Source organism: Paenibacillus taihuensis (assembly GCF_003386535.1).
Classification (GTDB): Bacteria; Bacillota; Bacilli; order Paenibacillales; family Paenibacillaceae; genus Paenibacillus_Z; species Paenibacillus_Z taihuensis.
In genome coordinates, this window is the sequence record NZ_QTTN01000029.1 from 1 (window position 1) to 57,671 (window position 57,671).

Genomic DNA, 57,671 nt, shown 5'->3' on the forward strand with positions numbered 1-57,671 from the left:
CCAACGGGGATAATCATGGAGGAGCCGGATGCGATGACCCGCACGTCCGGATCTGTGAGAGGCCCATGCAATTGCGCATGGGCCTACTCGATTTATCCGGCTATAGGGTTCAGGACGATTAGCCTAACTGCACGTAGAACGTCGTTTTCTCGTTAGGTGTGCTTCTCGCGTGTATTCTGCCCCGATGCTGCTCGATGATGGACTTGGCGATGGCAAGGCCGAGTCCATAGCCGCCGTTCTTGCGCGTGCGAGAGGCATCGCCGCGATAGAAGCGGTCGAAGATTTTGTCCAGTTGATCAGCGGGAATACCGGGACCGGTGTTCGACACGGACAGCTGGATGTGACCTTGCTGCTTCTTGAGGGCAATGTGGATGGAACCGTGCGAATTCGCATATTTGATCGCATTATCGAGCAGAATCATGACGACTTGCTTCATCTGCTCGCTATTGCCCGTGATCGTCAAGCCTGGCTCAATGTCGTAATCGAAGGCAAGCTCCTTCTCGAAGATGACGGCTTCCATCGTGAGGATGATGCTGTCCACCGCTTCGCTGAGATCGAACGGCACCTGAATCATCTGCTCTCTGGCATCGTCCATCTGGGTGAGATAGAGCAGGTCGTTCGTGAGCGTCTTCATGCGCTCGGTCTCCGACTTGATATGCTGCAGCCACTTGATCTGATCGTTGATCGTTTCCTCGCCATTGGCCAGCAGTACGTCGGCGTTCGTGTTGATGACGGCCAGCGGCGTCTTCAGCTCGTGGGAAGCATCGGTGATGAACCGCTTCTGCTTCTCGAAAGCTACCTTGACCGGCGCGATCGAGCGTCCCGCGAAGTAGCGGCTAGCCAAGTAGATGACGCCGAGCATGCCAAATGCGACTAAGGAGAACGTATAAGTCATGGTTGTTAGGATGCTATGCTGCGGCGTGACGTCCATGAAGAAGATCGCATTGCCGGTCGGCGTGGGCGAAACCGTATACGCCCAGCGGGTGCCGTCCGTCGTGAACTGGCCGAACTGGACGGGATGGGCTTGCGCTTTCTTCGCGGCAGCGGCGAAGAGCTCGCTATCAAGATCGAAGCGGGTTTCCGTCTTCGTAACGGTCCAATTCTTATCCGTCAGTATGGTGAAGGAGACGGACCGCTCATGGAAACCATTATCGAACCCTTTCTTGAAATCATCGTTCGGCTTAGGGCCTTTCGGGCCGCCCCCGTGATCCATTTTGCCCTCATCGGCCATCCGCATGATATCCATATGAATATCGTTCTGAACGTTCCGGAACGTGATGGCGTAGATCGTCCCGAAGGCAGCGAGCATGATGAGCGAGATGATGATCATGTTCATAAGCAGAAATCGGTTGCGCAGTCTGTTGAACATTAAGAAGTCGCCTCCTCAAGCACATACCCGACGCCGCGAATCGTATTAATCCGAACGTTCGACCCCAGCCCGAAAAATAATTTTACACTGCGTTTACAATTTAAGTTTCGTTAAAGGTTCGGACTTTAAGCTACAGACATGGAAGGACGGCGGTTGGCGCCAAGATAGAATAGGGAAGGAGCGCTGCATGATGGCGATTGAAGTGTTTAACCGATACGAGAACAAGTACTCGATGGATACGACGGTATTTGAGCTGCTATATGATCGACTGACGGAGCACATGGAGCTCGATGCTTACAACAAGCATGACCAGTTCTACTCGATCAGCAATTTGTACTATGACACGGAGTGTCATTCGCTTATTCGAAACAGCTTATCAAAACCGAAGTACCGGGAGAAGCTGCGTGTCAGGGCTTACGGCGTGCCGGAAGCGGATGCGAAAGTGTATCTGGAGCTGAAGAAGAAAGTGTTCGGTCTCGTGAACAAACGGCGGACGGCGCTGAAGCTGAATGAAGCGTATGAGTTCGTCCGGACGGGCGAGGCGCCGGCGTACCGGGAAGGGATGAACTGGCAGGTCGCGCAGGAGATCGAATATTTCCTATCGAGATACGAGCTGAAGCCGATGCTGTATCTGGCGTATGAGCGGTTCGCGATGTTTTGCAAACGGAATCGGGATTTGCGCATCACGTTCGACACGAATATCTTGACGACCGTCAACGACGACGAACACATAATGGTTCGCCGAGATCATGCCAATGCCCGTACGCGGGTTGGCGTTGCCGATGGAGCGGTTGCCGAAGTTCGTATCGATTTTCACATTGCCAAAATCAGTGACTGCCACGCCATTCTTCACGAGAGCAGGACCGAAGGAGAACGCATTCGTCACGCCTTGAGCAAGCAGCTCATCGGCTGACACTTCTTCCTCGTTGTACGACTTCATCGTCCCGTCGTTATATAGCGCAAGCCCCTCACGCGCCGGCTCATTCCGGTACAGCGTGCCGTTCCGGATAACGACCCCGTCACCGCGGAAGCCGTAATAGTCGCCGTTGATGGCGAGGATCGCATTATTCGCCGATGCAATCTCCGAGGTATCCTCGGTAATGTTGCGGCCGAAGGCATTGTCTGCGAATGCCGTCAGCAGATGCGACGCATCCTTCGCCTGGACGTCGGCGACGTAGTAGGTGACTTTGTCCGCACCGGAACCGGTCTCGACCTTCTTAACCGAAATGGTCATATCGTCGCTGGTGTAGTTCCAATCGTCGCTCGTTACATTTTCCGTACCAATACTCGTAGTTGTTGATGTGCTAGCCGTTGTTCCAGCTGAAGCCGAAGCCGAAGCGGTAGTAGCTGAAACGGTAGACCCAGAAGTGCTGCTCGCGTGGACAGGCTGGACGATCACCTCGACATGCTCAATCAGATACTGATCCGCCAATCCATATAGCACACCGCCGACGGTTGTTAGTGATAGGGCCAAGCCGATGATAAGCTTTCGCCGCGATTTCTTGTTCTTTGGTTTTTTCATTCGTAAGTCACTCCTTCTAAGGCATAAGCAATTTCGATACCTTTACAATAGAGGGGGTTACTTAAATGCAGCTTAAATGAAATGTCAAAAAACCCGCCCACGAACCGAGCGAGTTTTTGTATAATGAAACTGAGATGGACAATACTAGCAGATGGCAAACAAGCCTGTTCGGTCTAATTGAAAATTATTATCAGTTAGAGCTGAAAAAGGCTTGACAAAAAGTCGTCTGAGAATTAATATCAGTTTAGAATTATTTTAAATAAACCAATCTCTAGGAGGAAATATCAATGTCTCTAATCGGAAAAGAAGTACTGCCATTTAAAGCTCAAGCTTACCAAGGTGGTAAATTCCTCGAAGTAACTGAACAAAATCTCAAAGGCCAATGGAGCGTTGTATGCTTCTACCCAGCTGACTTTACATTTGTTTGCCCAACTGAGCTTGGCGATCTTCAAGATCAATACGCAACTTTGAAATCCCTTGGCGTTGAAGTGTACTCCGTATCGACAGATACTCACTTCACGCACAAAGCTTGGCACGACAGCTCGGAAACAATCGGCAAAATCGAATATATCATGATCGGTGACCCGACTCACACGATCTCCCGTAACTTCGACGTATTGATCGAAGCTGACGGTCTTGCTGACCGCGGTACGTTCATCATCGATCCAGACGGCGTCATCCAAACTGTAGAAATCTCTGCTGGCGGCATCGGCCGTGATGCAAGCACGCTCGTTAACAAAATCAAAGCAGCTCAATACGTACGCAACAATCCAGGTGAAGTTTGCCCAGCGAAATGGCAAGAAGGCGGCGCAACGCTTAAGCCTAGCCTTGACCTCGTAGGTAAAATCTAAGGAGCGATCCAGATGGTCCTTGATCCCGAGATAAAAGCACAGTTACAACAGTACCTTGGTTTGATGGAAGGCGATGTCGTCATCAAAGTTCAAACCGGCGATGATCAAGCCTCGAAAGATACGCTTGAACTGATGGATGAACTGACAAGCATGTCCTCCCGGATCAAGGTAGAGAAAGCGGATCTGCCAAGAACGCCAAGCTTCAGTGTGAATCGTCCAGGCGAAGACACGGGCATTGCGTTCGCCGGCGTTCCGCTTGGCCATGAGTTTACTTCCTTCGTGCTCGCGCTGCTGCAAGTCAGCGGCCGGGCACCGAAAGTGGAGCAAGCTGTTATCGATCAGATCAAGAGCATCAAAGGCGAGTACCAGTTCGAATCGTTCATCAGCCTCAGCTGCCACAACTGCCCGGACGTCGTGCAGGCGCTGAACTTGATGAGCGTACTGAACCCGGGTATTACGCATACGATGATCGACGGCGCTGTATTCAAAGCGGAAGCCGAGAGCAGACAAGTGATGGCCGTGCCATCCGTGTACTTGAACGGCGAATTCTTTGGCGGCGGCCGTATGTCGGTCGAGGAGATTCTGGCGAAGATCGACACGAACCGTGACGATTCGGAGCTGTTCAATAAAGAACCGTTCGACGTGCTTGTTGTCGGCGGGGGTCCTGCTGGCGCGAGCGCAGCGATCTATGCAGCCCGTAAAGGGATTCGCACAGGGGTCGTTGCAGAACGCTTCGGCGGTCAAGTGATGGACACTGTAGGTATCGAGAATTTCATTAGCTTGAAATATACCGAAGGTCCGAAGCTTGCCGCAAGTCTCGAAGAGCATGTGAAAGAGTACAACGTCGATGTGATGAAGCTTCAAAAGGCGAAGCGTCTGGAGAAGAAGGAACTCATTGAGGTTGAACTTGAGAACGGCGCGGTTCTGAAGAGCAAGACGGTTATCCTGTCCACAGGTGCACGTTGGCGTAACGTTAACGTCCCGGGTGAAGCAGAGTTCAAGAACAAGGGCGTAGCTTATTGCCCGCACTGCGATGGTCCGTTGTTTATCGGCAAGCGCGTAGCGGTCATTGGCGGCGGCAACTCCGGTATCGAGGCGGCGATCGACCTCGCCGGTATCGTCGGCCATGTTACGGTTCTCGAATTCATGCCGGAGCTGAAGGCGGATGCCGTTCTTCAAGAGCGTCTTTACAGCTTGTCGAACGTAACGGTGCATAAGAACGTTCAGACGAAGGAAATTACGGGTACGGATAAAGTAAACGGCATTACCTTCATCGAGCGTGACACTGGCGGCGAGCAGCATGTCGAGCTTGAAGGCGTATTCGTCCAAATCGGTCTTGTGCCGAACACAGACTGGCTTGGCGAAGACATCGAGCGTACGCGCATGGGTGAAATCGTGGTCAACGGCCACGGTGCAACAAGCGTGCCCGGCGTATTCGCTGCAGGCGACTGCACGAACAGCGCATACAAGCAAATTATTATCTCGATGGGATCGGGCGCGACAGCAGCACTCGGCGCATTCGATTACCTCATCCGGAATTAATTGTGACTTATAACTGCATGGCAAAAACCGTCCCGCACGCAGGTGTGGGACGGTTTTTTTTACGATTTCAACTCAACAATCCGATTGAGGTCCGTGCCCTCCGTATTTTTGCCGAGCAGTCTTTTGAATAGGAACTTCGCCATTTTGAACTTGTTGCCTGTATCCCAATATTCGGCCGTATCGGCCTTTACTTGAATGAGCACAAGATTGGGATCGTCAACCTTTGTCTCGAGCAGTTTCTCATAAGCCGGGCTCCAAAATTGTTTAATCTTCTCGGTGCTATCCACAAGCTCGGCCTCACCGCGAATGGAGACGAATGCTTTGCCTGCATAGGCAACATTGACCTGCCGATTGTGGAGCAGTTCATGGAATTTGCCAGTATCCTTCTTGGTGAGGAACCACAGATTTCCGTCGAATTCGACCTCTTGCGTCTTCATCGGACGTGAAACGAGCCCCTCATCCGATACCGTTGTCAGCATTGCGATTTCGATGTCTTTAATCAAATCCCGGACGGTTTCAATATCCTCTTTATGGTTAGAGCTAGAATCCATCTATTGATCTCCTTTGCTTGCATTGTGGCTTGACCAAAGGTTATTATTGCCATGCCGCTAGTCCGGTATTCTCAAGTGGATTCGACCCATGATAGGAAGTGCCGCACACGCTGCAGCGTTTCCTGCGCCGATGCTTCGTTATACTTTGGAGAGTATGGATCGCTGAATCCATGCTGTCCGGAGAATTTATGAACCTCAACAAGCGGTTTGTCGCGGAGCGCTGCGAGCAAATCATCCACGTTGAAGGAGCCTTCCTCTTGCGGGAAGAAGAGCAGCGCTTCGCAAGCAGGCGACACTTCCATGTAGTTCCGGATGCGTGAGCCATAGAAGCCAACGATGCCGTGAACGGCCGGTTCTTCGCTGAGCAGCCATGCGATAGTAGCTCCGACGCTGAAGCCGACGAGTATGATTTGGCGGTATGAAGGAGCGATTTCTGCAATCAGCCGGCGTGCGGAGGCGGCCGCAGCCGTGAACCCAACCTCCTGCATGAAGTGTGCATAAGCGTCCGACTCCTCCGCATAGGCAAAAGCAGCTTCACCTCTGTTTAGCAGATCCGGGCACCATGCATCAACGCCATAGCCAGACAACGTATTGCAGACCAGCTCCATATGCGCATTGATCCCATAAATTTCATGCATGACGATGACCGCGGTATCCGAACCTTTCTGTATGCGTAGCATTTTCACCGTTCCTCCTGAAGCAGAGTGAAATGAATCATTTTTATCCTCTAAGATAACAATAACTGCCATTCGTTGTCCATCCTTGATTCAATAGGAATCGACCATAGGGAGGAATCTTAATGTCCAAAGCAATCTGGTCCGAGCAAGCCCCGCAATTCCCGCTGCCGTTCTCTCATGCGGTAGTTGCAGGCGATTTCGTCTATGTTTCCGGGCAAGTCGGCGTTAAGCCGGAAAATCGCGCGCTCGCAGGGGAGACCATCGAGGAGCAGACGAAGCAAACGATCGCGAATATCGAGACGATTCTTAAGACGGTTGGGCTTACGCTTGATCACATCATCAAGATGGATGTCCATCTGGGCAAGTCCGAGGATCTGCCGGCTTATAATCGTACTTATGCGGAGCTGTTCAATCAGCCTTATCCAGCGAGAACAACGGTCGTTAGCGGTATTGGCGACTATCTGATTGAAGTGGATTGCGTTGCTTATGCCCCGCAGCCGCGGCAAAGAGGGTAGGGTTTTGTAACGAAGCTAACACCATCATGGTTTGATGCCCATATACTATCGCAGTGTTGTTTGCGGGGAAGAGAGGGAGGACGCCATGCATCCTTACTATGGCTTCAGCTATCCGTATCAGATGTTTCGAGCGCCAGATCCGTCCGATGTTACACAATTCAAGCATTCCGCTGATCAATTTATGGCGCCGACTCTGGAGATGTACCATTTGTTAACGCAGTTATCTCATAGCAATGATCTAGCTTTGAAGATTAAAGAAGCCGCTTCGAAGAGCGAGCATCAGAAAGTCGAGGATTACATCAAGTCGGCAGGTGTCAAGTCGTCCTTCACGCTGACCTACAGTCCTGAAGGGCTTATCTTAATGTTAAAGCCGCAGGATCCAGGGGCATGTTTTGGGATTAGGCTCTCCATATGCTGGTAAATAACAGGTGAAGAAGAAGCGTGCGACTCTCGCACGCTTCTTCTTTACCATTTCAGGTTGGCGAAATAATCCATAATAAATTGTTGGAATTTCTGTGCTGCAGCAGACAGATAGTGTCTATTCGACCAAGCTAGCCTCAGGTTCACTTGTCCGCCCATGTCTGTAATTCGAACGCGATTCTTACCGAGATCCATCCTCGTTCTCCAAGCCAAGTCAGGCGCGAACGCGACCCCGTGCCCTTGCTTCAGCAGCAGCAGTACGGCATCGACCTCGTCCACTTCTATGGTTGTTCTGGGCGTAAAACCGGCTTTGCGGAGGCATAAGCGATCCGTCATTTCGCGGAACCAGAATATAGGCCGCAAACCGATAAAGGCCTCGTCCTTTAACTCGTGCAGGGAGACGGATTCGCGGCCGTACAAGGCATGTTGATCGGGGACAAGCAAGTAAACATCTTCCGTGCGCAACGTCTTCGATTCGATGTCTGTTCCTTCGAGCTCCGCAAAAGTGAGGCACATGTCAATCTCGCCTCGCTGAAGCATTTGCTGCATGACGGCAATCGGTTCGACGACTTGATGGAATTGTACATCCGGGTGCTCTGCCAAGAAAGCTCCCAGCATCTCAGGCAGGATATTGGTGAGAGAAACGGCAAGCGTAATAATGCCTCGGTCCAAGCCGGCCATATCGCGAATTTCCCGCTCAGCTTCCTCCAGCTCGAAGAATACGTTCTCAACTCGTTTCAGAAAAGCTTGCCCATAGGCGTTCAGCCGAATATTGCGGCCGTTCCGGTCGAAGAGCGGCACGCCGACTTGCTCCTCCAGGCGGGAGATTGTTTTGCTGAGCGATGGCTGTGCGATGTTTAATTGTTCTGCAGCTTTGGTCATTTGTTCGAGCTTGGCTGTGGTCAGAAAGTATCGCAGCTGAAGTATCTCCACGTGATGAAGCTCCTTTAGATTTGGATGAAATTAATTTGTATTATACCTAAAAGTATGCACATTTAAAGCTTTATTTTTTCCATAGATTTGGAGCTATTTCTTATAACTTTTTATATATTATACAGGTTTATGGCTCGTCACTATAATGAGAACGATACGCTTATTAATAAAGGGGCTTAGAGTATGAGAATATCAACCTGGCTCACATCCATGATTGCCATTTTAACGTTATTGTTTGCAGGTGTATTTGTTTGCTTGTCATTGCTGTCACACAGCTATCACGAGCAACACGCGTCGGTCTTGAGACAAGTGGAAATTAAACAGCTTGGCATTGATTTGGAGCATGCCTCCAACTATTTAACAAACGAAGCGAGAGCCTATGTGGGATTAGGCGATATCGTCCATTATGCGAATTATTGGCGCGAAGTGAAGGAGACCCGCACGCGGATCATGCCATCGAGAAGTTGAAGGAGCTGGGATCTCCTCCGATTGAACTCGCTCTCCTGCAGCAGGCGAAGACGGCGTCAAGCGAGCTTGAAGTCATTGAAGGAAAAGCGATGAATGCAGCGGAAGCGGGGAACCTCGAGCTTGCGAGGAAGCTAATGTTCGATCAGCAATATGCAATGAAGAAGCAAGATATAATCAATAACATTGAGTACTATCAACGTATGGTAAAAACGAGAACGGAGTTGGAGACTGCTGCGGAGCATCGACATGTCATGAGCATGCTTCAAGTGACGGTGGGCTTTCTCATTGCAACATTCGGGATATTGCTCGCCATCCTGGTCGGCACCTTGTATGTGACACGCCGCCTCAATACGGGATCCGCTTCTGTCATGATTCGGGAATTGCGGGAAGCTTTACGCAGCATTCATGACCACAAGGAGCAGCTGGAAGTGACTGTTGTTCAGCGGACGAAGGAGCTCGAGGCGAAGAATGTACTGCTGGAAGAGGCAAAAGCGCTAGCGGATGAGGCCAACCGGGCGAAGAGCGAATTCATCGCTAACATGAGCCACGAGATTCGGACGCCTATGAATGCCATTATGGGCTTTAATTATTTGCTTCAGCAGTCGAATTTGTCTGAGCAGCAGAAGGATTATGTCGACAAGACGATTCTCTCTGCCAAGAACCTGCTGACGATCATTAATGATGTTCTGGACTTCTCCAAGATTGAAGCGAAGAAGATTATGCTGGAGCAGATCGATTTCGATCTCTATGAAGTTCTTAGCGACACCTCCAACATGATCAGCTTCAAAGCCTATGAGAAAGGGCTTCGGCTTCATTTCTCCGTACATCCCGATGTGCCGCAGATGCTGAAGGGCGATCCGTTCCGCTTAAGTCAAGTGCTGCTGAACCTGGCGAACAATGCGATTAAGTTCACGGAGCAAGGCGAGGTTTCCGTTTCTGTGTACGTCCGCTTGAAGAAGGCGAGTTCACTGTCGCTTCAATTCGATATTGAGGATACCGGTATTGGAATGACGCAGGAGGAGATGAAGCTGTTATTCCGAGCGTTCACGCAAGCGGATATGTCCACTACCCGCCGGTATGGCGGGTAGTGGACTTGGACTTGTCATTAGCAGGAATCTGATCGAGCTGATGGGTGGAACTACCCATGTGGAGAGCAAGGCAGGCGAAGGCAGCCGCTTCTCGTTTGACGCGCGATTCGAATACAGCACGATGAATGCATTCGTTCCGGACAAGGAGCTAGGTTTCAAGTTTCTGCGGGTTTTGCTTATTTGCGATCATGCAGAGATGAATGTTGTACTTCAAAATCAGCTTGAGCAGCTCAAATTCATTGTCCGCGTTGCGAAAACGGAGAATGAGGTGCTCCAGAAATATTCGAATAATCGCTACGACTTGGTGCTCATCGATTGGAGCTTGAAGGAGGGCGATCCGTTCGAACTTGCGGCGAAGTTCAAGTTTGAACATGCTGCACCGGCTCAAGTGCTTGTCATGGTGAGCGCGTATCATGAGCAGCGACTACACGAGCTGGACAGCCGCGGCGTCTTCGAGAAAATCATTTACTATCCGATAAGCCAGTCGCAGCTGTTCAACGAAATTTGCAGCTTGTACAAGACGCAAATTTCTCAGAAGCACATTATTGCGCAAGATCAAGATCGAAAGGAACGATTCAACCTGCTCAGACACTCTCATATTTTGCTCGTTGAAGATAATGAAATCAATCAAGAGGTGGCAAAAGCGATCCTGTCTGATATGGACATCCAGCTAGATGTCGCGAATAACGGCGCCGAAGCAGTCGCAATGGCTGGCCTCGTCCCTTACGATGCGATATTGATGGATTTGCAAATGCCTGTTATGGATGGGTATGAGGCAACGCGGTTGATTCGTGAGAAGCTCGGCGGCGACACGCCGATCATCGCGATGACAGCCGATGCGATGAAGGGGATCAAAGAACGGGTGCTCGAGGTTGGCATGGACGCATATATTACGAAGCCGTTCGATTCGATCGAATTGTTCAGTGTGCTGCAGCGCGTCATTCAGAGCTCGAGATTAAGGGGCGGACAGCGGCAGGTTGCAGCGGCTTTTGAATCTGAGCAGGAGGAGCAAGAGGGAGCTGTCCAAGTTCTGCAAGTCGAGAAAGCGGTGTCGCGGCTAGGTAATAACAAGCATCTGTACCGGCAGCTATTGCAGGAATTTATGACCGAGCATGGAGATTCGCTCGATTGGATTCGTTATGCGATCGACAGGAGAGAATTGGAGAATGCCCAATTTCTCGCCCATAAGTTGAAGGAGGCGGCGATCTTCATCGGCGCTTACGAGCTTGCGATTGCAGTCGAGAAGGTTGAATATGCCCTGATCAATCAGGAGAATCCGTCCTTTGCTCTTACGATCATGCAGCACAAATTCGAGGAAGCGTTGGCTTCTATCGAAGGTGAGATATCGAAGGTGAGATATCGAAGGTGAAATAGTCAAAACCCGCTCTTAGAGCGGGTTTTGTTGTGTTCTGCGCCTTTCTCTATACGTGCTCCGGCATGAGGAAACAGGTGCTATAGGGTTCGTTTTCGCCTAGGATCTCCAAAGAGTCCGCCCGGCGAGGCCTTGGTCTGCTCCTCTATAGTGGATTTATCGGATTTATCCAATATAGAAAGGTCAAAAAAGAAGAAGTTGCACCTTATAGTGGAAAAATCCACTCAATTCTGCTCGAAATTGGCCATTTCAGTCCTTCTGGCCGAAAATGAGCGGAAAAATCCATCGTAGCTTGCGAAAAACCGCTTTTTTGATCAAAATGGGTGGATTTATCCAACCTAGCAAGGGGAGGATGAGGTGGAAGGTTAAGACTTATTCTCCGTTACCTCTTCCTTCGTATCAGAGACCAGCTCCTTGGCGGAGGACTTGAACTCGTGCAGCGTGCGGCCGACGGCACGGCCCAATTCAGGAAGCTTGGATGGTCCGAAAATAATAAGTACAACGACGAGAATCATCATCAGTCCTGGAAACCCGACATTTTGCAGCATGCGGATCATCTCCCTTGGAATTTAGTCTTGGTTATGCTGGCTTGGATAGGCGGCGACTGCTTCGATCTCGATCAGCCAATCAGAGTTGACGAGACCGGCAACGCCGACTGTGGAGCGGGCTGTCTTGGTTGGGTTCGTCTTCGTGCCAAAGTATTTTGCATACGCTTTGAACCAGCCGTCATAGTCGAATTTGCCGCCTTTCGCCGCATCCGGGGCGATGTAGACGCGCAGATAGATCACATCTTTCAACGACAGTCCCTGCTCCTTCAACTGCTTCTCGATGTTCTGCAGGATGCTTGTGCCTTGCGCTTCGGTGTCGCCGTAGCGCTCATAGATGGTTTTGCCATCCTTGTTAATGACCGCAGGCGTCGTGCCGCTCGTCGAGAACGTGGCACTGCCGGCTGGCAGGGCAACCGCGCTTGCGATTGACGATGACGGGCTGCCGTAAAATTCAGGCTCATAAATCGGTGTCAGCGGATATTTATTCGGTGTTATGGCGGCATATACGGAAGCGGTAGCGGCGAGAGAAGCGATGATGACCACGCAGGCTGCGATCTTTACTTTACGAGATAAGTTCAAATTAACGTTGATGTTCATTCCAGTTTCCCTCCTATTCTTTCATGACGCGCTCATGGATATCGGTGACGACGGAACGAGCAGACTCGATCGCGCCAGCCATCCATGCCGTGATGTAGCTGATATGCTCGCCAGCGAGGTAGACGCGGCGGTCGGGCTTGCACAGTACCGGGTAGTTCGTCTTCCGGTCGTCAGCCGAGTACGAAACCCAGCTGCCCATGTTGTATTTGATCGTCTTCCAGTTAACGGAGAAGGAGGACTCGAATTCATCGAAGTATTGCGGATGGATTTGCGCACCTTGGGTAAGCGCAAGCGCTTCGCGATCCTTGAAGGACAGCGCGCCGATCTTGTCGGCCTTGGCGCCGAAGGCGTAATAGCCGAGCAGAACCCCTTTTTTGGCAAAATAGTTCGTCGGCGGGTAATAGATGGACGAGATGTCCATGTTCGTCAGCGTGTTGCCGCCGAAGATGAGGTCGTCTTCTTCCCAGAACCGTCGCTTGAACTGCAGGCCGATCTTGCCGGCATTCGCGTAGTTCGTATTGTTGATCGCCTTCGTCATCTCGGGCGACAAGTCGTGCTTGATCGTCTTCAGCACCGACAGCGGAATGGTGCAGATGCAGAAGTCGCCTTCTATCTGCTTCACCTCTCCGCTCAGCAGGTCGGTATAAGAGACTTGCACCTTCTCGCCGACATGCTTGATCTCGGATACCTCCATATTGTGCTTGATCCGGTTGCCGAGCCTTTTCTCGAATGCTTTCGGAATCGCGTCGATGCCGCCGACGGGGTGGAACATCATCATCTGCTGATCGTATTCGTACTCGCTGCTGAAGTAGCTCGCGAAGCCGGAATTAATGATCGCTTTCATGTCGAACGGATCTCGGATGACACCGGCGTCAAGGCGCGAGCCCGGTTCATCCTTGTAGCCTCCGCGAGAGGAGCCTTTGTAGAACAGATCGGCGTCCAAGTTGCCTTCGGAACGAAGGTAGGCGACGATCTTTTCCTTCTCCTCCGGCGTAACGGGCAAGTCGAGGCCAGGCTGGTTAATAGCCTTGGCGAGCAGCTCGCTGATATAGCCTTTGGCGTCGGCTTTCGCCGCGCGTTTGCGGATAGGCTTGTTCGAGAGGGAGCTGGGCACATTCTCGTTGTAGTAGTAGGCGCTCTCGTTCACGTTGTTGAACGGCTCCATCTGGATGCCGAACTCCCGGCAATATTCCATCGTCACATGGAACTGCGGAATGCGCATGCAGCCGGCGTTCAGGTAATGGCCGTCGTCGAAGCGGGCGACTTGCTTCTGTCCGCCAACCTCAGTGACGGTCGTGCCGCGTCGTACCGACCAGTTCCGGCCGCCGGTACGGGCGCGGGCTTCGAGAATGGTACAGTCGTAGCCGGCTTTGCCGAGCTCGTAGGCGGCAGTCAAGCCGGCGAGACCTGCGCCGAGGATGACGATCTTCTTGCCGGAGCGGCTCGTGCCTTTCAAGTCCCAGCTGGATGGAGGCGTATATTCCGCTGCCTTCATCGTTTGCGGCGTGAACAGCCCCATCGTGCCCATGACACTGAATAAGGCGGCGGCACCTCCGACTCTGCCCACTGTCGTTAGAAATTGGCGGCGCGACACTTCATTTGGCGTTTCTTTCGTTTCCATTCTCGTTCAGCTCCTTTAGGTGGACCGAGTGTCCGTCTCTGGGGCAAATGTAACATGGAAATTTTCAGTAAATCCAATATTTTGTCAGAAAGTCTAACATAAATAAAATTTATCAATATGAAATATATAATTTATCGATGTGGTGTCGAAGTGCTTGGAACACGCCGTTTCACAACGGTTTGGGGCTGGTTCTCGCATCCAAATCAAGGCATAAAATACCAAAAAACACGTACGACTGGGCATACAGTCCCATTGAACATTCGGATATAAGCTGATATCATCTCGAACCAAGAAGATATTGTGTTAGATTATCTAACATAATTGGGATGGGAGGCAGATGAACGATGCATGAGAAGGTAATGAGCATTGGCACTGTATGCGACCTGACAGGTTTGACGGAAAGGCAAATTCGGTATTACGAGGAGAAACAGCTTATTTTTCCGGTGCGATCGAAGGGCGGCGCGCACAAGTACTCGTTCGACGATGTAGAGAAGGTGAAAGAAATCCATAGCAAGCTGCGGGACGGGTTTCATACGTTCGAGCTGCGCAAAAGCGGAAAGGTGTGCTGCGAATGAGACCGCTGGAGGAAACGATGTCGCTCATTGCCCATCTGACCGAGCTGCGTCGAAGGATATGGCGAAGCTTGGCTGTGCTGATCCTCTCTCTTGGTGCCGGGTTATACCTATCACCCAAAGTACTTCATTATTTGAAAAGCGTTCCGCCGGCATCGAACATGACTTGGAATGTCTTCTCTCCGTGGGACGGATTGCGTTTGTACATGACAATTGCGCTTGTGTTCGCATTGACGATTTCATTGCCGTTCATTCTATATCAGCTGTGGGGATTCGTCCGCGAGGGCCTTCATACGGATGAACGGGCAGCGGCTCTCCGATACGTTCCATACAGCGTAATCTGTTTCCTATGTGGTCTTGCCTTCGGATACTTCATCGTCTACCCGATGAGCTTCGCCTTTACGACGCGGATTACAGAGAGCCTGCAGCTGGTGGAGACTTACGGGGTCGCGCAATATTTTGGCTTCATGTTCAATATTATCATTCCGCTTGCGATTGCCTTTGAATTGCCTGTGATTGTGATGTTTCTAACGAAGATCGGCGTGCTGACACCTCAGGCGCTGCATAAAATGCGGCGCTATGCTTATTTGGTACTCGTGATAGTAGCGAGCCTTATTTCGCCGCCGGAGCTGATTTCGCATATGATGGTGTTCATTCCGCTTGTCGTGCTGTACGAGGTGAGTGTGCTGCTTTCCCGCATCGTGTATGGCCGGAGAAGAAACGCTTCATTAGTAGAGGCATCGGGCGCTTAGTGGAATGATTTGCATATCCTAGACTGAACTTCTTGCGAGTTCGGTCTTTTTTTTGTGTGCCTAAAATAAGCTTCAAAACCACAAACACAACCAAAACCAACTAAAATCAAGAAAATACAATTTCTTAACATGGATTGAATATGTATTTTACAATTCGGATTTACACTAAGGATGTCCTTAAGCGAAAGAACGCTAAGGAACAATAATTAAGAACCATGTGGAGGGAAAGAGAAGAAATGAAGAAGTGGATGGGGACTGCACTAACAACAGCATTGGTCATCTCGGCGCTGACAGCATGTGGAACAAGCAATAACGATGCAAACACGAATTCGGCACAAGCAGCAAACGGGAACAAGCCTGCGACAGAAGCAGCGGCGAATTCGGAAATTACAGTTTACACCGCACTTGAAGACGATCAAATTGGGGCGTACTTAGCTTCATTCAAAGAACAGTATCCGAACATAAAAGTAAACATCGTACGCGATTCCACAGGTATTATCACTGCAAAGCTGCTTGCTGAGAAAGACAATCCGGTAGCAGACGTTGTATGGGGTACAGCGGCAACTAGCTTGCTTGTCCTTGATCAGAACGGAATGTTGGAAGGCTACTCGCCGAAAGGTATTGAGAATGTACTTCCAGAATTTAAAGACACTGGGGAGCCTGCGCACTGGGTCGGCATCGATGCATGGGAGACAGCTTTCGCAGTAAACACAGCAGAGCTGAAGAAGAAGAACCTGCCGATTCCGCAATCTTATGAAGATCTGACCAAGCCTGAATACAAAGGGTTGGTCGTCATGCCTAACCCAGCAGCATCGGGCACTGGCTTCCTGACTGTATCGGGTCTGGAGCAATTGATGGGCGATGCCAAAGCATGGGATTACCTCGACAAGCTCGACAAGAACATCGCGGTTTACACACAGTCCGGTTCTAAGCCAGCGAAACTAGCAGGCACAGGCGAATATCCGATCGGCGTATCGTTCGGCTACCGCGCAATTGAAGAGAAGAAGAGCGGCGCTCCGATCGAAGTTGTATTCCCGAAAGAAGGCTCCGGCTGGGACGTTGAAGCAAATGCGCTCATGAAGAAAGACAACATCAAGCCAGAAGCGAAAGAATTCCTGGACTGGGCGATTTCCGCTGAGCCAATGAAAGAGTACAACAAGAACTACGCGATCATCTCCATTAAGAACGAAGGCGCATCGATACCGGAAGGCTACAAGGCAGATCCAATGAGCCAATTGATCAAGATCGACTTGAACAAAGCGGCAGCTTCCCGTGAAGCGACATTGGCTGAGTGGACGAAGCGTTACGAAGCGAAGAGCGAACCGAAAGAATAATACGATCTAACCAGAAGGAGGAGCGCTGCTTTATGCCACAGACCTATCTATCCATTGAAGGCATCCGCAAAACATTCGGATCATTCACCGCGCTTGAACCTATTCACATTGAGATTCCGAAGAATGAGTTCGTATGCTTGCTTGGACCGAGCGGCTGCGGCAAGACGACGCTGCTTCGATTGATTGCGGGCCTTGAAACGCCAGACGGCGGCCGCATTACGGTGGCGGGCAGGGACATTACATCTCTGCCTCCTTCCAAGCGCCAAGCCGGCATGATGTTCCAATCGTACGCGCTGTTCCCGAATCTGACCGTAGAGCAGAACATCGCCTACGGCTTGCAAGAGAAGAAGATGTCCAAGGCGCAAATCCGGGGCAAAGTGGAAGAAGTGCTCGCGATGGTTGACCTTGAGCATTCCGCGAAGAAGTATCCGTCCCAAATGTCAGGCGGACAACAGCAGCGTGTAGCGCTTGCGCGTGCTGTGGCGATGTCGCCGGACTTTCTGCTGCTGGACGAACCGCTCTCTGCGCTGGATGCGAAGGTGCGCCAGAAGCTGCGCCAAGAAATTCGCCGCTTGCATGAGCAGCTGGGCATGACAACCATAATGGTTACGCATGACCAAGAAGAAGCGCTCACAATGGCAGACACAATCGTTGTTATGAACAACGCGAAAGTCATCCAGGTTGGAATGCCGGAAGAGATTTATGAGCGACCGAACAGCAAATTCGTAGCTGACTTCATCGGCGCCGTTAATTTCGTTGGCGTTGAAGAAGTTCCCGCTGTTGCCATTCGTCCGGAGCATGTAAGCATTCATCTGCAGCCAGTACCGGACAGCAGCGAAGCTATCATTGAGAACCTGGAATTCCGCGGGTCCTCCTATCGCATTACGCTTAAACCGTCGCATTCGCGAGAAATAATCGCAGATGTGAATAGCTCTATGATTCGTCTGCTGGGACTAGAGAAGAACCGCCGTGTTTATTATGAGCTGCCGAGCGAGCATTTGATATATTTCGGTGACGCTCTACCGACTCCATGGGTTGAGGTGGTCGTGTGAGAACGATGATGCTATCGCTCGTGAAGCGAAGAGGAAGTTTTGGCGAACGAGCTGCGATCGTTGCGCTTATCGCCGCGCTCTGCATCATGGTGCTGCTGCCGCTAATCACTTTGTTCAGCAAAGCTTTTGAAGGCAAGACCGGCGAGTTTACGGGCTTAGCCAACTTCGCTCGATATTTTCAGTCACCTGCACTGCTGCAATCGCTTTGGCATACCGCGTTCATCTCGGTGGGAACGGCATGCATCTCCGTCTGTTTGGCATTTGTATTCGCTTATGCGCTCACGCGCACGGGCATCAAAGGCAAGCTGATTTTCAAAACAATCGCACTGCTGCCGCTCTTCGCGCCAACGATGCTGCACGGTATCGGGCTTACTTATTTGTTCGGCAATCAGGGTCTGATTACGAACGGTTTCTTCGGGGCGCTGCCCTTCGAGTGGCATATCGAACTGTATGGCCCTATCGGCATTATGATGGCGGAGGTTATGTACACCTTCCCGCAGGCGTACCTGATCCTTGCCGTCTCACTCGCTTTCGCGGATTACAACCTGTATGAAGCAGCGACGACGATGGGAGCAAGCAAACGCCGCATTTTCTTCACCGTAACCGTACCGAATATCAAGTACGGACTTATCTCTGCAATCTTCGTCTGCTTCACGCTCGCGTTCACCGACTTCGGTGCGCCGCAGGTCGTAGGCGGCAATTACAGCGTGCTGGCAACTGAAATTTATAAGCAGGTCATCGGTCAGCAAAATATGGGCATGGGCGCTACTGTCGGCATCATTCTTATCCTGCCAGCCGTACTTGCCTTCACCGTAGACCGCATCGTATCACGCAAGCAGAATGCGATCAGCTCTAGAGCGCTGCCTTATCGGATTCAGACGAGTCGGCTCAGAGACGGTCTGTTCCTGGCATGCTGCCTCGTACTGTCGGCTTTGATCGGCATCGTGATTTTGACGGTTATCGGCGCATCGCTTATTAAGATTTGGCCTTATAACTTGTCGCTGTCGTTCGTTCATTATGACTTTACCAAAGTGGCAGGCGGCAGTATCCAGCCCTTCTGGACGAGTTTGCGAATGTCGGCCTGGACTGCCGGGATCGGCACGATTGTGACTTTCCTTGGCGCTTATTTAATCGAGAAGACAAGGTCTATGAAGATGCTCCGTCAAGCGGGCTACTTCCTGTCGATTCTGCCCTTGGCGCTGCCGGGGCTAGTCATTGGACTTTCTTATATTTTCTTCTTTAACGAGCGGAGCAATCCGCTGCACGGCATCTACGGCACGATCTGGATTCTCGTGCTGGCGAACATCGCGCATTTCTATGCGGTCTCGTTCGTCACGGCGACGAGCGCGCTGAAGAAGCTCGACAAAGAAATCGAGAGGGCATCGGACGCGATGGGCGTGCCGCAGTACAAGACGCTGCTTCGCGTCACGCTTCCGCTATGCTTGCCGGCTGTGCTGGAAATGGCGATGTATCTGTTCATCAATTCGATGGTAACCGTATCGGCGGTCATGTTCCTGTACGCGGCAGATTTGAAGCTGGCATCCGTATCGGTCGTCAATATGGACGACGCCGGCGACGTTGCTTCGGCGGCAGCGATGTCCGTGCTTATTATGATGACGAACGTTATGGTGCGCCTTGTTTACGAAGCAATCGCGCACTTCGTGAAGACGAAAACTGGGGCTTGGCAGACTAGAAACAGCTAAGGGAGAGATCATAGATGATCAAAGCAGTGATGTTGGACTGGGCAGGCACGATGGTAGACTACGGTTGTTTTGCACCGCTTAATGTATTCGTAGATGTATTCGCCCGCCGCGGCATTGAAGTAACGGTAGAGGAAGCTCGTGGACCGATGGGCATGCTGAAACGAGATCATATTCAAGCGATGTGCCGCATGGAGCGAATTGCCGCTCTGTGGGAAAGCAAGTTTGGCAGAATTCCTTCGGAAGAAGATATTGATGCGCTGTATGCGGATTTCGAACCGATGCTGTTCAGCACGCTGCGCAATTTCGCGACGCCGGTGCCAGGGGCGGTAGAGCTGGCGGCTCGTCTTCGCGAGCAGGGCATTGCGATCGGTTCAACGACGGGGTATACCCGTGCGATGATGGATATTGTGTGCCGGGGCGCGATGGAGCAAGGCTATGCGCCGGATACGCTCGTAACGCCGAATGAAGTGGCGGCTGGCCGTCCTTATCCGTGGATGGTTTACCGCAATGCGGAGCTGCTCGGCGTATATCCGATGCACCGAATCGTGAAAGCGGGAGACACGGTCAGCGATATGCTCGAAGGGGTTAACGCAGGCTGCTGGACAGTGGGCGTTGTGCTCGGCAGCAGTGAGCTTGGCATGTCGGAGGCTGAAGTAGCGGCTTGCGAACCGGAGGAACTGAACCGCCGCAAAGCGGCAGTCGCAGAACGGCTGACTGGAGCAGGCGCGCACTATATTGCAGATTCGATCGGCGAGCTCGATCAGATCATTGCTCTCATCAATGAGCGTCTGACGAAAGGAGAGCGTCCGTAGATGAACAGCGCGGTAGCAAAATCCAATCGTCCGTATTTGCTCCTGACACCAGGTCCGCTCACAACATCGGATACGGTGAAAGAAGCGATGCTCCGCGACTGGTGCACGTGGGACAACGACTATAACAGTCTTGTACAGAGCATTCGCAGCCGTCTCGTTCACTTGGCGACTAACACGCCGGAGCTGTACACAGCTGTACTGATGCAGGGCAGCGGAACCTTCTGCGTGGAGTCGGTCATCGGCAGCGTCATCCCGCGCAGCGGCAAGCTGCTCGTATTGACTAACGGTGCATATGGGAATCGAGTCGCCCAGATGGCCCGCGTCTATAGGATAGATACGTCCGTGCTCGACTTCGGCGAGACAGATCAGGTTCACCCAGCGGATGTCGAGCAGCGTCTGCAAGAAGAAACAGATATTACGCACGTGGCGATTGTTCACTGCGAGACGACGACGGGTATGCTCAATCCTATCGCGGAAGTTGCAGCTATCGCGAAAGCGCATGGCAAGACCGTCATCGTCGATGCGATGAGCAGCTTCGGCGGCATCCCGATCGACGTGCACGAGCTGCAGATCGATTACCTGATCAGCAGCGCGAACAAGTGCATTCAGGGCGTGCCGGGCTTCGGCTTCATTATCGCCCGCACCGAGGCGCTTGCCGGCTGCGAGGGGCAGGCTCGTTCCTTATCGCTCGACCTGTACGACCAATGGTCGGCGATGGAGAAAGGGAACGGCAAGTGGCGGTTCACATCGCCAACCCATGTCGTTCGCGCATTCGATCAAGCGCTGCGCGAATTGGAGCAAGAAGGCGGCATCGATGCTCGATATAAGCGTTATAAGGCGAATCAAGAGCTGCTCGTGAACGGCATGCGTTCGCTGGGCTTCTGCTCGCTGATCAAGAGCAATGTGCAGTCGCCGTTCATCACTGCGTTCTATTATCCGCAAAGCATCGCGTTCAGCTTTAATGAGCTGTATGCGCGGCTGAAAGCAGCCGGATTCGTGATCTATCCGGGCAAAATCAGCGCTGCAGATACGTTCCGTATCGGCAACATCGGTGAAGTGTACCGGGAAGACATCGCAAATCTGCTGCAAATTATCGAGGACGAGTGCTTTTGGTAGCCTGATTTTGCAAGCAGGCAAGTGTCAGAAGAAGGGATTTCCGGATTAAATATCGAAGTTGATGGCATATTGTCGAAAGTTTCAAAGCTTCAGAGCTGAGAGAGGTAAGGGTAGTAGTCATTCTCAATCACCAAGCAAACAAGGGGGCGGCCGCAAATGTCGCTGGTTGGAGAAGAGCGCAAACGGGAAATTCTTGAGCTGATCAATGATGCGGGCAAAGTCTATACGACCGATCTGGTGAACCGCCTTGGCGTCTCCTCCGAGACGATCAGACGTTACTTGGAGGAGCTCGAAGAGGGGAACCGGCTGAAGCGGGTATATGGCGGCGCCGTGAAGATCACGCTCATGAACGAAGAGCCCTCCCTCGTGAAACGGGAAGTGCTCCGTGCAGAGGAGAAACGGCTGATCGGCCGTGCGGCTGCGAGTCTTGTTCAAGATCATGACGTCATCGTCATCGATGACGGTTCGACCTCCCTCCAGATGATTCCGTTCTTGATTTATAAGAAGGGCTTAACGATCATTACGAATTCCATTCAAGGCTTGAACATGCTGATCGATTATCAGAACAAGGAGATGTTCTCGGGCGATGTATTCTTCGTCGGGGGCAAAATGGACCCGCGCCATCACCGCATCTCCGGCTCGCTTGCGGAGAAGTTCATGGAGAACTTCTACGTGAACCGCGCCTTCATCACGATCGATGGCATGCTGCCGGAGCAAGGCGTCACGAGCTTCGATGCGGATCGGGCGCTGCTTGCGCGTAAATTTATGACCAACAGCAAGGAGACAATCGTGCTCACCGACAGCTCCAAGCTCGGAAACAGCAGGCTGTACAAAATCGCAGATTTGAGCGAAGTGGACACGATCATCTGTGAACAGCCGTACCCGGCTGAATGGGCAGCAGCGATGGACAAGCATCAGCTGGAATGGATCGTTGCGGAATAGGCTGCCGCAATAGAAGAGCGAATACAAAAAGCGATCACTGCTGACATGTCAGCCTGATGATCGCTTTTTTTCATCAGTTTAAGAGACCCGTGCTTCGGATGTGGATATGAAAATCGGGTTTGATCGTGATGTCCTTGTATTCGTTTTCCCAATTCATCTTCTTCCACAAGCCGGGCTGCTGTACGCTTAGCAGTCTGCCGATCCCCAAGGCGTCGCAGTCTGCCTGCTGCATCTGCCGGATGACCCCCGCCGCTTGCGCATTAGCGCTCGCGGATAATTTTTTGCCCAGCTGAGCCTTGTCGATGACGCTGCCTAGTTCGCCTGAATCGCTTACTATGGATCCGAAGAGCTCGACCTTTACGGTGCACTCGATGGCGGACGTGCCCTTATCGATCGTGAGTGACATTTTCCGGATTAATTTACGGACTTGGAACGAGATGACGCCGTGCTCAGCCGGGAAATTGAGGGTGGCAATCTTTCCAAGCGTTCCTCTCATAAGCAGCAGGATCGTCGATTCTTCGCCTGACACGGAGACGCCGGAATAGCGACTGCCTTGCATAAGCGCGATTCCGTCGATTGCGAGCGAGGAATTGGTTGCTTTTCGAATCAAAGGCAGAACCAGATCGCTTCCAGGATCATAAACGCCGCTCCATACGGAATAGAGTGTCGGATCCATGACCAATGTTCCGCGGTGCGCACCCTCGAGAATTTGTTTGATGCCGAATGCGATAGGGTTGTTTTCGATTCTCTTGAAGCCTAATATCTCGGACGCTTTTCCTTTGCTGATGAGAAGATGCGCTTCCAGGAATCCTTTAGGGCTGCGAAAAATAGGCTCGAGCGGAGCGAGGATGCCTTTCTTCGCCAGTTCTTCCCCGATAATGATAATGTGGGTTTTGCTGATCTCGACGGTACCGGGCAGCATGTTGTCGATTTTCGAAGCAACGATAGTGGATGAAGCGCCTGCTGCCTTCTTGAACTCATCTTTCACATCAAATTGCCCGCCGCCTTTGCTCTCCAATACAATAGTTCGAACCGAACCTTCCAGTTGACTGTCTTTGCCGGCATCGAAGCTAATTCCGTTGACGATCTTCTTGTTCGTTAGCAGTTGACTGTCCCAACAGGCGCTTAGCGTGAGGCCGATGAGCAACCCGTTCATAACTGTCGCAATTTTTCGCAGGATCATGTGGCTTCAACCTTTTTATTCGGCTTCACGAGAAACGAAGTCAGCAATAACAGCAGCGGTACCGCCGCGATCATAATCAAATAGCTGTATTCCAGCCATTTGCTGAACACGTCCAAGTTTTCTTGCGCGGATAGAATCCAACCGCACGCAAATACGGTTATCGCGCTGAATACGACGAGTTTACGGTAAGATGGCTGTTTCACGGTTAAGCTTTTGCCGGCAATAGCCAGATAACAAACGAGCGTGGCCGTCATCGGGATGATCCAAATTGTCAAGAAGATCAGATCAATCCGGTCGAAGAGTTGGTAGGACAACCCTTTCAGAATATACAGCACCGGTTCATTGACTTGAGTAAGCGCTCCCGGACTCAGTCCGATTTGGCAAATAAAGACGAAATAGGTATAGAAGATCGTCACGAACACATTGCTAAGCGACATTACCCCAATGCCGCCTGAACGTTCTCCTTGTACTTGTGCGACGAAATAGAGGCTCACTTCAAATCCGAGCATGGAGAAGAAGGTTCGTTCGCTGCCTTCCAGAATCGGACTTATGCCGGACTGTCCGAGTGGCAATACATAGGCCAGATGCGTCTCATGCGAGAAAGTTAGAAAGCTGATCAGAACGAGCACGATAAACAGCATGGAGGCGAGAACGAAAAATCTGGCGATGACGCGCAAATTATCACAGGCCAAATAGAGACTCGTCCCGATAATGAGAAGGAAGAGCATCCAGCCCGGAGTGAGCGCCAGCATCCACGTACGAATAAGCTGCACGTACAAGGTGCTCGCATAGGCCGCGATAAGAATGAAGAAGACGTAATAAATCAGGTTCAGCGCTTTTCCTGCGTAACGACCGAGCAGGCTGACGATAATTTGGCTCAGGTTGGCGCCTTGGAATTTCTTAAGCAGCCGCCAATAAATGAGCAGCAAGAGCTGGATGACAGCTCCTGCGAGCAGAACCGAGAGCCAGGAGTCGCCCTTCGCAGAATGTTGGATATCGGATGGCAAGGACAAAAGGCCGATGCCGATCTGGGTTTTGACGATGAGGAAGAATAGCTGCGTTTTCGTAATCGATGCGTTCGCCGTCGCATTCAAGGGCGCTTCCACCTTCCGAACAAAGTCTGCTTAACCAGCCCGTAACTCGGGCTTTGCGATGATTTATTGGTCATCCATAGCGGCAGCCTCAGGAATACGTCCTTGAAGTTCTCTTTTCCATGGAATGGACCAAAAGGGGCAAAATACGGGATCCCCAGCGTCTCAAGCTTGCACAAGTGAATAAAGATCAGCATGAGTATGATGGCGATGCCGAAGAATCCGAAGCAGGCTGCGGCAAGCATCATCGGAAACCCGAGTATCCTTAGGCTTGTGCCGAACTCGTTGATTGGCGTCACGAAGGAGGCGATCGCAGTGAGACCGATGACGACGATCATCGTGTGGGATACCAACTTGGCTTCGACGACCGCTGTGCCGATGACCAAGCCGCCAACGATGCCGATCGTCTGTGCGATCGGTGCAGGAAGCCGAATTGCCGCTTCCTTCAGCAGCTCCAATATGGTCTGCATCACGAACGCTTCTAGTATCGGCGGCAGCGGAACGTAGGTCAGCGATACTTTGACCGAATATAAGATACCGATCGGCAGCACCTCGGAATGGTAAGAGACGGTCGCGATATAGATGGCAGGCAAGCATATCGCCAAGATAAAGCTGATCAGCCGGATGACACGGAAGAAGGAACCTGTAATCCAGCGGCTGTTGTAATCGTCCGGCGACTGGTAGAACGAGAAGAACGTGATGGGCAAGATAAGCACGCTGGGAGTGCCATCCACCATGAGAGCGATTTTACCCTCGAGCAAATACGATGCCGCGCGGTCCGGCCTTTCCGTCTTAAGCGTCTGCGGAAACGGGGAGAGCGGATGCTCCTCCAGCATCTCGTCGAGGTTGCCGACGGAATTCAGATATTCTAGATCAATAGCGTTCAGTCGCTTCTCGCACTCTGCGACGAGCTTCGGATCAGCAATGTGCGCCATAAAGACCATCGCAACCCTCGTATTCGTCAAACTGCCGAGCCTAAAGTACTTCACGGTTAAATCGGGGTTTTTCAGGCGGTTGCGAAGCAGATAGAGATTCGTATTAATGCCCTCGATAAACCCGTCATGAGAACCTTTAACGACTTGCTCGTCCTTGGGCTCTTGGATCGACCTTCCATGAACTTGAGCTGCCGGCAGCAGCATGGCTGCAGCTTCATGCTCCTTGATGATGAGACAATAGCCATCAAGCAGGTATTGCCCAATGTGCACCAAATTGCTCGACTGCTTCGCTTCTGCTGAGTGCAGTACCTGGCCCAGATGTCCTTCATTTGCCGTTACGAGCGGCTCAATGACATTGGTTTGAATCGTTTCCAGCATCGCAAGCGCTTCGATGTGCATGACGGCATAAAGATGCCCATGCAAGGACAGCTTCTGAACCTTGAGATCCTCTGTATGCGACATGTACTGCTGGATTTGGACAATTTGCTGTTCGAGATCGGTAGGCTTCAGCTGCACAGCGGGAATTGCAGCTTGCTTTGGCATATGGCTTTTCCTCTTGACGTTGAACATGCGCGATTCACCACCGATAGCAATCATTTCCTCTATTGTTACCGGGCGGGGCTGGAATTATGAACCGCATATGGAAAAAAGGAGCCGCTCGCCATGCCGGCAGATTGCCGGCGGGAGTGCTCCTTCTTGAATTAGAACGAAATATGAAGGGATTGCTCAGCTTCAATCGTGACGGGCTGTACTAGCAGAACCGTGTTACTATCACGGGCTATCCTGAACTCGGTTGTGATGCCATTCCATTGCACCTGTTTGACAACAGCGGCTTGCTGGGCTGGAAGCTTGAACCGTGTGAGCGGCAGTTTGCCGCCGAGTACATGCAGGCGCGCTCCTTCGGCATCCGCTTCATAAGTACCCCATGCCTTGTCGAGCGACCAGAAAGTGCGGAATAGCTCGCTGCCTTCGGAGCCTTCAACGCTTTCGGAGCTTTCGACGGGTCCGACGTTATGATGCGAATGTTGTGGATGAAAACCAATCATGCCTTGAACCATATCATATTCGAAACCGCTGAACGCTTGGAGCAGCGAGTAGCTTGCCATCGACCGGGCGTAATTGCTGCCGCATTCAATTTCGTTCCACGGATTGCGTTTCTCTCCGTCATAGCGGTCGCGAATGGCCTCTACGATGCGAAGTCCTTCCTCTAAGAAGCCCTCCTGAATCATGTGCGATGCCGCCTGATACTCGAAGCCTGTCATCGTCTCGGAGTTGTAGGTGAGCGGAATGGCCGGCTTGCTTGCGCCTTCAGGCCATGTGCAGATGACGAGCCCGCCTTCATCGTTAAGCGAGTACAATCTCCACGTATTCGATTCCTGCCGCATGCTTGCTTTGAAGTTGTGGCGATACAAGGATTGCAGCGCCTTGCGTGTCTGCGTTTGATCGAAAATCTCGCCGAGTCCGCACAGATTCGCATGCCACTGCGCAACGACCTGATCGATCACGCAGCCTTCGCCGATCTGGTATTTCATCTCGCCAAGCTCGGCATTCCAATAGTAGCAGACGGTCTCCTCGTCGAATTGCTCAAGTACCGACCGATCCTTAATATCGAACCGCTGGATGTAGTACTCGCCGTTGAACAGATGCGTATCGGCCCACTGTTTGCCGGACTCGAAGATACGGAGCCATTCTGCGGCGGTTTCCTGTTCATCCAGGTAAGCAGCCATCTCGGCGCCGGCTTTCAATGCGGCTAAGTAAAAGCCGGTCATCCAGGAATTCGGCCCGTACAGCTCTACGTCCAAGGTATGATGCTGCCTGCCTTCGAGGACGCCTCTCTTCATCGGATCCCAACGATCCTCATTCGTATCCGCCCAAGCATAGGTGATCGATTGCTTCACAGCCGGCCAAATGGAGCGGAGCCAGTCGGAGTCGCCGGATATTTTCCAATCGCGGTATGCTTTGATGACGCCGCCGAATTGACCGTCTGCGCAAGCGCGATAGTTGCTTCGCTCGCGGCCAACAGGGAGCATAAGACGGAAGGACATCCGACCGTCTTCGCGTTTGTTATGCGTGAAATCGAGCTCCCGCATGCTCCGCTCGAGACGCGGGAACAGGAATGGCAATGCGTATGCGTAGTTCCACACATGCGTGCAGGAGCCTTCGCAGCAGCCGGTATCGGCGATGGTTCCCTCGAAGCCGTAGAAGGAACCGTCGGTCAGACGAAGACTGGTTGCCGTCTTCAGGACGGACATGTTCGCAGACACGGCATCCAGTACGACAGGCGGCAGTGTCGAGGCGAACAGCGCTTCTTTGAACTTGAGCGTATCGGCGTAGAGTCGATCCCAGTTGTTGAAGGCGAACGTCGCGCTTTCGCGTGAATCCTGGAAGAGTAAGGCGTAGTAGTTCTTCCAGCTGTTCGCCCCGGTCTGAGCAGGGTTCCAATAGTTGACCACGTTCGGGAAGCTCCAGCTGATGAGGAAGCGGACCTTCTTCTTCTCGCCAGCTGCAAGCGATAGGTGAGCGGTTAGTGATGCGGTATCTTCGTGACGGTCCGGCCTCGGTGCATCGGCCGGGTACTCCCTGTTCTTCAGTGGACCAGGCTGGGTGAAATCATGCCAGAACATCTCGAGGTTGTCGCACCAGCCGCCGCGGTACCAGAACTGCTGATAGCTGCAATCCGCGGCGTTCGTCGCGATTGTAATATCTCCATAGTCGGCGTGATCGGGCGTATATTGCTGCGAGCTCAGCATGAGCGTATGCAGGCCTTGACTTGGATTACCGCTCCTTGGGTTGCCGCTTTCATTCGGCACTTCCCGATATTCGTGCGTTACTTGCCGAGTTGCCTTCGGATTGCCTGCCGATAGACAGATCGTGTAGGTGATCGGCGCGCTGTCCGTGTTCTCGATTTCCCATTCGAAGAATGCCGCAGGGATGCTGGAGTCATCCTCTTGCAGCGGAATGAACGGATTGAACGCGGTAAGCTGGACGTGTCCGGGGAAAGCCTGATCCGCGAATGTCATCTGCGCAAGCGGGAACTCGCCGCGGAATTCGGTCTTCTGGAAATGCGGCATGCCCGCCATCGTCTGGCTCTGCGGTCCGAATCCATATCCAGTGTGCAAAGCGCCGCCGCGAATCGGCTCGCCGACGTAAGGCCCTTGCATGTCGCCGTTCAGCACGCGCGCATCGAGTACGCGGCCATCACGCTCTGCTTTGATTGCAAAGTGGCTAAAACCGTTATAGCTCTTCTTGTTCGGACGGTTGAAGATCTCCCACTCGATGAGCCTGCCATTGCCTGCGAGCCCGATGCTTCCGCTGCCGATGCCGCCGAGCGGGAAGCTGATTTCTCTTGATTTTGCCCCTGTATATACGTGATTCACTAGTCCAACCTCGCTTCATATCGTGGTATACTGATTCAGATGATGTCTTGATCATAATCGATTCGGACATGGATTCCTTTGTATAGAAGCTGTTTTTTCTATGTACAAAACAACTGGAATTATAACGAGGTGACTGCCCTGATGAAGCTTACGGATCATGTCATCGCCCCATATATCCGCAATGCGGGCTATGCGATTCGGCAGCCGTTTCTGCTAGGCGAGAGAAGCCTGCTCGACTATATTATCTTCTACGTGCAGGAAGGGACGTTCGAAATTCAGATCGGCAGCCAGCTGCATACCGTCAGGGAGGGTGAGCTCTGCCTGCTGCAACCAGGCGACGTTCATACGATCCGCGGGATTACGAATACGATTAATCCGTATGTCCATCTGGATTTCTTCTATAATCCGCAGCGGGAAAGCAGTTTCGTCACACGACCGGGACAAGTTGATCTATCGGCTTATCCGGACTATATGCAGCCGAGGCTGCATGCGAGCGATGTATGCCGCATACCGTTCAAGCTCGAGACGGAGCATCATCATACGCTGCGAGATCTAACGCTGAAGATGATCGATAGCTGGGAGCTGCAAACCTATCTCGGAATGATGGAAGCTAATCAGCTCGCGCACGAATGGATCACGATCGTGTTCAAGACGTTCATGAATCAGGAGCGGGGCTTGCGGTCTCCGCGTCCGTTCTTGAATTGGATCACATCGTACTTCGCCTTCCATATCGCGGACCCTATTACGGTGGAGGATATGGCGAGAAGGGCGGGGCTGTCGGTGTCGCGTTTTAACGTGCTGTTCAAGCAGTATTTCGACATGACGCCTTATCAGTACTTAATGAAGCTGCGCATCGAGCATGCCGAGGGATTGCTGCGGGAAGGGATGTCGATGCAGAAGGTAAGCGAGTATTGCGGGTTCACGGATGTGCATCATCTGTCCAAGACGTTTAAGAAGCTGACCGGCGTGAATCCTGGGTATTATAAGAGGCATCTGGAAGCTGGCGGTGGAAGCGGGCATAAGAACAAGAACATAACGGAGGGTTAATAGAACATGAGCAAGCGTTATCGGATTACAAAAGAATATCGAGAGCATGAGAGCGATCGTCAGCCGATTACATTAGAGATGTGCTTGGCCTATTTTGAAACGCAGCCGGATTTCACCTTTGCTTCGGAGCTGAAGGTATCTGGGGCAGACGGTACGACAATGACGATTCCAGGGGACTTCTTCATGTGGAGACATGAGAATGCGCAAATTCCGTTCCGTCACTACGGGGGCGACATCTACGTTTCGGGGAGCAATGATGCGGTCATTCCGCGGATGATGGAAGTTGCGAGCGATCTAATGGCAGATATTGAAGAGGGCTAATTGGTTGGTTTGGAAGGCTGGCGGGGGCAGTTAGAATCCGTCAGCCTTTTTCCATTATTGACGGGAGGAAAAAGCTTCTGAGTGGGGAACTAGATAGTTATTGATTGATTTGTCCAATCGTTAGGGATTCATATTGAACGGTGCAGCCCGTCCCTTGCGGTGACTGAGAAACAACACCAGCCAGGCATTCGTCCGGCAGCTTCATGCCGAAGTACCGAATTTGCTCCCACACCTCGCCATCCGCAGAGTAGAAGAACGTGATGCAATTGCCTTGCCGCACGATGCGCAAGTAGGGCTTCTCTACTTCCACGCGCTCCGAATTGCAATCATCCGACACACCATCGATCGTGACGACAGATACAATGGTCGGGTACCGGCCGTTAAACTCAAAGCACAACTTCGCCCAGTTCCGATCATCCGCCATCAGCATGAGACAGCCAGAGTCGTATTTATGCTTCATCTCTACAGTTAACCGTGTCGTGAGCTCGAAGCTGCTTCCAGCTGTAAAGTGCAGGAATGGCGCGGAGCTTACAATATGCTTGCCTGCAGGGTCCTGGTAGTAATCCGAGTTCGCTGGCGCTTCCACATGAAGACCGCCTTGCTCCGTGTAGCTCCAGTTGGCAGGCTCGTTAGTCCAACGACATGCGTGCGCACTAGCGGTTGTCCATACATTCATCGTTCATATACCCCCTCTTTGGTTGTTCGAGTGCTCACAATAGATGTCGTCGTAGTAGTCATTCTCTTCGCAAGCGCTTACTCCTCTATAAGATTCGTGATGATTCGTGAAAAATCAAACCGAAAGGATGCATCGGCTATGAGACTTGGCGGACCTATTCTACATGGAGGCAAGCTTGACCCGGAGCAGTGGGCGCAGGCGCACGAGGAGCGGCAGTATTCAGCGGCTTATTTGCCGGATTTCGAGGATGCCGCGCTGATTCAAGATTATGCGGGCGCCGCATCGCGGGCGGATCTGCTCATCGCAGAAGTTGGCGCATGGAGCAATCCGCTCAGCGCCGATCCGGAGACAAGGGATCGGGCAATCCGCTTCTGCAAGAAGAAGCTGGAGGCGGCGGAACTGGCAGGAGCGCGCTGCTGCGTGAACATTGCCGGTTCCCGCGGCGAGCAGTGGGATGGGCATGATCCGGCGAACTTGACCGAAGAGACATTCGAGCTCATCGTCGAAACGGTGCGCGAGATCATTGACCATGTGCAGCCGCAGCGGACATACTACACGCTCGAAATGATGCCGTGGATGTATCCGGACTCCGCCGACAGCTATTTGAGACTGATAGAAGCGATCGATCGGAGAGCTTTTGCCGTACATATCGATCCCGTCAATCTGATTGCTAGCCCGCAGCTGTACTACGGGAATGGCGCATTGATTGAGCATTGCTTCTCGAAGCTCGGACCTTACATAAGGAGCTGCCACGCCAAGGACATCATCATGAGCCAGCAGATGACCGTTCATCTAGATGAGACGAGACCGGGTCTTGGCAAGCTTGATTACGCGCAATATTTGCGTCAGCTCGCGAAGCTGGATGGCGATATCCCGCTCATGCTGGAGCATCTGGAGAGCGAAGCGGAGTATCGGCTCGCGGCAAACCATATTCGCATGGTGGCGAATGGGATAGGGGTTCGGGTGAAGTGAGGCGCTATTGACCGATCAATCTCGTGTGTGCGCACTCCCTATATAGTGATATTGTTCTATCGGAAATCGGCGAGGGGATTTGAATTGTGTTAAAATAATATTGTTGAAGCCGATGGAGGTGGAGGAAATGCGCTGGCAAGAAGTCCAGGAATTGCTCCCAGAAGAGTGGGTTGTCTTAGAGGCGACGAAGGCCCATTCTGTGGAGGGATTTCGCTACATCGATGAAGTTATTGTCATCGATAAATGCGCTGATTCTACTGAAGCTCTTCGTCGCTACAGCGAACTGCATCGGCAAGAGCCAGAACGTGAATATTGCTTTTTTCATACTTCTCGACCGGAATTAGTAGCGAGAGAACGCTACGTTGGAATTCGAGGGCCGAGATTCAATTAGCCATAGCATGAAGAACCCCGACCGAGTGAGGTCGGGGTTTAGTTTTATCATTTTTCTCCCTTGTTACCATTTTTCTATTCATGTAAATGAAAGACAACCTAAACGTGACGCTCGTGATATAATCTTGTTTAGTGCAAACTTGAAAGCGTCTACAAAGTAACATATGGATTTCGAGGGGAATTTTACGTCAAGGGAGTCGATTATCGATGGACGTCGTTTACCAATTTGAAGAAGTAGCCAGACTTCCTTTGCCAGGGGATAACTGCGCTGTTGCGATTCGCCAATTGAATGCGGGTACCGTCATTCAGTATGAGAACCAATCCATTGTTTTGGATTACACCGTTATGGAAGGCCATCGGTTTGCGGTAAAAGCGATCGCGCCCGGCGAAGAGCTGCTGTCGTGGCAGTTGCCTTTCGGCGTGGCACTTCAGCCGATCGATCCCGGCCACTATGTCATTAACGAAACCGTTCTGCAAGCGCTCAGCGTGCGTAAGCTGGCATTCGCGCTGCCGCCTGTGCCTAATTTCGCGGATCAAGTTCATCCTTATATTCTGGATGAGGAGAACTTCCAACCGGCTCCGGCATCGCCAGCCTATACGGAGACGCGCACCTTTATGGGGTATCGCCGCCATGAAGATCGCGGGGTTGGTACGCGGAACTACATTGTCCTGCTTGGCACCACCTCGCACACGGGCAGCTATGTGAAGAAGCTTGCCGGTCGTCTTCAAGACGAATGCAAGAACTATTCGAATATCGACGGGATTGTTCCCGCTGCTCATACGGAGGGCGGTACTTCGACGCTGAATAACGAAGAATTGCTGCTGCGTACGCTCGCCGGTTTTATGGTCAATCCGAATGTTGGTGCAGTTTTACTCGTTGATTACGGCAATGAATCGGTCACGAACAAGATGGTGGAAGAATACGCACGCGAGCATAGCTACCGGATTGATGATGTGCTGCATAAGTTCGTATCGCTTACAGGAACGTTCGAAGAGGAACTGGTTAAAGGTGAAGCGTTGGTACGGGGGTGGCTGCCGACGGTCAATGCGATGCAGCGTACGCCTGAATCGATCAGCCACTTGCGGATCGGCTTGCAGTGCGGTGGTTCGGACGCATTCTCCGGCGTCTCCGCGAATCCGCTGCTCGGCTGGGTTTCGGAAGAACTGGTGCGCTACGGCGGTGCAGCTAGCCTGGCCGAAACCGATGAGCTGATTGGCGCGGAGCCTTATGTTCTGTCGAAAGTGCGAAATGTGGAAACCGCGCGCAATTTCCTGGAGCTTGTGGATCGATTCAAGGAGCGCACGTCATGGCATGGCACCAGCGCGGAAGGTAATCCTTCCGGCGGCAACATGTATCGCGGCTTGTACAACATCTATCTCAAATCCATTGGCGCCGCAATGAAGAAAGACCCTGCAACGCGGATCGATTTTGCAACCGAGTACGGGGAGCTTATGAAGGATGGCGGCTACTATTTCATGGATAGCCCCGGAAATGACCTGGAGAGCATCGCCGGACAGGTAGCCGCAGGCTGCAACATGATCTTCTTTACAACAGGTAACGGATCGATAACGAATTTCCCTTATGTGCCGACTGTTAAGGTGGTCACGACCACTCGCCGTTTTCAATTGCTGTCGAACGATATGGACGTGAACGCAGGGCAATATCTAGAAGGCAAGTCGATGGATGAGCTGGGGGAAGAGGTATTCGAACTCGCGATTCAGATCGCCTCCGGTCAGCGTAGTGTTGGCGAGAAAGCTGGCCATGCCCAGGTGCAAATTTGGCGTAACTGGCAGCAGAGCGATGCAAGCCAGCTGCAAACGCTGCTGAATGCTCCTGCGCCTTCGCGCGTACCAATTGAAATTCAAGATGATACGGGTTCGACGGCTAAGCCGATCCAATTTACTTTGACTCGCCATCGGGATCGGCAGTCCAGTGACAATATCGGCTTGATCGTACCGACGAGCCTTTGCGCCGGACAGGTAGCGGGCATGATTACACAGCGGCTGAACGGGCAAGGAACAGGGGAGTCCGGTCTATCGGGTTTTGTCTCATTGGCGCACACAGAGGGCTGCGGTACCTCGGGGGGACCAGCCGAATCGCTCTTTGCCCGCACGATGATCGGCTACATCACGCACCCGATGGTCGAGCATTGTTTGCTGCTTGAGCATGGCTGCGAGAAAACGCACAACGATTATATGCGCCATCAGATGGAAGTGAACGGCGTTGATGCGAGCCGGCTCGGGTATGCCAGCATCCAGCTTGACGGCGGAATTGCCAAGGTGAGCGAGAAGGTTGAAGCTTGGTTCGCCGAACGATTGGCCGCAGCAGCGCCTGCGGAGAAAGTGACAGTCGGACTTGAAGGACTGCGAATCGGAATCGTGAGCGACGGTGCCATTAGCGACGATGCCGGCGAGCAGCTGGCAGCGCTGACCAAGATGATTGTCGGTGCAGGAGGTTTGGTCGTCGTTCCAGAGAATAGCGGGTTGCTTGCTGCGGCGGCATTCAGCGAACATCTGTTTACGACGCCTCAAGTTCAGCCTTCCATAGCCTATGGGGAACATGTTCAGCATAATGGATTCCATGTTATGGAGACACCAACAACCCATTGGGTGGAGACGATTACGGGACTTGCAGCCACTGGTGTTGAAATCGTGATCGCGCTGATCGGCAATCGTCCGATGCAGACGCATCCGTTCGTTCCGATGCTGCAGATTACTTCGGAGCAGGCTTTGCTGCAGAAACATGAGCAAGATGTCGATTTGGTGCTCTCGGGCAGCCCGGCTTTATGGACAAATCAAATTCTAGAGCTCAGCAAACAAGTATTGGAACATACTTATGCGCCACGTCTCTATCAGCAAGGCAATACCGATTTCCAATTGACGCGAGGCTTTCTGGGCGTCTCTCTGTAACTTAGCCATTTTATGAAAGTGGGGATCTCACGATGTCGAACTCGCTATTATCTTTACGTCCGCTTGGCAACACCGGTCTGCTCGTAACACCTCTATGTCTTGGAGCTGCTCCGCTCGGCGATATGCCGGAAACCTTTCAATACGGCACGCCGGAAGAACAAGCATTGGAAACGCTGCGTACAGCCTTTGAAAGCCCGATTAACTTCATAGATACAGCTGCTTCATATGGATTCGGCGAGAGTGAGCGCCGGATCGGCAAGGCGATTCAAGCGAATGGGGGACTTCCGGCAGGTTACGTCTTGGCGACCAAGGCCGACCGCGATTTCACGACAGGCGACTTCAGCGGCGAACAGATCAAACGTTCCGTCGAAGCGAGTCTCAAACACTTGGGGCTTGATCGTCTGCAATACGTTTATATCCACGACCCTGAACACACCACGTTCGAAAATGTCGTGGGATCCGGCGGGCCATTAGAGGTACTGCAGAAGTTTCAAGCGGAGGGCGTCATCGATCACATCGGCATATCCGGCGGGCCGATCGATTTGCTCATCCGTTACGTAGAAACGGGAGCTTTCAGCGCTGTGGAGACCCACAATCGATATACGCTGCTCAATCGTTCTGCCGACCCCTTGCTCGATGTCGCGAGCCGCATGGGCGTCGCCGTCATTAACGCCGCTCCATATGGCAGCGGCATCTTGGCCAAAGGTCCGGAGGCATACGCTCGTTATGCTTATAGCGAAGCATCGCCGATCGTATTGGAAAGAGCGCGTTCGTTCGCCAAGGTGTGTCAAGAATTTAATGTCCCTTTGGCCGCAGCAGCACTTCAATTCTCGCTTCGCGACCCGCGGATCACGAGCACGGTCGTCGGCATGAGTAAGCCGGAGCGGGTACTGCAGACGGTGGAACTCGCGAATTACCCGATTGCTCCTGAACTATGGCCGGCGCTTGAGGCCTTCGGTTATGATACAGAAGATCCTGAAACGAATCGATTTGAATAAATTCACGCTTGCTTCCTTGGCAGGCACAGTCGGGTTTGTTGTGCTCATGCGTGCATTGGCATGGATACTGGGGAAGTTTGAGCTAGCCTTTCGATCATGGGTTTGGGCAGTGTCAATCGCGCTAACCGCCATTCTTGTCATTGCCTTCCTTATAAACGGAAGGCTTGCAAAGTGATTTTGTCAGAAGTTTAAACCAAACCGCATCGGCATGAGGATGCGGTTTTCTTTTTTCGGCTCTGTGATAGATAATGGCAGCTTGAGGTGTCTATTTGTTGTAATCGAAAATCATAGACTATTGGAGGTAACGACATGTCCCCGATTTTGAACCAGATTGGTGCGGTATTCATTCCAGTAAGCAATATTGAGCAAGCGCGAGATTGGTATTGTGATATTCTTGGGCTGCCAGCAGATGGAGAAATTGCTTTCGGCCATATCTATGTGCTGCCCATGCAAGGAACAGGCATTGTACTGGATAGCAAAATTTTCTCGGAAGACAACATCTTTAGAGCGCCTGCATTTCATTTCAATGCGAGCAATATTGAGGAAGCGTTCAGCTACATGAAAGAGAAGAACGTGAACCTGACGACTGGAATTGAGCATAATCACTGGTTTAACTTCAAGGACCCCGATGGCAATCTGCTCATGGTGTGTAAGTGTTAGTAGAATTCATTTCGTGCTTCGTCGTGCGAAAGCCAGCAATCTCCTTCTTCGGGTTATGATGGATAAATCCATCATAGAAGAGAGGTTTTGGGGGAAATCGCATGCTATATTGAAAAAATCCACTCATTTATTCTCGAAATGGGCGAAAAGAGCCCTTTCCGCCAAAAATGAGTGGATAAATCCAACATAGTCGGAAAAACACCTTAATATCTGGATTTTGGATTGGATTAATCCAATATAGCGTGACCGTGACTGTGTTCCATGTTCCACTTTGTTGGAGCTTTTCGACCTCTGGCTCGCGCCTACATACAAAACCCCTGCAGCCTGTGCGTCTGCAGGGGTTTTTGTTAGGCTAGAATACCAGTATTCTAGCCGCATATTCCTGATGCTCAATCATCCGCCGCTTGGCTTCATCGGCTTCTCCCGCAAGAATAAGCTCGAAGATCTCCAGATGATCGCGGTACGAGTTTTGAATCCGATTCGTATCTTTACGCAGCACCTTTAGCGCCAACTGGAACAGTCGGTCCTGCAAATTGTTCATCATTTGCACCATTTCCTCGTTCTCGTATACGAGCGCGAGGCGGCGGTGAAACTCGGAGTCCGCATGCGTGAACGCGAGGTAATCATGCTGCGAGGCGGTTTCTTCCTGTACGCGAAGGTTCTCCCGGAACCAAGCAATCTCTTCCGGAGGCAGCTTGCGATTCGCCAGCTTATGAACGATATAGCCCTCGAGGGCCATGCGAAGATCGAAGAAATCAGCGACGCGCTGCAGCGACAGCCCAGGCAAGCTGAGCCCTTTGTTCGGCTCCATATTGAGCAGCCCTTCGGCAGCGAGCTTCTCCAGCGCAGAACGGATCGGTGTCCGGCTCATCTGCAGCAGATCGACGAGATACTTCTCGGTCAGCTGATCGTTGCTGTTGATCGTTCCTTCAAGAATTAGCGCGCGAAGCTGCTCATACGCTTTCTCTTTCAGCGTTACTGTTGCCATAGCGATTAACCTCTTCTTCTGTAAAATAACGGTCCGTCAGAGCAGCGATGCTCTCGTCCATCCAGAGCTGTTCCAGCGCGATCGTCTCTGCGACCGATGTGGTATAAGGTGTCCATAATTCGAGGATCGCGCTTGCCGCACCTTTTCCATGCCGCGCAATTCCATCCATCAAATAGCCAATATTGAGCTTGCCGGCGCCTGCTGGAGTGCCAAGAATGGCGTAACCCATCTGATGATCGACCCGTTTGATGTCAAAATCTTTAATATGCAGGTTAACGAGATACGGCACAAGCCGATCAATAACCGTATCTGGATTTTCCAGCGCGCCAAAAGAATTGACCGTATCGAGACAGCAGCCGACATGCGGCGATGCCAGGCTTTCAAATAATTGTACCAGCTGCTTTGTTGTATGCATACCATGATTTTCAATAGCAAGCGTGATGCCCGCGGATTCATAAGCAGGCAGTACTTCACGCAGCTGCAGCTCGGCAGCATGCAAATCTGGTGTCGTAATAATGGTCCGAACGATAGGGGAACCGAAGGTGCGAGCAATAGCGAGATAGGCTAGCAAGTTACTCGGCTCAGTGCCTCTCGTACCAACTTCAATAGAAACGCCGTAAGCTTCCGCTGTTTGCTTGATCCGCGCCAGCTCCTCTTCGGATTTCAGATGGAGCGGCAAGTTATCGGCAATTTGCAGCAGACGAAGGCCGCGGCTATGAGTCAGCTGAATCAAGTCTTCTGCTGAAAGCGGATTGTCCGGCGTCTCATAACCGGGAACGCCTACTGACCATGTTAATGTAAACGAGCTAAGTCCGAGTCTCATCGTAAAAGGTCTCCCTTCGCATCGTACTTCGTGATGCTAGAATAGCAGTATTCACGCGGAAGAGCAATAATTATATATGAAATGTATACAATTTGTATTGATCATTTTCGTCCTAGCCGTTATGCTGAAATTATCATCTCTATTAGTTGCGAAGGAGCGGTTATGATGAGCGAAGCAGTGGGGCAAGCGACAATTGCACTTATTGGAGCAGGCGGGAAAATGGGCTGCAGGATTACGGATAACTTGAAGACGGCTGAGTACAGGCTGCTGCTATGTGAACAGTCGGAGAGCGGGATAGCGCGTATTGCCGAGCGGGGGCTGTCGATTACGCCGAATGGGGAAGCGCTCGCGGAAGCGGACTTTGTTATTCTTGCGGTACCTGACGCAATCATTGGACCGTTATCGGAGCTTATTGTACCGAAACTGCGTCCGAATACGACGGTAATCGTGCTCGATCCTGCGGCTGCTTACGCGAACCAGGTGGCGCTGCGCGACGATTGCACGTTCGTCGTGACGCATCCGTGCCATCCCGCCTTGTTCGAGGAGCAGGATTCGCCGGAGGCGCGCAAGGATATGTTCGGCGGCATTGCAGCGAAGCAGGATATCGTCATTGCGCTGCACCAAGGACGCGAGGACCTGTACGATGAGGCGGAGCAGATCTGCATTCGGATGTTTGCGCCTGTTGTAAGCTGCCATCGGATCACAGTGGAGCAGATGGCGCTGCTCGAGCCGGCTGCTGCGGAAGTCGTTGCCGCAGCTGCAGCCTGCATTATGAAGGAAGCGATGGATGAGGTCATTCGGATGGGCGTTCCGGAAGCGGCGGCAAGGTCGTTCATGCTCGGACATATTCAAATCCCGCTCGCGATCGCCTTCAATAACGTCAATCCGTTCTCGGACGCGGCGAAGGTAGCGATCAATTACGGCTACGAGAAAATATTCAAGCCGGATTGGAAGCAAGTATTTACGAAGGAATCGCTCGATGAAGTGCTGCGGCTTATGCTTCATCTGGATGAGAAGCCGGCGGTTCGCCAATAGCTTGAACATACAGAAAGCGGCTGGATAGAAGCGTATGCTTGCATGATTGCATACGCCTCTGATCCAGCCGCTTTCATTTAGCTGCCGCTTCGTCCATCAGGCACTACCCGTTTGTTTGCCCGATATTGCCGCGGTGGTATGCCGATCTCGCGCTTGAACAGCTTGCAGAACTGAGCGTCAGTCGAGAAGCCGGAGCGGCTCGCGATATCGAGCACGGATAGGTCCGTCTTCACGAGCAGCTCGCAGCTGTTCGCAATTCGCTTCGTCAGCACATATTGCTGCGGCGATATGCCGAATTCCTCCTTGAACAGGTGGCGGAACCGGTCATAGCTGTAGCCGAAATTTTCCGCCATGTCGCTAAGGTTCAGCTTCTCATGAAAGTGGTTGTCGATGTAACGCTGGAACGTAACGAGCTTCTTGCCGCCTGTGCGCATCGACCACAGCTCGTGCTTTTGCCTCGAAAGTTCAACCGCCAGCCTGCCTATCATAAAGTCGAGCATGAGGGAGTAGTGCGCCTTCTTGCTCGTGTATTCGTCATAGAGCGATTCGAGCAGGGATAGGATCGTGGAATCCTTATCCTGAAACAGCCCTTCCTCCAGCTCAAGTAATTCTTCTTCACAGGTGAAGCCGACGAAGATTACATCGGTATCTTGTATTCTGCGCTCATCATGCAGCGTCCCCGGGCGAATGAGGCAGAAGCTGCCCGCGCCGAAACGGTACTTTGTGTTGCCGATCTCCGTACTCCCGTTGCCGTTAATATAGTAAACGACCTCAAAACAATGATGGGTATGATGCGAAATATAGGTCTGCTTTCCACGGAGCGACCGGTATAGAAATTCGAACTTTAATCGCATGGATACAATTCCCCTTTGCACAAACGGCGCCAATTCGTATAACATAGTAACCACAACGTATAAAAACGCTTTCTTTTCCAATCATAAGCGATAGCTGGGCATGACGCAATGGGAAGACAGGCTTGATGAATTCCAGTTGACATACCAACTTTCATTCGCTTACTATGTACCTATCAGATAGGTAGCAAGGTGAGGGGGATGGACGCGAACAGATGGGTAAAATACAGAAGATATTAGTGCATGAGCAAGTATCGCAAGAGATTCAAAACTTCATCCAGGAGCATGAGCTTTCAGAGGGAGACAAGCTGCCGTCTGTTGAGGAAATGACGAGAATGTTCGGCGTCGGGCGTTCGTCACTGCGCGAGGCGCTTCGTTATTTGGAAGCGATGGACATCATTGAAGTCCACAACGGCAAAGGGATCTTCGTAAAAGAAGTGAACACGTTCCGCATTACAGGCAAGGTGAAGATCGAGCGGGAGCGTAATTTCCTGCTGAATATCCTTGAGGTGCGCAGAGCGCTGGAGGGGCAAGCTGTCGTTCTAGCTTCCAAGCGGATTACGAGCAAGCAGATCAAGGAAGTCGAAGAATGTCTGGAAGAGTACCGCATTCTGAAGGAAGCGAATAAAGATACGTCCCAGATCGATTTGATGTTCCATCTCCATATTATTAAAGCGGCGAAGAACCCGATTTTGGAGACGGTATTGGACTCGATCTCCGGCTTGTATGAGAAGTTCTTCAATGAACCGCTTGGCGACAAGGCGTTGTTTGATGAGACGTATCCGTTCCATCATACAATGTTCGCGGGCATTGCGGCACATGACACGAAAGTCGCGATGGAAGAGTTCGATAAGTTGATGGACTGCATCGAGGCGAAAATCAAAAGCGTAAAATAATGAAGCCGTGTAAACAGAATTCGCATTTTTTCTTATTGACACTGTAAAGCGCTTTCAACTATAATCAACCTATCAGACAGGATGACTGGCTGACACACTGTTAGCATCTGCTTGCTGCAGGGGGAATTTTTTTAGAAAGAGTTGTACAAATATTCAGAAATGAAAGACGAATTAAGTTCCAAGATTAGCGTGTAATTCATTACACATTAATCGCCAAAGAGTTCCCAGTCTCATTGATCACCAAATTGAATGTGGAGGGTTTCTAATGGGGGTAACTAAGAAGTCGAAGTATTTGTATCTCGGTCTCGCTACGACAGTGATGGCAGGCATGCTATCCGCTTGCGGCGGCAACAGCAATGATTCTTCTAATTCCGGAAACACGAACAATGCAGCGCAAAGCAACAACGCAGGCAGCACGCAAGAGAAGGTTAATCTTCGCATGATTGAGAGCTTGACGAGCCCGGCCCGTACGGAGCTGCTGAAAGCATCGATCAAACGCTTCGAGGATGCGAACCCGAATATTACGGTTGAGCTGATCTCGCCACCTTTCGACCAAGCGGACAATAAGATCCGTACGATGCTTGGCGCAGGCGAAGACCTTGATGTACTTGAAGTGCGCGACCTGACAATCAATGAAGACGTTACGAACGGATATGTTGAAAACCTGGAGCCTTATGCGTCCAAATGGGCGGATTATGCTACGGTTTCTCAAGCAGCGAAGACAGTAGCCTCGATCGCTGATAAGCCGTACTTCATCGCAAACGGCATGTACGAGCGTCAAATGTTCTACCGTAAAGACTGGTTCGACGCAGCCGGCCTTGCCGCTCCGAAAACATGGGAAGATGTTTACAACGCAGGCAAGAAGCTGACAGATCCAAGCAAGAACCATTACGGTTTCTCGTTCCGCGGCGGCCCTGGAGGCAATGGTTATGTTGATGCCATCGCGCAAAGCTACAACGGCACGAACTTGGACGAAGCCGACGGCCACTTCCTGAAGGACGGTAAAACATCGATCTATGGAACGCCTGAAGCGAAAGCGGCGCTTGAGCTTTACCAGAAAATCTTCAAAGACACAGCGCCTGCCGATTCCATCAACTGGGGCTTCGCAGAGCAAGTACAAGCGTTTACTTCCGGCGTAACGGCTATGCTGATGCAAGATCCGGACGTTATCGGCGTTCTGAATGAGAAAATGGAAAAAGGAACTTGGGCTTCCACATTCCTGCCTGTAGGTCCTACTGGCAAAACGTTCTATGGCATTGGCGCAGCTGGCTGGGGCATGACTTCCTTCTCGAAGCATAAAGACGAAGCTTGGAAGCTGATCGAATTCTTGTCGAGCCCTGCAGAGAACACGGCGTTCTGTAAAGCGTTCGGCTTGCTGCCGATCCACTCCTCCGCATCGGAAGATCCGGTCTTCCAAGAAGGTCCGTATGCGACATTGCTTGAAATGAACACGAAGCCGGAAGATTATATTCCGCTTAAACCGAACTACAGCTACACGGAAATCGGCGACTGGGGCGATGTTGTCATGAAGAACACGCAAGCTTGGCTCCTCGGCCAAGCATCACTCGACGATACGCTCAAAATCTTGGATAAATACTGGCAAGACCAGAAAGCGAAACTTGCGAAGTAATGCTAGTGGTGATGGGTGGCTCCGCTGCCCATCACTTTTTTAATAAGGGGGGGTTAAAATTTATGGAAACGAATGTTAAGGCTGGTTCGACGGAGAACAAAGCGAAGAAATCCAGATTTTCGTCACAGCTATGGTTTATCTGGCTCTGTTTGCTCCCTGTTATTGTTCTGGTTCTAACCTTTACTTATTATCCCGTTGTTCGCGGTATAACGCTCGCGTTTCAAGATTACAATCTGATGCATGTGAAGAACGTCAAGTTTATCGGGTTCGATAACTTTAAAACGATCTTCCATGATAACCAATTTATTTTGGCGTTGAAGAACAGCTTGAAGTGGGTGTTCTACTCCTTAATCGCACAATTCATTCTTGGTTTCATTCTCGCACTCGTATTGAATAAGCCTTTCAAAGGCAGGGGCATTTACCAAGGTTTGGTTTTCTATTCCTGGGCACTTTCCGGTTTTCTCATCGGTTTGATTTTCAAATGGCTGTACAATTCCCAAATCGGCGTAATTAACGATCTATTACTTCGCGCAGGAATTATTAAAACGCGTATCGGATTCTTGTCCGATCCGCATTGGGCGATGTTCTCCGTAATCAGCGCAAATGTATGGTACGGTATAGCATTTTTCGCGATTATGCTGCTTGCTGCATTGCAATCGATACCTGGCGAATTGTTCGAGGCTGCCGATATCGACGGAGCGGGATGGCTGCGTAAATTGTTTAACGTTATCATTCCTTATATCATGCCTACAATCATAACTACGACTTTGCTTCGAGTGATTTGGATTTTCAGCGACCCTACGCTGATTTACTCTATGACGAACGGCGGGCCGGCTGGACTGACCAATATCGTATCTTCATTCATGCTCTCTAAAGTGTTTGGAAACGGCGAATATGGTCTTGGTTCGGCAGTGGGCATTGTGATGATGATCATGCTGATGCTCTACACGATCTTCTACCTGTTTGCGACAAAATCGGAGAAAGCGGGGGACTTCTAATATGCAGAAGAAGCTGCTGGTAAGTGCTAAAGTGGTATACTTGGCGCTTCATGCTGTCGTGATGTTGTTTCCTCTGTATTGGATCATCATTACTTCCTTGAAACCGCAGAAACAAATTTTCAGCTCGCCGATTCATTATTGGCCGGAGACGTTAACATTCGACAACTATAAGAAGCTGTTCGAGTTCTCTAACTTCGGTGTTTACATCTTCAACAGCTTGCTCGTATCGATCGCCGCGGCAGCTTGCGTTATCGCGATTTCCATCTTGAGCGGTTATGTACTCGCACGGTTTAAGTTCAAAGGCCACAAGCATATTATGTTCGGGTTCTTCCTGACACAAATGCTGCCGGGAATCGGCGCGCTCATCGTGCTTTATAAAATGATGTCGAGCATGCATTTAACGAATCATCTCGCATCGCTCGTGCTTATCTATACGGTCGGAAGCATCCCGTTCTCGACGATTATGCTTAGAGGGTTCTTCCAGCGTATTCCTTCGAGCCTAGAGGCAGCTGCAATGATCGACGGCTGTTCTCGAATAACTGCATTATTCCGCGTCATTATTCCGGTCATGCTGCCTGGTATCGCAGCAACGTTCATATTTGCTTTCGTGAACAACTGGAATGAGCTGATCATGGCCGTTATGTTTATTGACAGCGAAGCGAGCAAGACGCTTCCGGTTGCGATGAATTCGTTCGTTATGAAGTTTGATATCGACTGGGGCGCGATGTCGGCGGGCACTGTTCTGTCCGTTATCCCTACAATTATCGTATTTGCGATCGCGCAGCGCTTTATCGTAGAAGGACTGACACAAGGCGCAGAAAAAGGTTAAACATACAATCGATTCCGGCGATATCAAGGAGAGCCACGATAATGACGAAACTTACTTTGGAGCAGATGTACACGGCGATTTCGCATGATGAGTTCGATGATCGCCACTACGGCGCCATTCAAATTCCAATCTACCAGAACAGCCTGTTTGCATTCGATACGTATCCACAATTCGAGCATGCTTTTGAGCAAGAGCTCGGCAGCCATATTTACTCGCGCGGCAACAATCCCACTGTCGAATTTCTGGAAGGGAAGCTTGCGTTGCTGGAAGGCGCGGATGCCGCTCGCTGCTTTGCATCGGGGATGGCCGCGATCAGCGCGGCGATCTTCTCATCGGTGAAAGCAGGAGACCATATCGTTTGCGTCAGCAATGCGTATGGTCCCGCAAGACATGTCATGGGCGAATACTTGAAGCGTTTCGGCGTGGAAACGACTTTTGTGGAGGGCAGTAGGCACGAAGCGGTTCAAGCGGCGGTCCGCCCGAATACGAAGCTCATTTATTTGGAAAGTCCAAGTTCACAAATGTTTGAACTAATCGACTTGGAGGCGTGCGCGAAGCTTGCAAAGGGGATCGGAGCACGCACGATCATTGATAACACGTGGGCGACGCCAATCTTCCAGAACCCGCTCGAGTTCGGCATTGATCTTGTCGTTCATTCGATTACGAAGTATATCTCGGGCCACAGCGATGCGCTCGGCGGGGTCGTCATGGGCGCGAATGAGTTGATGAAGCCGCTTAGCCGCGATGAATACATGCTCTTCGGCGGCATTATGACGGCGCATACCGCAGCGCTTGTTCTTCGCGGCTTGCGTACGCTGCCTGTACGCATGGAACGCTGCCAAGCGAGCGGGCTGAAGGTTGCGAGCTGGCTTGAAACGAGTCCATTCGTGGAACGGGTATATCACCCGGGACTGCCTTCGCATCCGCAGCATGATTTGGCGAAGAAGCAGCTGAAAGGGTACAGCAGCCTGTTCTCCTTTGAGAGCAAGCAGCCGATCGAGCGACTTAAAGCATGGGCATCGAAGCTGAAGCTGTTTAAAATTGCGGTCAGCTGGGGCGGCTACGAGAGTCTTGTGACCGTTGGCCGCAATACCAGCGTTAGCGGTGAGGTCAAGTCGGTTGTGCGCATCTATGTCGGGCTGGAGAGTCCGGACGATCTAATTCGCGATATGCAGGATACTTGGCAGGAAGTGACAGCAACCAGTTCTGTAGATCGTGTATAGCGAGACTTGTTCTTTCTTTCAAAAAAAATCGGAAAGCAAGTGTGGGAAAACAGGTAACTGCTCCCGCGCTCGTTTTCCGATTTTTTTTGTCTTCGCCCGTAGACAATGACTTTTGAACTAGTGAAGTGAAAGAGTCCCGCTTGCGACTAGAAATGCAGGCAGATAGTGGAAATTCAGCCGCTCAGCTGCTTTTTTTTATGCGATTTTAGCCCTATGGATGAGTTCTCTGAATTTAGTAATTGAAGTATATTCGTGATTTACATATAATGGCGATAGGAAGTCGAAATGCCACATAAAGTGGGGAAAAATGGAGAAGTGATCGGGCCTAACAGCCCGTTGTGCAGCAGCTTATCAGAGGGAGTCACAGGCGCTATGGATTACATCTTGTTTGTTATTGGATCAACTTTTGAGTATTTTGGCATGTTTCTGTTTTTGTTTGCTTTGTTTAGGTTCGGACTCTATTTCCGCCTTATCATGTATGTTGTCATCGTTTCAGTGCTTATGAGTCAAGTTTCCTATTTCACACGTCTTGATCCTTCGGTAGGGGATTTATCTACATACATACAGTTTGTATTGTTCGTTATCGTGCTATGGGTGTTGTTCCAAGTGCCGATTTTCCATTCAATCGTCATGAATTTTGCCGGATTGGCTGGAGGACTCGCTATTCAAGGGGTCATCATTCTTCTGACGAACATGGTGGGAGGTTTGTCGCTTGACTCAATTCAAGATAGCAGACCGATTCTTACTTCATTACAGTTCGTTACGTTTCTTGCCCAGATTGGCATAGCTAGGGCAGTTTACATTATGAACTGGGGGTTCGACTTTGTGCCTACCTCTCGCAGAAGTTATGTGAGAATTAACAGGACAAGCGCTATATTGCTGGCTATCATTGCAAGTTGCATTGTTGTGGCTGCAGCACTCGCATTCGTATTCCGCAACGACTACAACGATTATGTGTTATATGCAAGCGTCGTATTTCTATGCACTCTTCCGGTATTCCTCTATTTCTCCCTTCGGAAAGATGTTGAGGATGCTGCTTAATCTTATTGTGAACCAGGACTTTCGTACCTGAGGGGAGGTGAACAGCTATGAAGAAGATTATGTATCGGGGTATCGCTGCAATCATTGTTAGCCTTGCCTCGTTATTCGTACTCACAGGATCTTATTATTTTATATACAAACCGGAAATTCCGGCTGAGCTTAGAAAGTAATGTGTGAGTATAATAAATCATCTTCTAAGCAGTGATATGTGTATTGCGTTGAGAACACGGCACCTAGAAACATATCCATTGAAAGCTGTACCTCTCGGCGAGGTACAGTTTTTATTTTTATTGGTCATGAAAGTGAAGGTTGACGAGGAAGAAGCCGATCTAATACGATACGTATAGACAAAAGTTGTAAGCGATTACGAAGGGGTAGCAAGCACTAGCAGGACTTGCGGCAGATAACAATCAGAACGGCAGATAAGATGAGCTATTTAAACGTGGAAGGGATGCGTATCATGTTGACTCCAACTTCATCTTCATTGTCATCTTCATCGCAAGCGCCGTTGCAAACGAAACTGAAGGCTGTACGCCGCGCAGAACCGCCCAGCTGGGCAACGAAGCAGAGGCAACTGATCGAGCTGCTTAACGCGTCTGCTAAGCAGTTTATTGCTCGTTATACGAGGCCGGACGGGACGCTGATCTGGCGAGGGGATTGGCCGGGAATGGACGGCTCTGACGACCCGTATGAAGGTTTTATGAACCTGGCGCTGCTATATGCGCTGGGCGGCGATGATACGCTGCACGAGTCGTCTCGCCGAATCTGGGAAGGGATTACGTGGCAGTGGACGGAGTACGGGCAAATTCACCGCGAATTCGATGCGTATTATGACTGGATGCATCACGGCGAAGGCTATCTGTACTTCTATTTCCTTGGACTTGCTGGTCCAGCAACGCTGAAAGACCGTCAGAGGGCGGTACGATTCGCGCACATGTATACAGGGGATGACCCCGAAGCTCTCAATTATGATACCGAGAAGAAGCTCATTCGTTCGCCGCTGACCGGCAGCAAGGGCCCTCGGTTCGTTACAACAGGCGAGGACTGGTCCACACACCGCGGCATTCTGGACAACTATCTGGCGCCGTTTGAGGACGTGCCAGGCGTCGACTTCGCATCGCGTAAGTGCAAATGGAGCGACGACACGATCTACAGCCATCTGCTGGCGATGATGAACGAGCGGATGAATCGCGGCGATGTGCCGCTGAACTTGAATGCGACAGGACTTGTCGCGAATGCCTATATGCATACCGCGAACGAGAAGTACAGCCAGTGGGTGCTGGATTATCTGGCTGCATGGAGCGAGCGCGCGGAACGGAGCGGCGGCATTATTCCGGACAATATCGGCCTAAGCGGCGAAATTGGCGAGTACAATGATGGCAAATGGTGGGGCGGCTACTACGGCTACCGCTGGCCGCACGGCTTCACAACGATCATCGAGCCGATTACGAATGCGGCGATGAACGCCGTGCTGCTCACAGGAGATATGGAGCAGCTTCGTCTTGCACGGCAGCAGCTTGATCTGAACTGGTCGCTGCGCAAGGAAGTTGAAGGCGAGTGGAAGGTGCCGCAGAAGCATTTTGACGCCGGCTGGACCGACTACCGCGATGCCTCGGCGAAATATCCGATCTATCTCTGGATTGCCTCGATGGCGGACGAAGACCTCGAGCGTATTCATCGCGTGCCGAAGAACTATGACTGGAATGAGATCCATATTCCAACTATGTCCGGCGGCGGCTCCAAGCATTACATTATGAACACCGAGCCGTGGTTCCAGTACATTACGGGCGAGCTGCCGGACTATCCGGACCTCATCCTTGATGCGAACTTTAGGCTTATCCATAACCAGCTGCAGCGAATGGACTCTGACATGGGCAATCCGGCACTCTGGTCGGATAATTACAATGACGATGACTTCTCCAGCATTCACATCTGGCAGGAGCTGTGCCCGGTCTACATGGAGAGCCTCGTCCAGCTGACGTTCGGCGCTCCGATGCATATTTCGCACGGCGGCTTCCAGCATGGGCGCTTCCGCTATTTCGATGCCGACCGCAGACGTGTCGGCCTGCCGCAAGATACGGCGGCGCTTGTCGAGCAGCTGGGCGACCGCTCGGCGGTGCTGCAGCTGGTGAACACATCGCCGTTCGAGACGCGCACGGTCGTCGTGCAGGGCGGCACATTCGGTGAGCATCGCATCGACAAGGTGATCGTGCTGGACGAAGATGATCGTGAAGGCGGCAGCGAGGTGCAGGTGGACAGCAAATGGCTGCAAATCGAGCTGCTTCCAGCCGCATCGATCCGGCTTGAGGTCTTGATGTCGCGCTACGTGAACAAGCCGACTTATGACGGCCCTTGGTCGCAGCAAGCCGGTGAGGGGCTGCTTCGCGGCAGAACGGAAACGGAATAGCATCCGCATCCGTTCGCATCCTGAAGGAAGATCGGCATGTCTGTACTTGTCCGTTGTTGTGGTATAATGTGGCTATTCGTAATCCGAAATATGCTGGAGGGTACTAACAATGAACGTGACGATTATTCACGCCGAGATGACACAGGATAAAGAGAAAGGCTACAGCGGCAGCGTGCAATTCGAGGTGGAAGGCCATAAGCAGCCATACGAAATTACGCTGCAATTGACGAGCATTCGCGGCACAACATGGGATTACAGCTTGCGCTTCGCGAAAGAATCAGGCTCGGAGGAACAGATCGATGCGGTGGAGAAGGCAATCGAGGAGGACGATGATTTGTTCGATCTCTTGATTGATGCCGCTGCTGCCACATTGCCAGATTTGCCAGAAGACGAGGAGGCGTAAAAGGTGATAGGAATGGACTTAAGCGGCCGTACGGCACTGGTTACCGGTGCCACAGGCGAGCTCGGAAGAGTGATGGTGCGGACACTTGCTGCATGCGGTGCGAACGTCGTCATCCATTACAACAGCAATGAAGCGAAGGCGGAGGCGCTGAAGTCGGAGATTGAATCAACAGGCAGACGCGCGCTGATCGTACAAGCAGATATTACGAATGAGCAATCAATCAATGCCATGAGAGATAAGGTTACAGCAGAGCTCGGCCATGTCGATATCGTTGTGGCGAATGCCGTGGTCCAATATAAGTGGACGTCTGTCCTTGAGCAGCCGGCAGAGGATTATGTCAGTCAGTTCGAGTCCTGCGTGCTGCAGAGCGTCTTCCTGGCGAAGGCGTTCATCCCGGCCATGATCGAGAAGGGCGCTGGCCGCTTGATCGGCATCAATACGGAATGCGCGATGCAGAATTTCCCAACCCAATCGGCGTATGTCGCTGGCAAGCGGGGCATGGATGGCGTATACCGCATCCTTGCTAAGGAAGTCGGCGAGCATCAAATTACGGTGAACCAGATTGCGCCAGGCTGGACCATCTCCGAGCGCGATCGTGCGAACGGCACGGAGAGAAGCGAAGGCTACGAGGCAAGCGTTGCATTGAAGCGTCGCGGTACAGACCAGGAAATCGCGAATGCAGTCGCGTTCCTCGCATCCGATCTGTCCAGCTTCATCACAGGCGCCTACATCCCGGTTTGCGGCGGCAACGTCATGCCAACGATCTAACAGCCATCATGCATGTTATTTGAACAAAAGAAATGAAGAAGAGAAGAAGTGAAGAAGAGAAGAGGGCTATCCTTGCCACTAGCTGGAAGGCCCTCTTCTTTTTTGTTATTTTTTCATGCCTATTCCATAATTAGTGAAATGGCTGGTGAACAGCCTCTTTTTGCATGAGTATTCGATCATGCTCGTTATTTCTCTCGTTTGCTTCGTTTGCAAATGGAGCGGATTTTGAAGTACGATTACGCATTAGTATGGTACCGTAGCTTAGCCTGCCATGATCGGGCTTGCGGGCATTCGCATTGCGCTGCTGGTCCCAAACGGATTGTAAGTGCCGCGATGATCGTGCTAGGCATTGGCCTGATCGGGATTGGCGGTTAAAGCATCATAGCGGGATAGGAGACGATGTGAATCAAATTGACAGAGAAAATGCTTGCAAGCGGCGGAAAAAGGCTGTGAATTTTTTTGTAATAATTTTTAACTTTATTAATTAATTAAGTTTTGCAATTATATAACTATAGCGTTAACGATAGCGCTTCCCAAATTCAATGTAGAGGTGAATGTTATGCGTTTTTACTTAATCGGTGCCGGTGTTATCAACCGCACACACGCAGAAGCCATTTATAAGCTGGAAGATCAATCGCAGGTCGAAATTAAAGTTGCCGACCCGAACCCGGCTGCACTAAGCAGCTTCGCAGAGCAATTCCCGCAAGCGGTTACTTTCACGGATGCCAAGGAAATGCTGAGCGAAGAGCCGCAAGCAGATGACATCGTTATCGTCGGTACGCCTCCGTTCACGCACTTCCCATTGTCCAAGATGGCGCTGGAATCGGGCCGTCACACGCTTTGCGAGAAGCCGCTTGTCATGAACCGTGAAGAAGCAGAAGCGCTGCTTGAAGTGGCCAAAGCGAACAATCGCATGCTGGGCTGCTGCTCCGTACGTTTCCTGCAAGTTCCGAAGACAGAGCAAGTGAAGGATATCTTGAACTCCGGCGAGCTTGGCGATGTGTACAAAATTTCGTTCGTCTTCCGCGGTCAACGCGGTCGTCCAGGCGTGGAATGGCAGCCGCAAAGCCGTTGGTTCTTGGATAAATCCAAGGCAGCGGGCGGTATCGTGATGGACTGGGGGCCATATGACTTCTCTATTCTGAATGACCTGCTTCAGCCAGAAAGCATTGAAGTTGCAGCTGCTTGGGTAGCAAAGCCGGAAACGGAAGCCGATCCGACGGATGTTGTCTATGACATCGAAGGCGCTGTTGGCGCGATGCTGAAATTCCAGCAAGCGAACGGCAAATCGGTATGGGTACAATACGAGCGTGCTTCCTGTACGCATGGCGAGCCGTACTTTACGGTTGAGATCGAAGGTACTCGCGGCGCCGTGAAATGGTCCCCTTACTTCGAGACAGACCAAGTGTTGGTCAAGTCCGATAAGAACGGTGAAGTCGTTACGAAAGAAGAAACGATTGCTTACCCAGGTTCAATCGGTTACATGGATCACCCGGTTCACTTCTTCGCGCAGAAGGTAAAAGGCCAGCAGTCGCCGGCAATCGTGAACGAGCAAGCGATATTCAACTTCCTGTGCTTGCAATCCATCTATGACAGTGCGCTTGGTCAGAAGCCGGTAGTGCTGAAGAAGTAGCATTTCTTGAAGCGAGATCGAGATAGGAAAGGGGTACGCGTCGATGATTACGAGCAAAGGATTTTCCACTGGCTTGTACGGATACCAGGTTGAATATTGGAGAGACGGCAAAGACCCGTCGATGGAAGAAATTTTCCGCACTTGTGCCGAAGCAGGCATGAATGCGCTTGAGATTGACCCGACGCCGGAGCTGCTTAGCTTGGCGAAGCAATTCGGGCTTGCTGTATCGGGCAGCTACGTTGGCCTTCAGCTTCACGAGCCGTTCGAATCGCTGAATATCGAAGAGACGGTGCTGCCTGTGGCGAAGCGAGTGGCGGAAGCGGGCGGAACGGATCTCGTGATCAATGCCGATCCGAAGGGCGGCTGGGATGCGCCGGAGCTGAAGACGGATGAGGAGTTCAAGCAGCAAGGCGTGAACTTGACTCGCATTGCGGAAGCTGTGCGTGAGCTCGGACTGAAAGTGAGCATGCATAACCATGCTTCTGACAAGCATAACGCGGAAGGCGATCTTCGTTCGGTCATCGATTATGCAAGCGCAGAAGTCGGTCTCTGTGTCGATACCGGTTGGGCGCACGTAGCAGGCATGAATCCGGTGGATATGCTGAAGGCTTATCCTGAGCGGATCTATGCGTTTCACTTCCGCAACCAATTCGGCAAAGTACCGAGCGAGGATTTGTCTGTCGGCGAAGTCGACATGAAAGAGCTTCTTGAAGTTGCATCCGAAATCGGCTATAACGGCTGGCTGACGTTCGAGCTTCTGCATGAGGAAGCGACGAACGCGAAGCAGACGCTGGCTGAAGCGACTGCATCTTCGATCGCTTTCCTGAGCGAATCCATGAAGGAGCTTGGCTAATGGAGCTGCAGGACAAGCACCAATTGAGAAATCCATTCCTCTCGGATGCTGAGACGGAAGCTGGTATTGATATGCTCCTTAGCGAGATGACATTGCAGGAGAAGATTGGCCAGCTGACGCAGCTTGGCACGTTCGACGAAGAGTCCGACATGGAGCTGGTTGAAGAAGGCATGGTCGGATCGCTGCTCGGCGTTCGCGGTGCAGACAATGTCAACGCGATCCAGCGCGCAGCGGTGGAACAATCGCGTCTTGGCATTCCGCTGCTGTTTGCGGACGATGTCATTCACGGCTACCGTTCGACATTCCCGATTCCGCTAGCCGAAGCAAGCAGCTGGAATCCGGAGCTGCTCGAGGAGACGGCGGCTATTGCAGCACGCGAAGCTTCGTCCGACGGCATTAACTGGATCCTCGCGCCGATGGTCGATATCGCGCGTGATGCGAGATGGGGCCGGATTGCGGAAGGCGCAGGCGAGGACCCGTACCTCGGTTCCGTTGTTGCAGCTGCTCGTGTTAGAGGCATTCAGCGCAATGACTGGACGGATCGTCCGCATATTATGGCGTGCCCGAAGCATTTTGCCGCATATGGCTTGGCTGAAGGCGGAAGAGACTACAACACGGTCGATATCTCGGAGACGCGGATGCGCGAGACGTACTTCCCGCCGTTCCAAGCGGCGCTTGATGCCGGAGCGGGTACGATGATGGCGGCGTTTAACGAAATAAACGGCGTTCCGGCTTCGGCGAACCGCTGGCTGCTGAAGGACGTCCTGCAAGGCGAGTGGGGCTTCCAAGGCTTTGTCGTCAGCGATTGGGAATCGGTCGATGAAATCGTGCAGCACGGCTTTGCAGCTGACCGCGAGCAAGCAGGCGCTGAAGCGATGAATGCGGGCATGCATATGGATATGCACTCGCTCATCTACCACGAGCACCTGGCGAATCTGCTGGAGAAAGGCGAAGTATCGCTAGACGCAATCGATGATGCGGTGCGACGCATTTTGCGAGTGAAGTATCGCCTTGGCTTGTTCACGCATCCTTATCAAGACAATACGCTGGCGAGCACATATATGCTGAACCCGGCGCATCTGGAAACTGCACGCGAAATGGCTCGCCAATCGATCGTGCTGCTGAAGAACGAGGGCAGCTTGCTGCCAATCGCACCGTCCGTACGCAAGCTCGCGGTTATCGGTCCGCTCGCGGAGGATGTGGAAGCGCAGCTTGGCTGCTGGCGAGGACAAGGCAGACCGGAGGATGTCGTCTCCGTGCTGGCGGGTATAAGGTCGCTTGCGGAAGCGCAGGGGGCGGAAGTGGTCTATGCAGCAGGGAGCAGCATCCGTGAAGCTGGCGATACGTCCGAGCTTGCACGCGCAGTTCGTCTGGCTGCGGAGAGTGAGCTAGCGATCGTTGTGCTCGGCGAGTCGGCCGACATGAGCGGCGAGAACAACAGCCGCGTGTCGCTCGATATTCCGGAGCCGCAGATGGAGCTGCTTCAGGCCGTGCATGCAACAGGAGTGCCAGTTGTACTGGTGCTTTCTAATGGACGTCCGCTCACCATCGAATGGGCTGCCGCGAAAATTCCGGCGATCGTAAACGCATGGCATCTTGGCGTTCAAGCAGGACCGGCTTTGGCTGATGTGCTGTTTGGCGCAGCGAATCCAAGCGGCAAGCTGCCGGTGACATTCCCGAGACATGCCGGTCAAGTGCCGATTTATTACAACGCGAAGAAGACAGGCCGCCCGCATATGAAGCGTTATGCGGATGCCGACATTACACCGCTGTATACATTCGGTCATGGTCTGAGCTATACCAGCTTCAGCTACGAGGAGCTTCAGCTTGAGCAGACAGTCGCGAAGCTAGGCGAATCCGTTACGGTATCTGCGCGGATTAGCAATACGGGCGATCGTGACGGTGTCGAGATCGTTCAGCTGTACATTTGCGATGAGGCGGCAAGCGTGACGAGACCGGTGAAGGAGCTGAAGGGCTTCAGCCGTATCACGCTTAAAGCTGGAGAGAGCCGTACAGTCACGTTTACGCTCGGCACGAAGAAGCTTGGCTTTATTAATAGCAAGCATCAGTTTGTCGTGGAACCAGGAAAATTCAAAGTGTGGATCGGTCCAAGCAGCGCAGAAGGTTTGGAAGGCTCGTTCGAAATCATCGGCTAGGCAGAGTGAGGGGGTGGTGAAAGCTTCGTCTTCAAGGGGCTTTCACTGCCTTTTATCGAATCGTTTCACCTATTTCCAGTTTTTTGTTGCCTAATAAGGCAAAATTGCATGGGCAGAAATAATATATTATAAATAAATGGAAAAATACTCATGGTATATTGATATGGATAGTATGAGGAATATTCTGGAATGACTCTGGCTGAAGGGTTTCGTCTTCCTTTCTTTTATTATATCAGGCTGCTCCAAGACAGGCATAGGTTATCCGTGAAAATGCTTGAAAACCCTTCTCTTGAAGGGATTCGACGACAAGTGAGTTAGAGGGTGATGGTTATTTTGAAAACAGCGACTCAAATACAATCATATATTACATAAAAATATTTTTAAAACACTAGAAAATTTGATGACATACACTTATGATTTCTTGTATTTGAAATTAATTATATATGTAATTTACTAGGTATAATAAAATAAACAATAGAGTAAAAAGAGATGCAGAGCACGGCGACAAGTATGCCATTGCTCTGTATTTTTGTATGACAGAGTCCGCATAATGGGCCTAATTGGCCAAAATATGTGTGTATTATCTAGGAGTAGTTTCCCGCTGCAGCGCTAGTCAAGATAGCAAAAGTATGCGAATTTACCAACTGAGGCCTTTATTGACGACTTTTACTGAGTTGCTTTATACTTCTCACTAAGAAAATTCTAGCACGCTGTCAAGTTAACCCGATTGTCAGATGGAAATAGGATAAGACATGAAAGGTAGGAGTGATTTCCGTGGTTACGATTAAGGATATTGCCAGAAAAGCGGGGGTCTCGATCTCGACGGTATCTTGCGCGCTTAACGGCAGCCCGAAGGTGACATCCAAGACTGCGGCCAAAATTCATGCTGTTGCCAAGGAACTGAATTATGTTCCAAATGCTGCTGCAAGATCACTCAAAACGAGGGAAACGAAGATAATCGGCATTTTCCTTAGCGATTTTAGCGGTGCATTCTATGGCGATCTTCTGCAAGGCACGAAGGAAACGCTGACGAAGAAGGGTTACGATCTCGTCGTATGCAGCGGCAAGAAGTCTCATTCGATGCTGCCGGAGGGCATAATTGACGGAGCTATTATACTAGACGTGTCATTTGATAGCGAAGAGATTGTGCGATATGCAGATAGGGGGCATAAGCTTGTTGTCCTTGATCGCGAGATCGCGCATTCGAATATCAACCAGGTCCTGCTCGACAACAAAGCGGGCGCCACTTTAGCGATGGAGTACCTGATCGAGGAAGGTCATCGGACAATCTACGCGGTCACAGGACCGGCAAGCTCGTATGATTCCAAGCAGCGGCTGCGCGCGGTGATGCAAGTCGCTGAGCGGACGGCCGATGTGAAGCTGATCGTGATTGAAGGTGACTTCGAGAAGACGGGAGGCAAGCTCGCTGCCGAGCAAGTCATGGCAGATCTTCGCGAAGAGTCTGCGGCCGTGTTCTGCTTTAACGATGAGATGGCGATCGGGATCATTAATTACATAGCCGAGAGCTATCCGGATACAAGGATTGGGCAGCAGCTGCATATTATTGGGTTCGATAATACGGAGCTGGCGTCGTATACGCATCCGCGACTGACAACGATCAATTATTCCAAGCGCAAGTGGGGCGAGCTTGCTGCCGAACAGCTGATTAAACTGATCAACGGCGATACGGTGGATAATGAGCGGATCTATGTAACGCTGTTGCAGGGCAATTCGGTTAGAAAGGCCACATAGTTCAGATGGCGGGGAATGTGCTCCCCGCTTACTGTGCTTGGGCAAGGTGAAGCGGCGAGAGATTATGAGAACGGTTCCAAATTTCCAAAAAAGAATATTGCATTCAGTGATACCATGGTGTAATATTCCTCTATAGAAACGTTTCGATAACGTGTTTGGAATGGAATTCGGGGAAAACGGCGATTTTGGGTTAATTTTTCTACGTTTCCTTGTATTTCTGGGACAAAATGATATGAAATGCTTGCAAAAATCGAAACGTTTCGATTTTTGCAAGCATTTCACTAGTCCATCTGAGCTATAGGTCTAGAAATATGAAATTGTAAACGCAATCTATGAGTCAGAGGAAATCTTACTAGCGGAGGTGGGCTATGTGCAAAGAGTTATGCTGCATAGTGGAAATGTACTGCGGGAGCTGCTGAAGAACAAAGTTCTGTTCCTGATGCTTTTGCCCGTTGTCGTATACTTTAT

The 57,671-nt window shown here is 51.5% G+C and carries 53 protein-coding genes and 2 pseudogenes (1 of these 55 running past the window's edge); 39 read left to right on the forward strand and 16 right to left on the reverse strand.

The genetic code is table 11. From position 1 onward, the window contains the following. Nucleotides 1-118: 118 nt before the first annotated feature. A complete protein-coding gene (locus A8990_RS21105; RefSeq protein WP_116191034.1) occupies nt 119-1,369 on the reverse strand; it encodes a sensor histidine kinase in 1,251 nt (416 codons plus the stop codon). Between the two features lie 190 nt (nt 1,370-1,559). On the opposite strand from A8990_RS21105, the pseudogene A8990_RS21110 reads away from it, so the two are divergent. Further along, a pseudogene (locus tag A8990_RS21110) lies at nt 1,560-2,123 on the forward strand (VTC domain-containing protein); the annotation flags it as partial. Between the two features lie 3 nt (nt 2,124-2,126). On the opposite strand, the pseudogene A8990_RS32240 reads toward A8990_RS21110, so the two are convergent. Continuing rightward, nucleotides 2,127-2,891: pseudogene (locus A8990_RS32240) on the reverse strand (phosphodiester glycosidase family protein); the annotation flags it as partial. A 287-nt stretch (nt 2,892-3,178) separates the two neighbouring features. On the opposite strand from A8990_RS32240, the gene ahpC reads away from it, so the two are divergent. Further along, nucleotides 3,179-3,742: an alkyl hydroperoxide reductase subunit C gene (gene ahpC / locus A8990_RS21115; RefSeq protein WP_116191036.1), complete on the forward strand. Its 564-nt coding sequence runs from the start codon at nt 3,179-3,181 to the stop codon at nt 3,740-3,742. Nucleotides 3,743-3,754: 12 nt separating this feature from the next. Continuing rightward, a complete protein-coding gene (gene ahpF / locus A8990_RS21120) occupies nt 3,755-5,284 on the forward strand; it encodes an alkyl hydroperoxide reductase subunit F (RefSeq protein WP_116191037.1) in 1,530 nt (509 codons plus the stop codon). 59 nt (nt 5,285-5,343) lie between these two features. Here the strand turns inward: ahpF and A8990_RS21125 are convergent, their stop codons facing one another. Together A8990_RS21125 and A8990_RS21130 are read right to left on the reverse strand one after the other, a co-directional pair. Then, nucleotides 5,344-5,835, reverse strand: coding sequence for a pyridoxamine 5'-phosphate oxidase family protein (locus tag A8990_RS21125; protein ID WP_116191038.1), 492 nt, complete (start codon nt 5,833-5,835; stop codon nt 5,344-5,346). Between the two features lie 71 nt (nt 5,836-5,906). Further along, nucleotides 5,907-6,515, reverse strand: a complete 609-nt coding sequence (locus tag A8990_RS21130) for a dienelactone hydrolase family protein (protein ID WP_116191039.1) — start codon at nt 6,513-6,515, stop codon at nt 5,907-5,909. A gap of 119 nt (nt 6,516-6,634) precedes the next feature. On the opposite strand from A8990_RS21130, the gene A8990_RS21135 reads away from it, so the two are divergent. Both A8990_RS21135 and A8990_RS21140 read left to right on the forward strand, forming a co-directional pair. Continuing rightward, nucleotides 6,635-7,027 (forward strand): RidA family protein, encoded by a 393-nt coding sequence (locus A8990_RS21135; RefSeq protein ID WP_116191040.1) that lies wholly within the window; start codon nt 6,635-6,637, stop codon nt 7,025-7,027. An 85-nt stretch (nt 7,028-7,112) separates the two neighbouring features. Further along, nucleotides 7,113-7,448 carry a YuzC family spore coat inner layer protein gene (locus tag A8990_RS21140; protein WP_116191041.1) on the forward strand — a complete coding sequence of 112 codons (336 nt, stop codon included), beginning with the start codon at nt 7,113-7,115 and terminating at the stop codon, nt 7,446-7,448. Between the two features lie 44 nt (nt 7,449-7,492). Here A8990_RS21140 and A8990_RS21145 read toward each other — a convergent pair whose 3' ends face one another. Next, on the reverse strand, nt 7,493-8,380 hold the full coding sequence (locus A8990_RS21145) for a LysR family transcriptional regulator (protein WP_116191042.1): 888 nt from the start codon (nt 8,378-8,380) through the stop codon (nt 7,493-7,495). A gap of 183 nt (nt 8,381-8,563) precedes the next feature. Between A8990_RS21145 and A8990_RS21150 the strand changes: the two genes are divergently transcribed. Genes A8990_RS21150 through A8990_RS32525 form a run of 3 tightly spaced genes read left to right on the forward strand, consistent with a single transcriptional unit; the run spans nt 8,564 to nt 11,305 of the window. Continuing rightward, the gene (locus tag A8990_RS21150; RefSeq protein ID WP_116191043.1) at nt 8,564-8,848 is read left to right on the forward strand and encodes a hypothetical protein; all 285 of its coding nucleotides are present in this window, start codon (nt 8,564-8,566) and stop codon (nt 8,846-8,848) included. Continuing rightward, complete coding sequence (locus A8990_RS32520) at nt 8,797-9,936, forward strand: histidine kinase dimerization/phospho-acceptor domain-containing protein (protein WP_147306842.1); 1,140 nt, start codon at nt 8,797-8,799, stop codon at nt 9,934-9,936. Before A8990_RS21150 ends, A8990_RS32520 begins: the two co-directional genes overlap by 52 nt. 40 nt (nt 9,937-9,976) lie before the next feature. Continuing rightward, entirely contained in the window at nt 9,977-11,305 is a 1,329-nt protein-coding gene (locus tag A8990_RS32525; protein WP_281272518.1) for a response regulator, read from the forward strand. Nucleotides 11,306-11,673: 368 nt separating this feature from the next. Here the strand turns inward: A8990_RS32525 and A8990_RS21165 are convergent, their stop codons facing one another. Genes A8990_RS21165 through A8990_RS21175 form a run of 3 tightly spaced genes read right to left on the reverse strand, consistent with a single transcriptional unit; the run spans nt 11,674 to nt 14,074 of the window. After that, on the reverse strand, nt 11,674-11,856 hold the full coding sequence (locus tag A8990_RS21165) for a twin-arginine translocase TatA/TatE family subunit (RefSeq protein WP_116191046.1): 183 nt from the start codon (nt 11,854-11,856) through the stop codon (nt 11,674-11,676). Between the two features lie 21 nt (nt 11,857-11,877). Next, complete coding sequence (locus A8990_RS21170; RefSeq protein WP_116191047.1) at nt 11,878-12,453, reverse strand: RidA family protein; 576 nt, start codon at nt 12,451-12,453, stop codon at nt 11,878-11,880. A gap of 13 nt (nt 12,454-12,466) precedes the next feature. Next, nucleotides 12,467-14,074, reverse strand: a complete 1,608-nt coding sequence (locus A8990_RS21175) for a flavin monoamine oxidase family protein (protein WP_116191048.1) — start codon at nt 14,072-14,074, stop codon at nt 12,467-12,469. Between the two features lie 344 nt (nt 14,075-14,418). On the opposite strand from A8990_RS21175, the gene A8990_RS21180 reads away from it, so the two are divergent. The 8 genes from A8990_RS21180 (at nt 14,419) to A8990_RS21215 (ending at nt 22,357) form a co-directional block, all read left to right on the forward strand. After that, nucleotides 14,419-14,649, forward strand: coding sequence for a MerR family transcriptional regulator (locus A8990_RS21180; protein ID WP_116191049.1), 231 nt, complete (start codon nt 14,419-14,421; stop codon nt 14,647-14,649). Next, on the forward strand, nt 14,646-15,398 hold the full coding sequence (tatC, locus tag A8990_RS21185; protein WP_116191050.1) for a twin-arginine translocase subunit TatC: 753 nt from the start codon (nt 14,646-14,648) through the stop codon (nt 15,396-15,398). The genes A8990_RS21180 and tatC overlap by 4 nt, the downstream gene beginning before the upstream one ends. A gap of 236 nt (nt 15,399-15,634) precedes the next feature. Then, nucleotides 15,635-16,732 carry a putative 2-aminoethylphosphonate ABC transporter substrate-binding protein gene (locus tag A8990_RS21190; protein ID WP_116191051.1) on the forward strand — a complete coding sequence of 366 codons (1,098 nt, stop codon included), beginning with the start codon at nt 15,635-15,637 and terminating at the stop codon, nt 16,730-16,732. A 32-nt stretch (nt 16,733-16,764) separates the two neighbouring features. After that, nucleotides 16,765-17,784, forward strand: a complete 1,020-nt coding sequence (locus tag A8990_RS21195; protein WP_116191052.1) for an ABC transporter ATP-binding protein — start codon at nt 16,765-16,767, stop codon at nt 17,782-17,784. A gap of 5 nt (nt 17,785-17,789) precedes the next feature. Then, the gene (locus tag A8990_RS21200; protein WP_245996141.1) at nt 17,790-19,487 is read left to right on the forward strand and encodes a putative 2-aminoethylphosphonate ABC transporter permease subunit; all 1,698 of its coding nucleotides are present in this window, start codon (nt 17,790-17,792) and stop codon (nt 19,485-19,487) included. Between the two features lie 14 nt (nt 19,488-19,501). Further along, nucleotides 19,502-20,299 (forward strand): phosphonoacetaldehyde hydrolase, encoded by a 798-nt coding sequence (gene phnX, locus A8990_RS21205; protein ID WP_116191053.1) that lies wholly within the window; start codon nt 19,502-19,504, stop codon nt 20,297-20,299. Continuing rightward, nucleotides 20,300-21,415 carry a 2-aminoethylphosphonate--pyruvate transaminase gene (phnW, locus tag A8990_RS21210; RefSeq protein ID WP_116191054.1) on the forward strand — a complete coding sequence of 372 codons (1,116 nt, stop codon included), beginning with the start codon at nt 20,300-20,302 and terminating at the stop codon, nt 21,413-21,415. A 156-nt stretch (nt 21,416-21,571) separates the two neighbouring features. Then, nucleotides 21,572-22,357: a DeoR/GlpR family DNA-binding transcription regulator gene (locus tag A8990_RS21215; protein ID WP_116191055.1), complete on the forward strand. Its 786-nt coding sequence runs from the start codon at nt 21,572-21,574 to the stop codon at nt 22,355-22,357. A gap of 73 nt (nt 22,358-22,430) precedes the next feature. Here the strand turns inward: A8990_RS21215 and A8990_RS21220 are convergent, their stop codons facing one another. From A8990_RS21220 to A8990_RS21235, 4 genes are all read right to left on the reverse strand, one after another. Continuing rightward, the gene (locus tag A8990_RS21220; protein WP_116191056.1) at nt 22,431-23,540 is read right to left on the reverse strand and encodes a Ger(x)C family spore germination protein; all 1,110 of its coding nucleotides are present in this window, start codon (nt 23,538-23,540) and stop codon (nt 22,431-22,433) included. Further along, entirely contained in the window at nt 23,537-24,634 is a 1,098-nt protein-coding gene (locus tag A8990_RS21225; protein WP_181909697.1) for a GerAB/ArcD/ProY family transporter, read from the reverse strand. Before A8990_RS21225 ends, A8990_RS21220 begins: the two co-directional genes overlap by 4 nt. Beyond that, nucleotides 24,631-26,109 (reverse strand): spore germination protein, encoded by a 1,479-nt coding sequence (locus A8990_RS21230; RefSeq protein ID WP_181909698.1) that lies wholly within the window; start codon nt 26,107-26,109, stop codon nt 24,631-24,633. Before A8990_RS21230 ends, A8990_RS21225 begins: the two co-directional genes overlap by 4 nt. Before the next feature lie 158 nt (nt 26,110-26,267). Beyond that, nucleotides 26,268-28,943 carry a GH116 family glycosyl-hydrolase gene (locus A8990_RS21235; RefSeq protein WP_116191059.1) on the reverse strand — a complete coding sequence of 892 codons (2,676 nt, stop codon included), beginning with the start codon at nt 28,941-28,943 and terminating at the stop codon, nt 26,268-26,270. Nucleotides 28,944-29,084: 141 nt separating this feature from the next. Between A8990_RS21235 and A8990_RS21240 the strand changes: the two genes are divergently transcribed. Then, nucleotides 29,085-29,990: an AraC family transcriptional regulator gene (locus tag A8990_RS21240; RefSeq protein WP_116191060.1), complete on the forward strand. Its 906-nt coding sequence runs from the start codon at nt 29,085-29,087 to the stop codon at nt 29,988-29,990. A 6-nt stretch (nt 29,991-29,996) separates the two neighbouring features. Beyond that, entirely contained in the window at nt 29,997-30,311 is a 315-nt protein-coding gene (locus tag A8990_RS21245) for a hypothetical protein (RefSeq protein WP_116191061.1), read from the forward strand. A 97-nt stretch (nt 30,312-30,408) separates the two neighbouring features. On the opposite strand, the gene A8990_RS21250 is transcribed toward A8990_RS21245, so the two are convergent. Then, nucleotides 30,409-30,987 carry a DUF1349 domain-containing protein gene (locus A8990_RS21250; RefSeq protein WP_116191062.1) on the reverse strand — a complete coding sequence of 193 codons (579 nt, stop codon included), beginning with the start codon at nt 30,985-30,987 and terminating at the stop codon, nt 30,409-30,411. Between the two features lie 138 nt (nt 30,988-31,125). On the opposite strand from A8990_RS21250, the gene A8990_RS21255 reads away from it, so the two are divergent. The 5 genes from A8990_RS21255 to A8990_RS21280 all read left to right on the forward strand — a co-directional run bounded on the left by A8990_RS21255 (nt 31,126) and on the right by A8990_RS21280 (nt 36,917). Beyond that, entirely contained in the window at nt 31,126-31,959 is an 834-nt protein-coding gene (locus A8990_RS21255) for a sugar phosphate isomerase/epimerase family protein (RefSeq protein WP_116191063.1), read from the forward strand. Nucleotides 31,960-32,086: 127 nt separating this feature from the next. Beyond that, entirely contained in the window at nt 32,087-32,350 is a 264-nt protein-coding gene (locus A8990_RS21260; RefSeq protein ID WP_116191064.1) for a hypothetical protein, read from the forward strand. Nucleotides 32,351-32,556: 206 nt separating this feature from the next. Continuing rightward, nucleotides 32,557-35,259, forward strand: coding sequence for a UxaA family hydrolase (locus A8990_RS21265; protein ID WP_116191065.1), 2,703 nt, complete (start codon nt 32,557-32,559; stop codon nt 35,257-35,259). 32 nt (nt 35,260-35,291) lie between these two features. Then, on the forward strand, nt 35,292-36,257 hold the full coding sequence (locus A8990_RS21270) for an aldo/keto reductase (protein ID WP_116191066.1): 966 nt from the start codon (nt 35,292-35,294) through the stop codon (nt 36,255-36,257). Nucleotides 36,258-36,566: 309 nt separating this feature from the next. Then, nucleotides 36,567-36,917, forward strand: a complete 351-nt coding sequence (locus A8990_RS21280) for a VOC family protein (protein ID WP_116191068.1) — start codon at nt 36,567-36,569, stop codon at nt 36,915-36,917. A 352-nt stretch (nt 36,918-37,269) separates the two neighbouring features. Here A8990_RS21280 and A8990_RS21285 read toward each other — a convergent pair whose 3' ends face one another. Both A8990_RS21285 and A8990_RS21290 read right to left on the reverse strand, forming a co-directional pair. After that, nucleotides 37,270-37,905 (reverse strand): GntR family transcriptional regulator, encoded by a 636-nt coding sequence (locus A8990_RS21285; RefSeq protein ID WP_116191069.1) that lies wholly within the window; start codon nt 37,903-37,905, stop codon nt 37,270-37,272. Then, complete coding sequence (locus tag A8990_RS21290; RefSeq protein ID WP_116191070.1) at nt 37,871-38,728, reverse strand: sugar phosphate isomerase/epimerase family protein; 858 nt, start codon at nt 38,726-38,728, stop codon at nt 37,871-37,873. Before A8990_RS21290 ends, A8990_RS21285 begins: the two co-directional genes overlap by 35 nt. 165 nt (nt 38,729-38,893) lie before the next feature. Between A8990_RS21290 and A8990_RS21295 the strand changes: the two genes are divergently transcribed. Then, nucleotides 38,894-39,763: a phosphogluconate dehydrogenase C-terminal domain-containing protein gene (locus tag A8990_RS21295; RefSeq protein WP_245996137.1), complete on the forward strand. Its 870-nt coding sequence runs from the start codon at nt 38,894-38,896 to the stop codon at nt 39,761-39,763. A 77-nt stretch (nt 39,764-39,840) separates the two neighbouring features. On the opposite strand, the gene A8990_RS21300 is transcribed toward A8990_RS21295, so the two are convergent. After that, nucleotides 39,841-40,617, reverse strand: coding sequence for an AraC family transcriptional regulator (locus A8990_RS21300; protein ID WP_181909699.1), 777 nt, complete (start codon nt 40,615-40,617; stop codon nt 39,841-39,843). A gap of 212 nt (nt 40,618-40,829) precedes the next feature. Here A8990_RS21300 and A8990_RS21305 point away from each other — a divergent pair, with 212 nt between their 5' ends. From A8990_RS21305 to A8990_RS21375, 15 genes are all read left to right on the forward strand, one after another. Further along, a complete protein-coding gene (locus tag A8990_RS21305; RefSeq protein WP_116191072.1) occupies nt 40,830-41,510 on the forward strand; it encodes a FadR/GntR family transcriptional regulator in 681 nt (226 codons plus the stop codon). Nucleotides 41,511-41,775: 265 nt separating this feature from the next. Next, nucleotides 41,776-43,140, forward strand: coding sequence for an ABC transporter substrate-binding protein (locus A8990_RS21310; protein ID WP_116191073.1), 1,365 nt, complete (start codon nt 41,776-41,778; stop codon nt 43,138-43,140). 62 nt (nt 43,141-43,202) lie between these two features. After that, nucleotides 43,203-44,138, forward strand: coding sequence for a carbohydrate ABC transporter permease (locus tag A8990_RS21315; RefSeq protein ID WP_116191074.1), 936 nt, complete (start codon nt 43,203-43,205; stop codon nt 44,136-44,138). Between the two features lies 1 nt (nt 44,139). Beyond that, entirely contained in the window at nt 44,140-44,967 is an 828-nt protein-coding gene (locus tag A8990_RS21320; RefSeq protein ID WP_116191075.1) for a carbohydrate ABC transporter permease, read from the forward strand. A 41-nt stretch (nt 44,968-45,008) separates the two neighbouring features. Further along, on the forward strand, nt 45,009-46,190 hold the full coding sequence (locus tag A8990_RS21325) for a trans-sulfuration enzyme family protein (protein WP_116191076.1): 1,182 nt from the start codon (nt 45,009-45,011) through the stop codon (nt 46,188-46,190). 285 nt (nt 46,191-46,475) lie between these two features. Continuing rightward, entirely contained in the window at nt 46,476-47,231 is a 756-nt protein-coding gene (locus A8990_RS21330) for a hypothetical protein (protein WP_147306843.1), read from the forward strand. 47 nt (nt 47,232-47,278) lie between these two features. Next, complete coding sequence (locus tag A8990_RS21335; RefSeq protein WP_116191078.1) at nt 47,279-47,401, forward strand: AgrD family cyclic lactone autoinducer peptide; 123 nt, start codon at nt 47,279-47,281, stop codon at nt 47,399-47,401. A gap of 290 nt (nt 47,402-47,691) precedes the next feature. After that, entirely contained in the window at nt 47,692-49,638 is a 1,947-nt protein-coding gene (locus tag A8990_RS21340; protein ID WP_116191079.1) for a DUF8034 domain-containing protein, read from the forward strand. Between the two features lie 109 nt (nt 49,639-49,747). Continuing rightward, nucleotides 49,748-50,041, forward strand: a complete 294-nt coding sequence (locus tag A8990_RS21345; protein WP_116191080.1) for a hypothetical protein — start codon at nt 49,748-49,750, stop codon at nt 50,039-50,041. A gap of 12 nt (nt 50,042-50,053) precedes the next feature. Then, nucleotides 50,054-50,809, forward strand: coding sequence for an SDR family NAD(P)-dependent oxidoreductase (locus tag A8990_RS21350; protein WP_425463923.1), 756 nt, complete (start codon nt 50,054-50,056; stop codon nt 50,807-50,809). A 559-nt stretch (nt 50,810-51,368) separates the two neighbouring features. Further along, complete coding sequence (locus A8990_RS21355) at nt 51,369-52,442, forward strand: Gfo/Idh/MocA family protein (RefSeq protein ID WP_116191081.1); 1,074 nt, start codon at nt 51,369-51,371, stop codon at nt 52,440-52,442. A 43-nt stretch (nt 52,443-52,485) separates the two neighbouring features. Continuing rightward, nucleotides 52,486-53,295 (forward strand): sugar phosphate isomerase/epimerase family protein, encoded by an 810-nt coding sequence (locus tag A8990_RS21360; protein WP_116191082.1) that lies wholly within the window; start codon nt 52,486-52,488, stop codon nt 53,293-53,295. After that, nucleotides 53,295-55,451, forward strand: coding sequence for a glycoside hydrolase family 3 N-terminal domain-containing protein (locus tag A8990_RS21365; RefSeq protein WP_116191083.1), 2,157 nt, complete (start codon nt 53,295-53,297; stop codon nt 55,449-55,451). Before A8990_RS21360 ends, A8990_RS21365 begins: the two co-directional genes overlap by 1 nt. Nucleotides 55,452-56,225: 774 nt before the next feature. Continuing rightward, nucleotides 56,226-57,203, forward strand: a complete 978-nt coding sequence (locus tag A8990_RS21370; RefSeq protein ID WP_116191084.1) for a LacI family DNA-binding transcriptional regulator — start codon at nt 56,226-56,228, stop codon at nt 57,201-57,203. A gap of 370 nt (nt 57,204-57,573) precedes the next feature. Next, a protein-coding gene (locus tag A8990_RS21375; RefSeq protein WP_245996138.1) for an ABC transporter permease crosses the window boundary here: on the forward strand, nt 57,574-57,671 show its beginning. Its footprint extends 838 nt past the window's final position; 98 of the gene's 936 nt are visible here — the first part of the coding sequence; its start codon is at nt 57,574-57,576; the stop codon falls past the right edge of the window.

What these genes read in the sequence shown, in the direction of transcription:
- A8990_RS21105 (WP_116191034.1), bottom strand. Translation starts at nt 1,369, where the DNA reads ATGTTCAACAGACTGCGCAACCGATTTCTGCTTATGAACATGATCATC.
- ahpC (WP_116191036.1), top strand. Translation starts at nt 3,179, where the DNA reads ATGTCTCTAATCGGAAAAGAAGTACTGCCATTTAAAGCTCAAGCTTAC.
- ahpF (WP_116191037.1), top strand. Translation starts at nt 3,755, where the DNA reads ATGGTCCTTGATCCCGAGATAAAAGCACAGTTACAACAGTACCTTGGT.
- A8990_RS21125 (WP_116191038.1), bottom strand. Translation starts at nt 5,835, where the DNA reads ATGGATTCTAGCTCTAACCATAAAGAGGATATTGAAACCGTCCGGGAT.
- A8990_RS21130 (WP_116191039.1), bottom strand. Translation starts at nt 6,515, where the DNA reads ATGCTACGCATACAGAAAGGTTCGGATACCGCGGTCATCGTCATGCAT.
- A8990_RS21135 (WP_116191040.1), top strand. Translation starts at nt 6,635, where the DNA reads ATGTCCAAAGCAATCTGGTCCGAGCAAGCCCCGCAATTCCCGCTGCCG.
- A8990_RS21140 (WP_116191041.1), top strand. Translation starts at nt 7,113, where the DNA reads ATGCATCCTTACTATGGCTTCAGCTATCCGTATCAGATGTTTCGAGCG.
- A8990_RS21150 (WP_116191043.1), top strand. Translation starts at nt 8,564, where the DNA reads ATGAGAATATCAACCTGGCTCACATCCATGATTGCCATTTTAACGTTA.
- A8990_RS32525 (WP_281272518.1), top strand. Translation starts at nt 9,977, where the DNA reads ATGGGTGGAACTACCCATGTGGAGAGCAAGGCAGGCGAAGGCAGCCGC.
- A8990_RS21165 (WP_116191046.1), bottom strand. Translation starts at nt 11,856, where the DNA reads ATGCTGCAAAATGTCGGGTTTCCAGGACTGATGATGATTCTCGTCGTT.
- A8990_RS21170 (WP_116191047.1), bottom strand. Translation starts at nt 12,453, where the DNA reads ATGAACATCAACGTTAATTTGAACTTATCTCGTAAAGTAAAGATCGCA.
- A8990_RS21175 (WP_116191048.1), bottom strand. Translation starts at nt 14,074, where the DNA reads ATGGAAACGAAAGAAACGCCAAATGAAGTGTCGCGCCGCCAATTTCTA.
- A8990_RS21180 (WP_116191049.1), top strand. Translation starts at nt 14,419, where the DNA reads ATGCATGAGAAGGTAATGAGCATTGGCACTGTATGCGACCTGACAGGT.
- tatC (WP_116191050.1), top strand. Translation starts at nt 14,646, where the DNA reads ATGAGACCGCTGGAGGAAACGATGTCGCTCATTGCCCATCTGACCGAG.
- A8990_RS21190 (WP_116191051.1), top strand. Translation starts at nt 15,635, where the DNA reads ATGAAGAAGTGGATGGGGACTGCACTAACAACAGCATTGGTCATCTCG.
- A8990_RS21195 (WP_116191052.1), top strand. Translation starts at nt 16,765, where the DNA reads ATGCCACAGACCTATCTATCCATTGAAGGCATCCGCAAAACATTCGGA.
- A8990_RS21200 (WP_245996141.1), top strand. Translation starts at nt 17,790, where the DNA reads ATGATGCTATCGCTCGTGAAGCGAAGAGGAAGTTTTGGCGAACGAGCT.
- phnX (WP_116191053.1), top strand. Translation starts at nt 19,502, where the DNA reads ATGATCAAAGCAGTGATGTTGGACTGGGCAGGCACGATGGTAGACTAC.
- phnW (WP_116191054.1), top strand. Translation starts at nt 20,300, where the DNA reads ATGAACAGCGCGGTAGCAAAATCCAATCGTCCGTATTTGCTCCTGACA.
- A8990_RS21215 (WP_116191055.1), top strand. Translation starts at nt 21,572, where the DNA reads ATGTCGCTGGTTGGAGAAGAGCGCAAACGGGAAATTCTTGAGCTGATC.
- A8990_RS21220 (WP_116191056.1), bottom strand. Translation starts at nt 23,540, where the DNA reads ATGATCCTGCGAAAAATTGCGACAGTTATGAACGGGTTGCTCATCGGC.
- A8990_RS21230 (WP_181909698.1), bottom strand. Translation starts at nt 26,109, where the DNA reads ATGCCAAAGCAAGCTGCAATTCCCGCTGTGCAGCTGAAGCCTACCGAT.
- A8990_RS21240 (WP_116191060.1), top strand. Translation starts at nt 29,085, where the DNA reads ATGAAGCTTACGGATCATGTCATCGCCCCATATATCCGCAATGCGGGC.
- A8990_RS21245 (WP_116191061.1), top strand. Translation starts at nt 29,997, where the DNA reads ATGAGCAAGCGTTATCGGATTACAAAAGAATATCGAGAGCATGAGAGC.
- A8990_RS21250 (WP_116191062.1), bottom strand. Translation starts at nt 30,987, where the DNA reads ATGAATGTATGGACAACCGCTAGTGCGCACGCATGTCGTTGGACTAAC.
- A8990_RS21255 (WP_116191063.1), top strand. Translation starts at nt 31,126, where the DNA reads ATGAGACTTGGCGGACCTATTCTACATGGAGGCAAGCTTGACCCGGAG.
- A8990_RS21260 (WP_116191064.1), top strand. Translation starts at nt 32,087, where the DNA reads ATGCGCTGGCAAGAAGTCCAGGAATTGCTCCCAGAAGAGTGGGTTGTC.
- A8990_RS21265 (WP_116191065.1), top strand. Translation starts at nt 32,557, where the DNA reads ATGGACGTCGTTTACCAATTTGAAGAAGTAGCCAGACTTCCTTTGCCA.
- A8990_RS21270 (WP_116191066.1), top strand. Translation starts at nt 35,292, where the DNA reads ATGTCGAACTCGCTATTATCTTTACGTCCGCTTGGCAACACCGGTCTG.
- A8990_RS21280 (WP_116191068.1), top strand. Translation starts at nt 36,567, where the DNA reads ATGTCCCCGATTTTGAACCAGATTGGTGCGGTATTCATTCCAGTAAGC.
- A8990_RS21285 (WP_116191069.1), bottom strand. Translation starts at nt 37,905, where the DNA reads ATGGCAACAGTAACGCTGAAAGAGAAAGCGTATGAGCAGCTTCGCGCG.
- A8990_RS21290 (WP_116191070.1), bottom strand. Translation starts at nt 38,728, where the DNA reads ATGAGACTCGGACTTAGCTCGTTTACATTAACATGGTCAGTAGGCGTT.
- A8990_RS21295 (WP_245996137.1), top strand. Translation starts at nt 38,894, where the DNA reads ATGAGCGAAGCAGTGGGGCAAGCGACAATTGCACTTATTGGAGCAGGC.
- A8990_RS21300 (WP_181909699.1), bottom strand. Translation starts at nt 40,617, where the DNA reads ATGCGATTAAAGTTCGAATTTCTATACCGGTCGCTCCGTGGAAAGCAG.
- A8990_RS21305 (WP_116191072.1), top strand. Translation starts at nt 40,830, where the DNA reads ATGGGTAAAATACAGAAGATATTAGTGCATGAGCAAGTATCGCAAGAG.
- A8990_RS21310 (WP_116191073.1), top strand. Translation starts at nt 41,776, where the DNA reads ATGGGGGTAACTAAGAAGTCGAAGTATTTGTATCTCGGTCTCGCTACG.
- A8990_RS21315 (WP_116191074.1), top strand. Translation starts at nt 43,203, where the DNA reads ATGGAAACGAATGTTAAGGCTGGTTCGACGGAGAACAAAGCGAAGAAA.
- A8990_RS21320 (WP_116191075.1), top strand. Translation starts at nt 44,140, where the DNA reads ATGCAGAAGAAGCTGCTGGTAAGTGCTAAAGTGGTATACTTGGCGCTT.
- A8990_RS21325 (WP_116191076.1), top strand. Translation starts at nt 45,009, where the DNA reads ATGACGAAACTTACTTTGGAGCAGATGTACACGGCGATTTCGCATGAT.
- A8990_RS21330 (WP_147306843.1), top strand. Translation starts at nt 46,476, where the DNA reads ATGCCACATAAAGTGGGGAAAAATGGAGAAGTGATCGGGCCTAACAGC.
- A8990_RS21335 (WP_116191078.1), top strand. Translation starts at nt 47,279, where the DNA reads ATGAAGAAGATTATGTATCGGGGTATCGCTGCAATCATTGTTAGCCTT.
- A8990_RS21340 (WP_116191079.1), top strand. Translation starts at nt 47,692, where the DNA reads ATGTTGACTCCAACTTCATCTTCATTGTCATCTTCATCGCAAGCGCCG.
- A8990_RS21345 (WP_116191080.1), top strand. Translation starts at nt 49,748, where the DNA reads ATGAACGTGACGATTATTCACGCCGAGATGACACAGGATAAAGAGAAA.
- A8990_RS21350 (WP_425463923.1), top strand. Translation starts at nt 50,054, where the DNA reads ATGGACTTAAGCGGCCGTACGGCACTGGTTACCGGTGCCACAGGCGAG.
- A8990_RS21355 (WP_116191081.1), top strand. Translation starts at nt 51,369, where the DNA reads ATGCGTTTTTACTTAATCGGTGCCGGTGTTATCAACCGCACACACGCA.
- A8990_RS21360 (WP_116191082.1), top strand. Translation starts at nt 52,486, where the DNA reads ATGATTACGAGCAAAGGATTTTCCACTGGCTTGTACGGATACCAGGTT.
- A8990_RS21365 (WP_116191083.1), top strand. Translation starts at nt 53,295, where the DNA reads ATGGAGCTGCAGGACAAGCACCAATTGAGAAATCCATTCCTCTCGGAT.